We start from the raw sequence: 57,119 nt of genomic DNA on the forward strand, positions 1-57,119 counted from the left end.
TCAACCCCTTTTTTTTCAGAAGTTTTTCTCCGGCGATTCAGACTTCGCTGAACCGCTCAACACTGCGTGGCGTAAGCCGTTGTGCCGTGTCGATGGAGGCGCATTATAGGGAGTTCTCGGCGCCTGACAAGCGCTAATTGCAAAAAAAACTCCAACCGTTCACATTTCAGGCACGCCGCTTATAAACCGTGCAATTTCGCTCACAATATAAGTAAAAATGGGCCTTTCGGCCCATTTTTCGTCATTTTATTGATACGCGACGATCATACCATCCTTCACATCTATCTCTATTGCTTTGCCCGGCAGCAGATTTCCTGACAAAATTTGCTGCGCCAGCGGGTTTTCTACCTGCTGCTGAATCGCGCGTTTTAACGGACGAGCCCCATATACCGGGTCATAACCGTTCTGCCCCAGCAGTTTCAATGCCTCTTCTGACATATTCACCGTAAAACCGCGCTCTTCCAGACGTTTGTACAGCCGCTGCAGCTGGATATTAGCAATCGAGGCGATATGTTTTTCACCCAGAGGATGGAATACAACGACTTCATCGATACGGTTGATGAACTCCGGACGGAAGTGATGGCTTACTACCGACATCACCACATCCTTCATCGCGCTATAGTCCAGCTCGCCAAAGCGTTCCTGAATCAGATCGGAACCCAGGTTAGACGTCATGATCACCACGGTATTGCGGAAATCAACGGTACGTCCCTGCCCATCCGTCAGTCGTCCATCATCTAATACCTGCAACAGGATATTGAAGACATCAGGATGCGCCTTCTCTACCTCATCCAGCAGAATGACCGAATAAGGACGACGCCGAACGGCCTCGGTGAGGTAACCGCCTTCTTCATAGCCAACGTAGCCCGGAGGCGCGCCCACCAACCGCGACACCGAATGTTTCTCCATAAACTCTGACATGTCGATACGCACCATCGCGTCGTCACTGTCGAACAGGAAGTTAGCCAATGCCTTGCACAGCTCGGTTTTACCTACCCCGGTCGGACCAAGGAACAGGAACGAACCAATCGGACGGTTCGGATCGGATAAGCCCGCGCGGCTACGGCGTATCGCATTGGAAACCGCTTCTACCGCTTCATTCTGGCCGATAACGCGCTGATGCAGCTCTTGCTCCATACGCAGCAGTTTTTCACGTTCGCCTTCCATCATCCGGGCCACCGGGATGCCGGTCCAACGCGCCAGTACATCGGCGATCTCAACGTCGGTCACGCGGTTACGCAGCAGGCGCATGGTTTTCCCTTCCGCCTGTGTGGCCGCCGTTAGCTGTTTTTCCAACTCTGGGATCTTGCCATACTGCAGCTCAGACATACGGCCGAGATCGCCGGAGCGACGCGCCTGCTCCAGGGCGATTTTCGCCTGTTCCAGCTCCGCTTTAATGTTCTGAGTGCCAGAGAGCGAGGCTTTTTCTGCCTTCCACTCTTCTTCCAGCTCGGCATATTCGCGCTCTTTCTGATTCAGCTCATCCTCCAGCATCTCAAGACGCTTCAGGCTGGCCTCATCCGACTCTTTCTTCAGCGCCTGCTGTTCCAGCTTCAGCTGAATAACGCGGCGCTCCAGGCGATCCAGCGCTTCCGGTTTAGAGTCGATTTGTAAACGGATACTGGAAGCGGCTTCATCAATCAGGTCGATCGCTTTATCGGGCAGTTGACGATCGGCAATATAACGATGCGACAGCGTAGCCGCGGCAACAATAGCCGGATCGGTGATTTGTACGTGGTGATGCAGCTCATAGCGCTCTTTCAGGCCACGCAGAATCGCGATGGTATCTTCAACGCTGGGTTGAGCAACGAACACTTTCTGGAAACGACGCTCCAGCGCGGCATCCTTTTCAATATACTGCCGATACTCATCAAGAGTAGTTGCGCCAACGCAGTGCAGCTCGCCGCGCGCCAGAGCAGGCTTCAGCATATTACCTGCATCCATCGCGCCATCGGCTTTCCCTGCGCCGACCATGGTATGCAGTTCATCAATAAACAGAATGACGTTGCCTTCCTGTTTAGAGAGATCGTTCAGCACCCCTTTAAGACGCTCTTCAAACTCACCGCGATATTTAGCGCCAGCCACCAGCGCCCCCATATCCAGCGCCAGCACCCGACGGCCTTTCAGCCCTTCCGGCACCTCGCCGTTGACGATGCGCTGCGCCAGCCCTTCAACGATAGCTGTTTTACCGACGCCGGGTTCCCCGATCAGCACCGGGTTGTTTTTGGTGCGACGTTGCAATACCTGAATAGTACGACGGATCTCTTCATCACGGCCGATAACCGGATCAAGCTTGCCCTGTTCCGCACGCTCGGTAAGATCGATGGTGTATTTTTTCAATGCCTGGCGCTGGTCTTCAGCCCCTTGATCGTTCACGCCCTCTCCCCCACGCATTTGCTCAATAGCTTTCGTTAGCTTATCGTTTGTCGCGCCGGATGATTTTAATAAATCCGCCAGCGAGCCGCGCGAATCAAGCGCAGCCAGAACAAATAATTCAGATGAAATAAAGTTGTCGCCGCGCTTCTGCGCCAGCTTGTCGCACAGGTTAAGTACCCGCACCAGATCGGCAGAAGGCTGGACGTCGCCGTCAGTCCCTTCAACCTGCGGCAGACGGCTGATAGCCTGCTCTACACCGTTACGTAATCCGCCAACATCTACGCCGGCCGCCGTCAGTAAAGGACGCACAGTGCCGCCTTCTTGATTGAGCAGAGCGCTCATCAAGTGAAGAGGTTCGATGAATTGGTTATCGCGCCCAAGGGCGAGGGATTGAGCATCGGCGAGCGCAAGCTGGAATTTGTTAGTAAGACGATCCAGACGCATGATTCCTCCCAATACAGGTCAAAATGCTACTGGAGATGAAATGAGGCCTGGCCTCAGATTTTCAAGGTCTTTGACCTGTATTATGGTGAAAAAAAGCGCACCCTGGATCGTCTTGTGGCGTAAGGTTATATCAGCCAGATCAAACTTGCCATACGCCCGGTAGTACCGCTGCGTCGCCAGGAGAAAAAATGAGCGGAATCATGCCAGGTACAGCGTCCGCCCCCACTAATAGAGCTTACGCCCTGAGCAATCAAGCGCTGACGCGCCAGTAGCCACAGATCGGCATAAAATTTATCGCCAGCAGCACGGAAAGCCTCATCCGCGGCCGGATCGTGAGCCATAAAGGCGCTTCTGACCTCGGGACCGACTTCAAAAGCGTCTGGCCCTATTGCCGGCCCCATCCAGACATGAATTTCCTGCGGCGGCGCGGAAAACTGGGCGAGCGTATTTTCCAGTACGCCGGCGCAAAGCCCGCGCCAGCCCGCATGGGCCGCCGCGACTTCTTTACCATCGAAAGAACAGAAAAGAACCGGCAGGCAATCGGCCGTCATGACGGCGCAAACAGCCCCGGTTTGATTGCTCCAGACCGCATCCGCGCGACGCGTAGCGGCTTCCCGGCCATCAAGACGAACCACCTCCGTGCCGTGAACCTGCTCCAGCCACCAGGGCATGGCGGGCAAGCCGGCCATCTCGACCAGACGCTGTCGGTTAGCCTGCACCGCCGCGGGCCGATCGCCGACATGATCGCCCAGGTTCAGCGAATCCCAGGGGGCCTCGCTGACGCCACCGGCACGCGTTGTACTGCAGGCGCGTACTCTTGCCGGCGCCGGCCAGTCAGGAACAATCAGATTGCTCATAGCCAGTCCAGCTGATCTTTAAAGGCTTCAGTATCGGCTTTCAGGGCATCAATCAGATCGACCATATCCTGCGGAAGTGGCGCATGCCATTCCATCTCAATGCCGGTAACCGGATGATAGAGGCGTAGCATAGTGGCGTGTAGCGCCTGGCGATCAAAGCCGCGTAACGTTGCAATAAAGGCTTCAGAAGCGCCTTTTGGCGGTCGTGGACGGCCGCCATACAGCGGATCGCCCACTAGCGGATGGTTGATATGCGACATATGCACGCGGATCTGGTGGGTACGGCCGGTTTCCAGACGCAGACGCAGACGCGTATGCGCGCGGAAATGCTCCATCACCCGATAGTGCGTCACGGCATGTTTCCCCATTGGGTGCACCGCCATATGCGTACGCTTGGTTGAGTGACGGCTGATAGGCTCATCAACAATGCCGCCCGCGGTCATATTGCCAATGGCGACCGCCTCATATTCACGGGTAATTTCACGCAGCTGCAGTGACTCGACCAGATGCGTTTGCGCAGGAACGGTTTTCGCTACCACCATCAGGCCAGTGGTATCTTTATCCAGGCGGTGGACGATGCCCGCACGCGGCACGTCAGAGATGGCCGGATAATGATGTAACAGCGCATTCAGTACGGTGCCGTCCGGATTACCTGCTCCCGGATGCACGACCAGATCGCGCGGCTTGTTGATCACCAGAATATGTTCATCTTCGTAGACGATATCCAACGGGATATCCTGCGCTTCCCAGCGCGCTTCTTCTTCAATTTCCGCCTCGATTGCCACGGCTTCGCCGCCCAATACTTTTTCCTTCGGCGTGTCAACGATGTTACCGTTGACGCTCACACGACGATCGAGAATCCACTCTTTTATGCGCGAACGCGAATAATCAGGGAACAATTCCGCCAAAGACTGATCTAAGCGTTGTCCGAGTTGCGATTCGGAGACCGTTGCGGTGAGTTTTACTTGTTGTGCCATAAACAGCTTCTTCGTTAACGTTGGGTTTTCACGGCGATGCCGTTTAATATAATGTGCTATCGTACCTGGTCACTATCGGGAGCTTAATGGACAGCTTCCGCAATAACACACTCTGAGGATAATCAAATCGTCATGACGCGTATGAAATATCTGGTGGCTGCAGCCACGTTGAGCCTGGCTCTTGCGGGTTGTTCAAGCTCTAAGGATCAAGTGCCTGACAGTCCGCCTTCTGAGCTTTATGCAACGGCTCAGCAAAAACTGCAGGACGGTAACTTTAAAGGCGCAATAACGCAACTGGAAGCGCTGGATAACCGCTATCCATTTGGCCCTTACGCCCAACAAGTTCAGCTGGATCTGATCTACGCTTACTACAAAAACGCCGATCTGCCGATGGCTCAGGCCGCCATCGATCGCTTTATGCGCCTGAACCCGACACATCCGAACATTGATTATGTTCTATATATGAAGGGCCTGACGGATATGGCGTTAGACGATTCCGCTCTGCAAGGCTTCTTCGGAATCGATCGCTCCGATCGCGATCCCGAGCATGCGCGCGCCGCCTTCCGTGACTTTTCTCAGCTGTTACGTAACTGGCCGAGCAGCCAGTATGCCACCGATGCGCGCAAGCGCCTGGTCTATCTGAAAGACCGCCTGGCAAAATATGAGCTTTCCGTGGCGCAATTCTACACGAAACGCGAAGCCTATGTCGCGGTAGTCAATCGCGTTGAGCAAATGCTGAAGGATTACCCGGACACCCAGGCAACGCGCACTGCGCTGCCGCTGATGGAAAACGCCTATCGTAAGCTGCAGTTGAATGCGCAGGCGGATAAAGTGGCGAAGATTATCGCTGCTAATCAGGCCTGATTAGATACACAGCAAAAAAGCAGCCTGCAGGCTGCTTTTTTGTTGATAAAAACAGCAGATTTTACTTTCCGCTCTGCTGTTAACTCATTAAGTCTGCCCTGCCGCAGCGTGTTCCACAAGGGGTTTCAGCACATTTACCGTGTCCCCTCACAGATTTCATTTCCTTGACAAAAAGTGACTTCTTAATGTGATTGCCATCACAAAATTAACCCCTCTGCACGGTATGCTACACTTACTAAGACGGCAATGACAGAGAGGTAAACATGATGATTGTGAACATTACCAGCAAACAAATGGAAATCACCCCGGCTATCCGCCAGCATGTCGAAGACCGTCTCTCCAAGCTTGAAAAGTGGCAGACTCACCTAATCAACCCGCATATCGTTCTTTCAAGAGAACCTAAAGAATATGTTGCCGATGCAACGATCAATACTCCTAATGGCCCGCTGGTCGCCAGCGCTGCCCATGAGGATATGTATGCGGCTATCAATGAGCTCATCAGTAAACTGGAGCGCCAGCTGAATAAAGTTCAGCATAAAGGCGAAGCGCGCCGCGCTAACGCCAGCGTGAAAGGTTTAACGCCCGTCGATGATGAAGTATAAACGCCAGTGCGCCCCCGAGTGCACGGGGCGTCATTGATTGCATAACGCGCCTGCGGGCGCGTTTTTTATTGACAGTGGCAAAACGCTACGGTTACTTTAACAGCATCCACAACAGCAGGTTATATGATGAAATCTTCGTTTTTCTTCGCTTTCTTTTTTACCTTCCCCTGATTCGGGAGGCGTTTCGTCGCAGAAAAAGAAAGCGAAGACGAACAATAAAGCCTCCCGCCACGGGGGGCTTTTTTTATTATGGACATCTGACAGGTAAAGCTATGAAATCGGAAAATCCGCTGTTGGCCCTGCGCGATAAAATCAGCGCCATTGATGAAAAATTGCTGAATTTGCTTGCTGAACGGCGCGCGTTGGCCATCGACGTGGCGAAAGCCAAGATGGCTACGCATCGGCCGGTGCGTGATATCGACCGCGAGCGCGATTTGCTGGAGCGATTAATTACGCTGGGTAAAAGCCACCAGCTGGATGCTCATTTTATTACGCGCCTGTTTCAACTGATTATTGAAGATTCTGTGCTTACCCAGCAGGCGCTGCTGCAAAAGCACCTGAACCAAACCAACCAACAATCCGCTCGCATCGCATTCCTGGGACCGAAAGGCTCCTACTCCCATCTGGCAGCGCGTAAGTACGGCGCGCGTCATTTTGAAAACGTGATTGAAAGCGGCTGCCAAAAGTTTCAGGACATTATTCAGGAAGTGGAAAGCGGCCAGGCGGATTACGCCGTATTGCCGATTGAGAATACCAGTTCTGGCTCCATCAATGAGGTTTACGATCTCCTGCAGCAAACCAGCCTGTCGATCGTTGGCGAGATGACGGTGCCTATCGATCACTGCGTTCTGGTTACCGGCTCGACGGATTTACAGCAAATCGAAACCGTTTACAGTCATCCTCAGCCTTTTCAGCAGTGCAGCCAGTTTATTAATCGTTTCCCTCACTGGAAAATCGAATACACCGAAAGCACCGCGGCAGCGATGGAAAAAGTAGCAGCGTTGAATTCGCCTAAAGCGGCCGCATTAGGCAGCGAGGCGGGCGGCGAGCTTTATCATCTGCAGGTTCTGGAGCGCCATCTGGCGAATCAGCAACAAAACATCACCCGCTTTATTGTTCTGGCGCGTAAGCCGGTTGACGTTTCTGAACAGGTGCCAGCTAAAACCACCCTGATTATGGCTACCGGCCAGCAATCCGGCGCGCTGGTGGAAGCACTGCTGGTGTTGCGCCAGCACAACCTGATCATGAGCAAGCTGGAATCGCGGCCTATTAACGGCAATCCGTGGGAAGAGATGTTCTATCTGGATGTGCAGGGCAATCTGCGCACCAATGAGATGCAACAGGCGCTCCAGGAGCTACGCGCCATCACCCGCTCATTAAAAGTGTTGGGCTGCTATCCCGGCGAGAATATCGTGCCGGTCGATCCGCAATAAAAGGTGGTGCCAGCCCGGCGGGGCTGGCACCCCGCTCCGCCAGCGTTCATTAACAATTTCTAAAGATTAATACTGATTTTAAAACAGTAAGTTATGCACGTTTCTGCGCTTTACGGCTGCCGTCTGCCGCTGTTATGCCAGGCTTAATAAGCTGCTAATCATTGGGATTAGCGAGTTGGCATCAACAAGGAGGCGCAATGGAACGTTTCAGTAATAAAGTTGTGGTAGTGACTGGCGCAGGCTCAGGTATTGGCGCAGCAAGCGCGCAACGTTTTGCCGAGGAAGGAGCCAGCGTGGTGCTGATAGGGCGTACCCGGGAAAAACTGAATAATACCTTTGCCACGCTGAAGGCAGGGGATCATCTGGTTGTCGTTGCCGACGTATCGAAACGGGAAGAGGTCGAAGCCCTGATGGAACAGGTACGCGATCACTATGGTCATGCGGATGTACTGGTTAATAATGCCGGTGTGACTACCTCAGGAAAAATTCATCAGGCCAGCGATGAAGACTGGACAAAAGTTATGTCTACTGACCTGAATGGCGTTTTCTACTGTACTCGCGCCTTTATGCCGATGCTGCTGGAAAGCGGCGGCAACGTTATCAATATTTCTTCCGTTTCCGGCCTGGGCGGCGACTGGGGAATGAGTATTTATAACGCCGCTAAAGGCGCCATTACTAACTTCACCCGCGCGCTGGCGATGGATTATGGTAAAGATGGCGTGCGGGTTAATGCTATTTGCCCCGGCCTGACCATTACGGATATGACCGAAGATATGCAAAGCAACGCCCAGCTGATGGCGAAGTTTAACGAGCGTATTGCACTTGGCCGTCCGGGCGAAGCAAAAGAGCTTGCTGCCGCCATCGCGTTCCTGGCCAGCGACGATGCCCGCTATATTACCGGCGTTAACCTGCCGGTGGATGGTGGTATCACCGCGTCCAATGGACAACCGCCGCAGGCATAAAACAAAAAAGCCCGTATTCATACGGGCTTTTTTGTTTTATGCCTTTAACCGGCTTTCAACCCCTGCAATTAAATCCGATTATCATTGGCTGAACGCAGCAGCGAACGGCTCTCCAGCATAAAGCGCGGCGCATAATCCCCGAACCATTGCTCGACTTTACGGAAGCTATCAATAAAGCCCTGCTTATTGCTTTGCTCCAGCAGAGCAATCGCTTCACCGAAACGTTGATAGTAACGCTTAATCAACGCCAGATTACTTTCAGAAGACATGATGATATCGGCGTAAAGCTGCGGATCCTGAGCAAACAGGCGTCCCACCATCGCCAATTCCAGCCGGTAGATGGGCGAAGAGAGCGCCAGCAACTGCTCAAGCTGTACATTTTCTTCAGCCAGATGTAAGCCGTAAGCAAAAGTGGCGAAGTGGCGCAGCGCCTGAATAAAGGCCATGTTTTGATCGTGTTCTTCGGCGCTGATGCGATGTAACCGCGCGCCCCATACCTGAATTTGCTCAAGGAACCACTGATAAGCTTCCGGCTGACGTCCGTCACACCACACCACCACCTGCTTCGCCAGGCTACCGCTATCCGGGCCAAACATAGGATGCAGTCCTAATACCGGCCCTGAATGCGCGGCCAGCATCGCCTGCAGCGGACGATTTTTTACCGAGGCGATATCGACCAGGATGCAGTCTTCCGGTAACGGCGGCAGCTGAGCAATCACCTGTTCTGTCAGATGGATAGGGACGCTAACGATCACCATACCCGCATCCTGCAGCAGTAACGGCGCCTGCTCCCACTCTTCCTTATCAAGAATTTTTACCTGATAACCGGAAAGCGTCAGCATCTTCTCAAACAGCTGGCCCATGCGCCCTTTGCCGCCGACGATAACCACCGGACGCAGCTCAGGACAGAGCGTTTTGAAGCCCTTATCATTTTCGCTGGAATAGGATTCCCGCATGACGCGACGTAACACGTCCTCAATTAAGTCAGGCGGCACGCCAAGCGCTTCCGCCTCTTTACGCCGTGAAGCCAGCATGGTTGCTTCACGCTCAGGCACATAGATCGGCAAGCCGTAACGGCTTTTCACTTCTCCGACTTCAGCCACCAACTGCAGCCGTTTAGCCAGCAAATCGAGCAGAGCCTTATCTACCTCATCAATTTGATCGCGCAGCGCGTTCAGTTCAGCCACCATCTTGTTTTAACTCTCCTGTGACAAACGCGCCGCCAGAACGCCGCTGAGATCCTGATGGATGCTTTGTAACAGCTGCGCGGTAGTTTCCCAACTAATACAGGCATCGGTCACCGATACCCCGTAACGCATTTCGCTACGCGGCTGCTCAGAAGACTGGCTACCTTCATGAATATGGCTTTCCAGCATCAGGCCAATAATAGAACGGTTGCCGTCTCTGATTTGCATAACGGCAGATTCAGCAACGCCAGGCTGGCGGCGATAGTCTTTATTTGAATTACCATGGCTGCAATCTATCATCAGCGCCGGCCGTAGTCCCGCTTTCAGCATCTCGTTTTCGCACTGTTCAACGTCTGCCGGGCTGTAATTAGGGGTTTTACCGCCGCGCAGAATAACGTGCCCATCCGGATTGCCCTGCGTTTGCAGCAGGCAGACTTGTCCGGCCTGATTAATCCCCACAAAACGGTGCGGCATAGCAGCGGCGCGCATGGCATTAATGGCAGTGCCCAGGCTACCGTCAGTGCCATTCTTAAAGCCTACCGGCATCGAAAGGCCAGAAGCCATCTCACGATGGGTTTGTGATTCAGTGGTACGCGCGCCGATAGCCGACCAGCTGAACAGATCGCCGAGGTATTGCGGGCTATTGGGATCCAGCGCTTCAGTGGCTAACGGCAGCCCCATTTCAACCAGATTCACCAGCAGCTGACGAGCAATGTGCAGCCCCGCCTCCACATCGAAAGAGTTATCCATATAAGGATCGTTGATTAGCCCTTTCCAGCCAACGGTAGTACGAGGTTTTTCAAAATAGACGCGCATGACGATATACAGCTGATCCTTCAGCTGTTCAGAAAGATCTTTTAGCTGACGGGCATAGGCGAGCGCGGCTTCAGGATCGTGCACAGAACAAGGGCCGCACACCACCAACAGCCGATGATCCCGACCGGCAATAATCCTGGAAATAGTTTGTCGCGCCTCGGCTACCTGCGCCTCAAGCTGCGCATTGAGCGGAAACTTTTGCTTAAGCTGTTCCGGGGTGATCAAAATCTGTTCTTCAGTAATATGAACATTATTCAGCGCATCTTTCTGCATGTCGGCAATCCTCATTCTGGCCTTTTCGTCATTGCGGCAAGCAAATAATGTAACACAGGTAATACAGCACATCATCCATGTGTACATATTTTTTACCATATAAAAATTACCACGGCTAAAATTAATTTTAAGTGCATGATTTAAATATTAATAATAAATAAAAGCATTCCCAGGGAAGCCAAAGAATACGTACAGTTATATTTACACTAAGCATCTAGCCACGCTAAAAAAACGTTAAGCCGATCCGCGCTATCAGAGCGAAATTAAGTAACAATGGTTCTTTAACAACCATTTATCACTATCTGGTTTTGCAATGGCTGCAGTGTAAAACGCTTAGCTTAAATGGAGACATGATGGATATTTATTTGCGCCCGATGCTGTCTACCGATGCCGTGGACTATGCTACGGCGATTAATGAGTCGCTCTCTTCGCTACAACCATGGATGTCCTGGGCGCATGAAAATTATCAGCCAGAAGAAGCAATTGAATGGTTTCGCCTGATCGATCGCCAACGGGAAAAAGGCGAAGCGAATGAAATGGGTATTTTCGCCGCCAGCGATCATCGTTTTCTGGGCGCCGCTGGGATCCGTTATGGAAAAACGTCAGAAGAAAACAGCGCGATAGGTTACTGGGTACGTCAGAAAGAACAGCGCAAAGGCGTTGCTCATCAGGCGGTCATGCAGCTGGCCAGAGCAGGTTTCCGGCGTCCTGAAATTAACATTATTGAGATTTTAGCGGCTGAAGATAACCATGCCAGCCGCGCTGTCGCGCTGAGCTGCGGTGCACGGTTAATCGGCCTGCGCTATGGTCTGATTGTAATGGATAAGGGACCGGTGACCGCTGCGATCTATCATCTGCGTCGTGAGGATTTCGTTTCCGGGCATCCTGCGGTTACGTTATAGGGTCATCCCTGACCGGGCGCGAACCGGTTTCTGAGCGGTCGCTATCCTGTTTATTTGCTCAGGCAAAGCAAGCTTTGATTTAAAGCTGCTCGTCTGGTCATCATTGATTTTTTAACGGCCATTCACCTGACGCTTCAGCAACTTTTTGCTGTACCTGGATCGCGCTTAACTCCTCGGGGGAACTTGCTCTGCTAATCGCTGATTGAAAGCTTGCCTGGCTGCTGGCGCTTCCTGGACGTGCAACAAAAGCGCTGTCGAGGCTTTGCTGCGAGGCGTTATCGGCACGGGAGGAGGAAGCAGCCGCCTGTGATGAGGAGCCAGCCGCCTGGGTAAGCGGACGCAGAGGAATGTCAGTGGTCTGGTCGGCAGGCGCGTTATTATTGCCTGCCGCCGATGTTCCGTCCTGTCGTGCCGGCCCTGCGGCAACCGTATTGCCAGTATTGCCTGTCGCTGCCGCATTACCCGTATTGGCTGTCGCCGCTGTATTACCAGCATTGCCTGTCGCCGCCGCATTGCCTCCTGCATTATCACGGTGCCTGCCACTATTGATGTCCAGCGTAGGATGGTTATCAAAGAAGCTGTCTATCGCCTGATCGTTGGTGGCGACAGGCTTACCGGCAATGGTTCCTGCCACGCCCTGCCCGGCATAAGCGGCGGCGGCCCCAAAAAGGTTAACCAGCTGCTCGACTGCCTGCTGCGCGTTAATATTGCCCGTCTCTTTCTCCATTGCATGACGGGTCATATTGCGCAGACTATTCACGCCCGCCAGACCAGCGCCAAGCGCCATCGTTTCGGCAACCATATTGCCTGACAAAATATTCATGCCGCCTTTGGTCAGCTGACGAGGAGAAACCAAACCCTGCGCAGCGTCCGCTAACCGTTTTGCGCCGCCCTTTACTACCTGATCCATAGGCTTGGTATCATCAAGCTGCTTAAAACGCTCTTTCCAGTCGGTACGCCCCAGCAGAAACTCCGGGCCATGCAGATTATTGGCTTTATTCTGCACGAAGCCGCTCAGGGCGCCTGCCGCCACGGTCAGTGGCGTACTGGTTGCCGTATTAGCCGCATAGCGCTGCGACTCCGACAGCCCCGCTACGCTGGTCGCTACCGTGCCGGTAATGACGTTGCGCGCGTTATAACCAGTTCCACCCAGAATGGCCAGCTTCATATTGTGGCCCAGCCCTTCGCGACGTTTGACGGTTTCCTGCATCGCTGGCTCCAGTTTATCCATATCGGCATCCATCCATTTAGCGTCATGCTGGGCATTGGCCGAAACTTTATCCCAGAACGATTTCATCACCATCGCCGTGCCTCCGCCGATGGCGCCGTTAACCGCTTCTGCGCTCAGCGTCCCTTCGGGAAAACCAAAGTAGTTGTTAGCGACTTTTGCCAGCGCTTCTGATGGAAAAGAGGAAGTGGCGAAGGCCACCGCTCCCAGGGCGCTCAGGGCCGCATCGGTAGCTGCATCAAGGTTCTTTCCCTTCGTCAATACGCTGCGGGCGCTGTGCTGGTCATAGCCCATCTCATGCAGTCCGGTGGCGCGTGAATTCCTCAGTTCTTCCATGCCCTCGCCGGCGGTGAAATATTCTTTCATCAGATTTTGTAAATCTTTGATGTTCTTCTGGCGCTGCGCATCGACGCCCCCTGTCGCTGCTGTATTACCTGCCTGGCCTGCGCCGCTGGCGCTATGGCTGCGCGCACCTTGCGTTTGGCTGCTGCCCGCGGCATCGGCCTGATTATTGATGGGACGGGAAAAGTTTGGCGCTGTGGGTTGACGCTGAATGCCGTTAGTCATGTTCGATAGACTCCAGAGTTAAGTCAGCAATAATCAGGCGCGATAAGATCACCGCCACGCACGATTGCTGCATGTTGTTAGTTAAAACTCGTGTCTAATCTGGTGAAAATAACATCAGTACAACTTATACACGATTCCCTGTGTGTAGGTTGTGGGCATCAGAGGTTCCGCCGTTTATGACATTTTTTATACAATTGTGGACTGGCGCAGCGAAGTGACAATGTCAGCTAAACAGGCTGATATTTAAACATAAAAAAGGGGTTAGCCTGATGCTAACCCCTTTATTGCTATTAACTTTAAGATGTCGCTTACGCGAGCTCTTAGTTAAGGCGCTCTTTGATACGAGCTGCTTTACCAGTACGCTCACGCAGGTAGTACAGTTTCGCTTTACGCACGGCACCACGACGTTTCACGGTGATGCTGTCAATGACCGGTGAGTGAGTCTGGAATACACGCTCAACACCTTCGCCATTGGAAATTTTGCGAACAGTGAATGCAGAGTGCAGACCGCGGTTACGAATAGCGATAACCACGCCCTCGAATGCCTGCAGACGCTTTTTAGAACCTTCAACGACCCATACTTTCACTTCCACGGAATCACCCGGACGGAAAGAAGGTACGTCCTGCTTCATCTGCTCTTGTTCGATTTGCTTGATAATGTTGCTCATAATTAAATCTCTTATCCTGGGTAAACTGATCTTATCGGAAGGCTAACCTTCCGCATCATAGTTTTGTTGCGCGCTGAATTCCTGCTGGAACTCGCTAAGCAACTTTGCTTGCTCTTCAGTCAGAGCCAGGTTTTCCAGAAGTTCAGGTCTTCTAAGCCAGGTACGGCCAAGCGACTGTTTCAGGCGCCAGCGGCGAATCTCAGCATGGTTGCCCGACAGTAATACTGGCGGAACCTCCAGCTCTTCTAACACTTCAGGACGGGTATAGTGCGGACAGTCCAGCAAGCCTTCGGAAAACGAATCTTCTTCAGCTGACGCCTGCTTGCCCAGCACACCAGGTATAAACCGGGCGACTGAATCAATCAACGTCATCGCTGGCAACTCTCCACCACTGAGTACGTAATCCCCAATCGACCATTCTTCATCGATTTCAGTCTGGATCACACGCTCATCGATCCCTTCATAGCGGCCGCAAACCAGAATCAATTTCTGCTGCGTCGCCAGTTCGCAAACTCCATTTTGATCGAGTTTGCGCCCCTGAGGTGACAGATAAATCACCTTAGCGCCCTCTCCCGCCGCCGCTTTCGCTGCGTGGATGGCATCCCGCAAGGGTTGTACCATCATCAGCATCCCCGGACCGCCGCCGTAAGGACGATCGTCCACGGTACGATGCCGGTCGTGCGTGAAGTCACGCGGACTCCAGCTTTGGACGCTGAGCAGGCCATTTTTTACTGCCCGGCCAGTTACCCCGTAGTCGGTAATAGCGCGAAACATCTCTGGAAACAGGCTGATTACACCAATCCACATAGAGCACGCCGTTGGATTACCGTTTTGTTCGGAGGTCAAAAACCAGGATCCCAATCTACTTCAATGGTGCCGGTAGTGAGATCGACTTTCTTGATAACCTGTTCATCAAGAAACGGAATTAACCGCTCTTTCACACCGAACGCATCTTTCAGGTTTGCCTTAACGACCAGTACGTCGTTTGAGCCGGTTTCCATCAAATCAATGACTTTACCCATTTCATAGCCATCAACGGTGACTACTTTGCAACCCATTAGGTCTTTCCAGTAAAAATCACCCTCGTCCAGCTCCGGCAACTGCGTGGAGTCGACTAAAATTTCACAGTTAGTCAACTGGGCCGCCGCATCACGATCATCAATGCCTTTGACTTTGATGATGATGTCCTGATTGTGGTGCTTCCAGCCTTCCAGCTCAATCAACTGCCATTTACCGGCGCGCTGAATGAACCAGGGCTGATAGTCAAAGATGCTGTCGGCATCTTCGGTGGAAGAAAACACTTTGAGCCAACCACGAATGCCGTAGGCCGCTCCCATTTTTCCCAGCGTAACGGGATTAACGGGAGGCTGTGTGGCGAGTTGTTTGCTCATGCTAACCACCGTGACAGATTAAGCTGCTTTTTTAGCTTCTTTGATCAGCGCGTTAACGCGATCGGACAGCGTAGCGCCCTGGCCAACCCAGTGCTCAATACGGTCCAGGTCCAGACGCAGTGCTTCAGCCTGACCAGATGCGATCGGGTTGAAGAAGCCTACACGCTCAATGAAACGGCCATTGCGTGCGTTGCGGCTGTCAGTAACGACAACCTGATAGAACGGACGCTTTTTCGCGCCGTGACGTGCCAAACGAATTGTTACCATAACATCCTCTTCAGTTAATAAAACAACCGGGCCCCATCGAGGAACGGGGCCCGGGTGTCGTATAAAAAGCCCGAAAATTTTACTCATTTTGGCGCAAAAAGCAATCTAAACTAAGCAAGCCTTCGGTACTTTACAATGAAACGTCTTAACGCCCCGGAAAGCCCGGCGGCATCATGCCTTTCATTCCGCGCAGCATTTTCGCCATGCCGCCCTTTTTCATCTTTTTCATCATGCGCTGCATATCGTCAAACTGCTTCAGCATACGGTTGACATCCTGCACCTGCATGCCTGAGCCAGCGGCGATGCGACGCTTGCGTGAGCCTTTGATAATCTCAGGTTTTTCACGCTCTTTGCGCGTCATGGAATTGATCATCGCCTCCATCCGCACCAGCACTTTGTCATCCATCTGCGACTTCACGTTATCGGGCAGTTGCCCCATTCCGGGAAGTTTTCCCATCAGGCTGGCCATGCCGCCCATGTTGCGCATCTGTTTCAGCTGTTCCAGAAAGTCGTTCAGGTCGAAGCCGTCGCCTTTCTTCAGCTTATTCGCCAGCTTCTCAGCCTGGGCGCGATCGACCTTGCTTTCGATATCTTCGATCAGCGACAGCACATCGCCCATGCCCAGAATCCGCGAGGCCAGGCGATCGGGATAAAACGGCTCCAGCGCTTCGGTCTTTTCGCCGACGCCCATAAACTTAATTGGTTTGCCGGTGATATGACGAATCGAGAGCGCGGCGCCGCCGCGGGCATCGCCATCAACCTTGGTTAGAATAACGCCGGTTAGCGGCAGCGCTTCATTGAACGCCTTCGCCGTATTGGCGGCATCCTGACCGGTCATGGCATCGACCACAAACAGCGTTTCCACCGGATTAATCGCGGCGTGCACCTGTTTGATCTCATCCATCATCGCTTCATCGACGTGCAGACGACCGGCGGTATCCACCAGCAGCACGTCGTAGAATTTAAGCTTTGCTTCTTTTAGCGCGTTGTTAACGATATCAACCGGCTTCTGGTTGAGATCGGATGGGCAGAAATCGACGCCCACCTGCTGCGCCAGCGTTTCCAGCTGTTTGATCGCCGCCGGACGATAGACGTCGGCAGAAACCACCAGCACTTTTTTCTTGTGCTTTTCACGCAGGAACTTACCGAGCTTACCGACGCTGGTGGTTTTACCCGCGCCCTGCAGACCCGCCATCAGCACCACAGCCGGCGGCTGCGCGGCCAGGTTAAGCGCATGGTTTTCCGACCCCATCGCTTCAACCAGCTCATTACGCACGATCTTGATAAATTCCTGACCTGGCGTCAGGCTTTTATTTACTTCGTGCCCAACCGCGCGCTCTTTTACGCGGTTAATAAATTCACGCACTACCGGCAGCGCGACATCCGCCTCCAGCAGAGCCATGCGCACTTCACGCAGGGTTTCTTTGACGTTCTCTTCGGTCAGCCTTCCGCGGCCGCTGATATTGCGCAGGGTTTGCGACAATCGATCGGTTAAATTATCAAACATTGTCTCTCGCTCAAGATAAAACAGAGCCGCCTGGGCGACACAATGTGGCGGATTATAACACGAAGCATTGGCGATCTCTGCAATCGACAATGAGAACGTTTGGAGCAAACTCTGGCTGGCGCTATACTGCGTTTTTCTTCATCTTTCCGATATTTGACCATTCTATGTCTGCTTTTGCGATTCTGGCGCTCTTTGCCTACTCATTTAGCCTTGCTCTGATCATTCCCAGCCTGCTGCGGAATAACGGTGCCTGGCGACGCATGGCCGTGCTGTCGGCAACGCTGGCGCTGGCGGCGCATGCGGTGGCCCTTCAGCAGCGCATCTTCGTCAACGGGGCGCAGAACCTTAGCCTGCTGAACATTGGTTCACTGGTCAGCTTGCTGATCTGCATTATTATGACCATTGTCGCCTCGCGTAACCGTGGCTGGCTGCTGCTGCCGATTGTTTATAGCTTCGCGCTGATCAATCTCGCCTTCGCCACCTTTGTGCCCAATGCGTTTATTACCCATCTGGAAACCACGCCCGGCATGATGATCCATATCGGGCTGGCGTTGTTCGCCTACGCCACGCTGATTATTGCCGCGCTGTATGCGCTACAGCTGGCATGGATCGATTATCAGCTGAAAAATAAGCGGCTGGCCTTTAGCAACGATGTGCCGCCGCTGATGACGATTGAGCGCAAAATGTTTCATATTACCCAGGTTGGCGTGGTGCTGCTGACGCTGGTGCTCTGTACCGGCCTGTTTTATATGAAGAATCTCTTCTCTCCGGAGAACGTGGATAAAGCCGTGCTGTCGATTTTGGCCTGGTTTGTTTATATCGTTTTGCTCTGGGGACACTATCATGAAGGCTGGCGCGGCCGTCGCGTCGTCTGGTTTAACTGCGGCGGCGCGCTGTTGTTAACCATGTCTTACTTCGGCAGTCGCGTACTTCAGCACCTGCTTACACACTGATATATACAAGGATTTCGCGTTGGAACACGTTTCAACCACCACACTGATTATTACGCTGGTTGTGATGATTCTGGTCTCGGCTTACTTTTCCGGTTCCGAGACCGGCATGATGACCCTTAACCGCTACCGGCTGCGCCATAAAGCGAAAAACGGCAACCGCAGCGCACGCCGCGTGGAGAAATTGCTGCGTCGGCCAGACCGTTTAATTAGCCTGGTGCTGATCGGCAACAACCTGGTCAACATTCTCGCCTCGGCGCTGGCGACCATCGTCGGGATGCGCCTGTACGGCAACGCCGGCGTCGCCATCGCCACCGGCGTGCTGACGTTTGCGGTCTTGATTTTCGCCGAAGTACTGCCGAAAACCATCGCTGCCCTCTATCCGGAAAAAGTGGCCTATCCCAGCAGCCTGCTCCTGGGGCCGCTGCAGGTGGTAATGATGCCGCTGGTCTGGCTGCTAAACACCATTACCCGCCTGCTGATGCGGATGGTCGGCATCAAATCTGACGGCTCCATCAGCTCTGCGTTGAATAAAGATGAGCTGCGCACCATCGTTTATGAGTCCCGCTCGCTGATGTCGCGCCGCCATCAGGAGATGCTGCTGTCGGTGCTGGATCTGGAAAAGGTGAACGTGGATGACATTATGGTGCCGCGCAATGAGATCGTCGGCATCAACATCAACGATGACTGGAAATCGATCGAGCGTCAGGTTTCACACTCGCCACACGGCCGTATCGTCTTATTCCGCGACTCGCTGGACGACGCCGTAGCGATGCTGCGCGTGCGTGAAGCGTGGCGCATGATGACCGAGAAAAAAGAGTTCACCAAAGAGAACCTGCTGCGCGCTGCCGATGAAATTTACTATGTGCCGGAAGGCACGCCGCTTAATGTGCAGCTGGTTAAATTTCAGCGCAATAAGAAGAAAGTTGGGTTGGTGGTGGATGAGTATGGCGATATTAAAGGGCTGGTCACCATTGAAGATATTCTGGAAGAGATCGTCGGCGACTTCACCACCTCTATGTCCCCTTCGCTGGCCGAGGAAGTGATGCCGCAGAGCGATGGCTCGGTGCTGATTGAAGGCACGGCTAACGTACGGGAGATCAACAAAGCGTTTAACTGGCATCTGCCGCAGGAAGAAGCGCGTACCGTCAACGGCATGCTGCTGGAAGAGCTGGAAGAGATCCCGCAGGCAGGCACGCGCATCCAGATAGAGAACTACGCTATCGATATTCTGGATGTGCAGGACAATATGGTGAAGCAGATCAGGGTCACGCCGCAACAGCCGCTGAAATCCAGTATCGGCTCTTAACCTGCCAGGCATAAAAAAGGCCGCATACGCGGCCTTTTTTGTGCTTCACGCTTAGTGAATTTCCAGCTCTTTCAGCTTATCTTTCGGCAGCGCCAGCTCATCGTTATGGTTAACGCGTACGTCATGCTCAATGATATGACGTGCGATATCTTTCGCCTCATCCAGCGAGTGCATCTGGTAAGTGCCGCACTGATATTCATTCAGTTCCGGGATCTGATTCTGATCGTTGACCTTCAGCACATCATTCATCGCCGCTTTCCAGGAGTCGGCCACGCGCTGCTCGGAAGGCGTACCGATCAGGCTCATGTAAAAGCCGGTGCGGCATCCCATCGGAGAGATATCAATAATTTCTACGCCGTCACCGTTCAGATGGTTACGCATAAAGCCTGCGAACAGGTGCTCAAGCGTGTGGATACCGCGTTCCGGCATCACTTCTTTATTTGGCACGCAGAAGCGCAGGTCAAATACCGTGATGGTATCGCCATGAGGGGTGTTCATGGTTTTGGCTACGCGTACTGCCGGTGCGGCCATACGCGTATGATCAACGGTAAAACTGTCCAGTAATGGCATATCGTTACCTCAGCTAAAAAATTTTTTGTGAACGATGAAACTTTTCTGTTCGCCGTGCGTCTGAATAAGTGAAAGACGCGCATTTGTTATCATCATCCCTGACAACAGAGATGTTCATTTGGCCACAGTGATGTGGCCATTTTCTTTTTTATCCTTTCTTGCTCGCCAAAAACTCAGCAAAGCTCAGGTTATCCGCCGCTTCCAGTTCCAGCTGCGCATCACGCGAACGGCGCGCTTCCTGGGTGAAATCTTGCTCGGACAACACCTGTAGCGGCTCTTCCGTCAGTAGCTGTCGATACTGTTCGGCCAACGCCAATCCGGTTCCGCTGATGCCGTTATCTAACATCGTTTGCAGAATACGGGCAGAATAGGTTAACTCAGGATCGTCAAAAGAGGCGACCAGTCGATCGCACACCTGCTGGTAATCCGGCGTACCGGACTGACTATCAAGCACTTCCGCTACGCGTTTCAGATCGGCAAACAGCGCTTTGCCTACCATCGTTAACGGCTGGCGCGTATCGTCACAGCCAATGCCGATGGTCTGGCCCGGCTTACGGCCCTCAAGGATAACGCGATTCCAGTTCTGCCGTGCGCACTGCAGCTCGGCGCTGCTCATTTCCGGGGCGTCCGCCAGCGTACACCAGATCAGGAACAGATCGAGGAAACGCACCTGGGTTTCATCAACGCCAACTGGCGAGAACGGGTTAATATCCAGCGAACGCACTTCAATATATTCAATGCCGCCGCGCGCCAACGCATCGGACGGCGCTTCGCCGGAACGCGTCACACGTTTCGGCCGAATCGGCGCATAGAGTTCATTCTCTATCTGCAACACATTGGTATTCAACTGCAGCCAGCGCCCGTCCTGATCTTTGACGCCCATACGGGCATATTCTTCAGACGGGGTTTTGATCGCCTTCTTCAACGCCTCGACATAGCCTGCCAGCGTGTTAAAGGTAATGCCCAGGCTGCTCTGCGATTTGTTGGTGTAGCCCAGGTCGCTTAAGCGCAGCGACGTCGCGTACGGCAGCCAGAGCATGCCGCGCTCGTTCCGCTCAAAAGGCAGGCTGCTCTCTTTCCCCTGCAAGAAAGTCGAACAAACCGCCGGCGACGCGCCAAACAGATAGGGAATGACCCAGCCGAAGCGATAATAGTTGCGAATTAAGCGCAGGTAGCCGGCAGAGATAGCCTCTTTGCCGCTTTCCATATCTTTTACGCCGGCCCAGGCCTGCCAGAAAGAGAGCGGCAGCGAGAAGTTATAGTGCACGCCGGAGATGGTCTGCATCAGCGCGCCATAGCGGTTTTTTAAACCTTCGCGATAGAGGGTTTTCATCCGCCCAATATTCGAACTGCCATACTGCGCCAGCTGAATATCATCGCTGTTTTCAATCACGCAGGGCATGCTGAAGGGCCACATCCGCTCTTCGCCTAACTCGCGGGCGACGTGACGATGGATATCGCGTAAAAACGCCAGCAGGTGATCGATATCGCGATCGACAGGCGTAATAAATTCCAGCAGCGACTCGGCGAAATCGGTCGTAATCCATTTATGAGTCAACGCTGCGCCAAGATCCGCCGGATGGCCGGTTGTTGCGATTTTACCGTTTGACCTGACACGCAGCGTTTCACGCTCAATGCCGCGACCAATACCTTTCAGGGCGTCAGGGTGTGCTTCCAGCCAGGAAAGCGCCTGTGATACGTCCGGGATCAAAGTGACCTCCCGCTCAGAGAATAATTTATTTTTGTTTAGCATAATGTTAACCGTAGCCCCGATTCTGAATGAATCAATGCCACCACGCCATGCCCTGTAAAGTTGCGGTCGCGACCACTACGTAACGCAGAGTCTTTCCGATAGCCAAAAACAGCACTACCGGCAGCCATGAGAAACGCAACCATCCAGCCAGGACGCACAGCAGATCGCCAATCAGCGGTAACCAGCTGAATAACAGCGCTGCAGGACCAAACCGACGCAACCACGCCATTGCTGTGTTATGCCATCTCCCCTGCTTTGGCGGCAGTAAGCGGCCAATAACCACATTTGTTAATCCGCCGAGCGTGTTCCCCACGGCTGCGACAAAAATCAAACCTAATGCCGGCGTTTTCCCTGCCAGTAGTAACGTAACCAACAGCACTTCAGAGCTACCGGGAAGCAGCGTGGCGCTCAGAAAACTGCTGGCAAATAGCGAACCGTAACTCAGAATGTCATTCACAATAAGCGCACGTCTACCGCAGCCATACCGGCGGCATGCGCTGCCTGTAGACCGAAGTCGGCATCCTCGAACACCACGCATTTTTCAGGCGTGACGCCCATCAGCGCGGCACAGCGCAAAAAGGTGTCGGGTTCGGGTTTGTGGCGCGTGACATCATCGGCGCCGACGATAACGTCAAAATAGTGACGCAGCTGCAGATGCTGTAATAATGCATCGGCCATGGCATGCTCACTGCCGGTACCGACCGCCATGAGTTTGCGTCCGTGATACGCTTTTACCACATCGATAAGTGGCAATGGGCGGACGCTGTCAAACAACATAGTCTTAACGGCCGCCGTTTTTTCAGCTGCCAGCTGGAAAGGATCAAGTTCGGCCTGATGGCTGGCAATAATAAACTCTGCCACACGCCACGTTGGCGAGCCGTTCAGCCCAATCATCGCCTGTTCATCAAACGATAAGCCGTACCGCGTCAGCACCCGATCCCAGGCCTGACGATGCGTCGTTTCGGTATCAAGGAGGGTACCATCCATATCGAAAATCAGACCATCATAGCGATCGTACATATCCTCTCCCGGCAGTGAATAAATGCCCCATTACTTTAACGTAAAGTATGCAGGTTGTCGCCGGTAGCAGTGAACAGCAAATGCTTTGAATCTATTGATAAAATTAGGAATCAGAAAAAGGTCAGGGAGTTCAGGAACCTGGATGAGGCGATGCTAACGACAGGAAAAGAGAGAATGTGAAAATGGCAGGGGAAAAATCAACAGTTAAAAGGATTGAATAAAGAAGCGAAGCAGGAGAATAAATCAGAATAAAATGCAAGAACGTTAATCAAAACGGGAAAAGAAAAGATGGTGCATCCGGGAGGATTCGAACCTCCGACCGCTCGGTTCGTAGCCGAGTACTCTATCCAGCTGAGCTACGGATGCATCGGAAAAGCAGAGGGAACTGCAACTAACCTGAGGAAATACCTGAGAAGAAGTTAAACGCTAACGCCTTCAGAGAAGATGGTGCATCCGGGAGGATTCGAACCTCCGACCGCTCGGTTCGTAGCCGAGTACTCTATCCAGCTGAGCTACGGATGCATAACAAATTCTTGTATAACACAGGGTGCTGACAACTCACCGTGACACAGGCTGCTAACACTGTATCGATTTACTTCTTAGAGATGGTGCATCCGGGAGGATTCGAACCTCCGACCGCTCGGTTCGTAGCCGAGTACTCTATCCAGCTGAGCTACGGATGCATCATTAAATGGCGGTGAGAGAGGGATTCGAACCCTCGATGCAGCTTTTGACCGCATACTCCCTTAGCAGGGGAGCGCCTTCAGCCTCTCGGCCATCTCACCTTACGCGTTCTTGCGAACTGTGCTGCTGAACTTTGTTTCCGCTCATCGGCACTGCGTGGCGCACATATTACTTTCCCGGACTTATAAGTCAAACAATTTTTCCCAACAAATGTTTGATTGCACAAAAGCCACTCAATCCGCGTATTTTGCCGGCAAAAAGGGTGAATTATCAACAGCGAGCCAGGAGGGAGTTCACAATCAGGGGAAAACAGCAGAGAAAAAAGAGTGGGATAAAAACATTGCGCCTCGCTGTAATGAGAGCGAGGCGCGGGATTCGGTATAGCTTTTATTGCGGTTGGCTCTTTTCAGCCTGGATGCGCTGATATATTTCTTCACGGTGTACTGATACTTCTTTTGGCGCATTCACGCCAATACGAACCTGGTTACCTTTAACTCCCAGTACCGTTACCGTCACCTCATCGCCAATCATGAGGGTTTCACCAACTCGACGAGTTAGAATAAGCATTCTTTGCTCCTTGAAAGATTAAAAGAGTCGGGCCTGTCGGGTTCCCGGCATTATCCATCATATAGCGCTAAACGTAGATGATGACAAATACATCAAAGCATCTTGTCACGCTAATACATTCTGCTGATAGTTAGTTTAGCCGAAATCATTACCCTCAACCTGACTTTGTTATTACAGAGTGCGGATTGCATTAAAAAGCGCCAGCGGAGGGCATCCACGGCGCTTTCCACACTGCTTTGTTATCTCTTACAGTTTAGCCGACACCCAGGACTCAACGCTGGCCAGCGCAGCAGGCAGCGCCTGTGCATCCGTACCACCCGCCTGCGCCATATCCGGACGACCGCCGCCTTTACCGCCGACCTGCTGCGCTACGGCACCAATCAGCTCGCCCGCTTTCACACGGTCGGTAAGATCTTTTGTTACGCCAGCAATCAGAGAAACCTTCCCTTCTGCTACCGTCGCCAGAACAATTACTGCCGAACCCAGCTGATTTTTTAACTCATCAACCATGGTGCGCAGCAGTTTCGGATCGACGTTGCTCAGCTCATTGACCAACAGTTTCACCCCATTGATATCTTTGGCTTTGCTGCTCAGGGACGCGCTCTCTTGCGCTGCCTGCTGATCTTTTAACTGCTGTAGCTCTTTTTCCAGCGCGCGCGCATGATCGATCATAGCACGCACTTTTTCATTCAAATTACTGTTGTTGGCCTTAACCAGCTGCGCGATATCGTGCAGCTGCTCAGCCTGCGCGTTCACCTGCGCCAGCGCAGCCTCGCCGGTTATCGCCTCGATACGACGAATGCCGGCGGCCGTGCCTGACTCAGAGGTAATACGGAACAGGCCGATATCGCCCGTGCGGCTGGCATGCGTGCCGCCGCACAGCTCGGTAGAGAAGTCGCCCATCGACAGCACGCGTACGCGCGCATCATATTTCTCGCCAAACAGCGCCATCGCGCCTTTTGCTTTGGCCTCTTCGAGATCCATGATGTGGGTCTCAACCGGCAGGTTACGCCGAATCTGCGCATTGACGATATCCTCAACCTGACGGATCTCTTGCGGCTTCATTGCCTCTGCGTGCGAGAAGTCGAAGCGCAGATATTTATCATTAACCAGCGAGCCTTTCTGCGCGACGTGCGTACCCAGCACCTGGCGCAGCGCGGCATGCAGCAAATGCGTTGCTGAGTGGTTGAGGCGAATACGCGCGCGACGCGCTTCGTCAACCTGCGCATCCAGCCGATCGCCTACGCGCAAATGACCGGAGATCAGTTTGCCGGTGTGGCCAATCGCCTGAGCATACTTCTGCGTATCGCTGACGTTAAACTCAGCGTTAGCGCCTTTCAGCACGCCGGTATCACCTACCTGACCGCCGGATTCGCCATAAAATGGCGTCTCATCCAGCACAATCACCCCTTCCTGACCGGCGCTGATTTCATCAGCCGGCTGGCCGTTAACGTAGATAGCGGTGATAGTAGATTTCAGCGCCAGATTATCGTAACCCTTGAAAGAGGAAGCTGAATCGATACTGATGACATTGCTGTAGTCAGCGCCAAAGCCGCTGGCTTCACGCGCACGCTGGCGCTGACGCTCCATCGCCTGCTCAAAGCCCTCTTCATCAATCTTCAGATTACGCTCACGGCAGACATCGGCCGTCAGGTCTGCCGGGAAGCCGAAGGTATCGTACAGACGGAAGACGGTTTCACCATCCAGCGTATCGCCTTGCAGATTAGCCAGCTCTTCATCCAGCAGCGCCAGACCACGCTCCAGCGTTTTAGCAAATTGCTCTTCTTCCGTTTTTAGGATCTGCTCTACCTGCGCCTGCTGGCGTTGCAGATCTTCACCGGCGCTGCCCATCACCTCGATTAAAGGCCCAACCAGCTTATAGAAGAAGCTGCCTTTGGCGCCCAGCATGTTGCCGTGACGCACCGCGCGGCGAATGATACGACGCAGCACATAGCCACGGTTCTCATTGGAAGGGATTACGCCATCAGCAATCAGGAAAGCGCAGGAACGAATATGGTCGGCGATAACCCGCAGGGATTTATTGCTAAGGTCGCTGCTGCCGGTCACTTGCGCGACGGAAGCGATAAGCTTCTGGAACAGATCGATTTCATAGTTGGAGTTAACGTGCTGCAGCACCGCTGAAATACGCTCCAGGCCCATCCCGGTATCAACGGAAGGTTTCGGCAGCGGCAGCATGGTACCGTCTGTCTGACGGTTAAACTGCATAAAGACGATGTTCCAGATCTCAATATAGCGGTCGCCATCTTCTTCTGGGCTGCCCGGCGGGCCGCCATAGATATGGTCGCCATGATCGTAGAAGATTTCACTGCATGGGCCGCACGGGCCGGTATCGCCCATCTGCCAGAAGTTATCTGAAGCGTAAGCGCCGCCTTTATTATCGCCGATACGGATAATACGCTCTGCGGGCACGCCAATGTCATTGGCCCAAATGTCCCAGGCTTCGTTATCGGTTTCGTAAACGGTTACCCACAGACGCTCTTTCGGCAGGTTGAACCACTGCGCGGAAGTCAGCAGTTCCCAGGCGAAGGCGATCGCTTCTTTTTTGAAATAATCACCAAAGCTGAAGTTGCCCAGCATTTCAAAGAAGGTGTGGTGACGCGCGGTGTAACCGACGTTTTCCAGGTCGTTATGCTTGCCACCGGCGCGCACGCAGCGCTGCGATGTGGTAGCACGCGAGTAGCTGCGCTTGTCTTGTCCAAGGAAAACGTCTTTAAACTGGTTCATCCCGGCGTTAGTAAACAATAACGTCGGATCGTTATGGGGTACGAGGGAGCTGCTGGCAACAACCTGGTGTCCCTTGCTATGGAAAAAATCGAGAAACGTTTGACGGATCTCAGCAGTACTCTTGCTCATAAATATCCTGGAATACGCTAACGAAGGTTCTTCCCTTGGCACCGGGCGGGCGTTCCACACGGCTGCGTGAAGAGTTACCAACAAAAAGTGGGAATAAGATAAATTTTCTTCCGAGGGAAGTAAAATCCCATCTCGACTCAATCATCATTATTTCGATAAATCGACTGGATATCTTCCATAAAAAATCCTTTAGCCTGAAGATAACGTAGCACTTTAGATTTTTGCTTCCACTCCTGCGGCAGCGGCAGTCCGAATTTACGTTCGGCCGCTTCTAAAGCCTGCGCGGCCCAGTCGATTTCCGCTTCGCTCAGGGCGGTTTCCGCCAGCTCGCGGCTAATGCCCTTTTGCGCCAGTTCCATGCGGATACGTTGCGGACCATAGCCTTTGCGACCGCGGCTAACGACAAAACGTTGGGCGAAACGGACATCGTCCAGCCAACTATGCTCATAGCACCAGGCGACAACCTGCTCCAGCAGTTCCTCTGGAATCTCTTCAGCCGGTTCATCATGGCGCATCGCCGCACGGGCGGCGGACTGAGCCATCTTACGACGGAACTCGGCTTCGCTATGGTCGCGCATGGCAAGGATACGCGTGGCGCGATCCAGCAGACGTGCAAAAGTGACCGGAGTTGCGGGCTTGTCAGTCATTACGCTTCCGTCAGGTTGGTAGTAGGAGATAAGCGATAAAAAGCGAGGGTAGCGAGAATTACGGCAGGATACAAAGTATTAGAGCAAAAAACCCCGGGCAGCTGGGCTGACCGGGGTAAGAAATTAGAAGTCTTCGTTAGTTTCGCTAGCGGTATCTTCGTAATTCTCGGCTGGGACAGCCGCTTTACCTTCCTCAACAGGATTGTTCAGCAGCATGTCGCGCAGTTTCTGCTCGATTTCGTTAGCCACAGCGCTGTTTTCCTTCAGGTAGTTGCTGGCATTCGCTTTACCCTGGCCAATTTTATCGCCATTGTAGCTATACCATGCGCCCGCCTTCTCGATCAGCTTGTGCTTCACGCCCAGATCCACCAGCTCGCCGTAGATGTTGATCCCTTCACCGTACATGATCTGGAATTCAGCCTGTTTAAACGGCGCGGCGATCTTGTTTTTCACCACTTTAACGCGCGTTTCGCTGCCGACGACGTTGTCGCCCTCTTTGATCGCGCCGATACGGCGAATATCAAGGCGCACGGAAGCGTAGAACTTCAGCGCGTTACCACCGGTAGTGGTTTCCGGGTTACCGAACATAACGCCGATTTTCATACGGATCTGGTTGATAAAGATCAGCAGCGTGTTGGACTGCTTCAGGTTACCGGCCAGCTTACGCATCGCCTGGCTCATCATACGCGCCGCCAGACCCATGTGTGAGTCACCGATTTCACCTTCGATTTCCGCTTTCGGCGTCAGCGCCGCCACGGAGTCGACGATGATTACGTCTACCGCACCGGAACGCGCCAGCGCATCACAGATCTCCAGCGCCTGCTCGCCCGTATCGGGCTGAGAACAAAGCAGATTATCGATATCTACGCCCAGCTTTTTCGCATAAACCGGGTCCAGCGCGTGTTCAGCATCGATAAAGGCGCAGGTTTTACCTTTACGCTGTGCGGCGGCAATCACCTGCAGCGTCAGCGTGGTTTTACCGGAAGATTCCGGACCGTAAATCTCAACAATACGGCCCATTGGCAGGCCGCCAGCGCCAAGAGCGATATCAAGCGAAAGTGAACCGGTCGAGATGGTTTCCACATCCATTGAGCGGTCTTCACCCAGGCGCATGATGGAGCCTTTACCAAATTGCTTCTCAATTTGGCCCAGCGCTGCTGCCAGAGCCTTTTGCTTGTTTTCGTCGATAGCCATTTTTACTCCTAATCATGCCGGGGTAAAGCACGCCACAGTTGTGTGCAGTGCTCTCGTTCATTGGATGGTAATTATACTGTATAATCATACAGTATCAAGTCAAATATTTGAGAAAATCGTCATGCAAAATTTGTAGCGCGGTGGCGACCGTTTGCCGCCGCACCGCATCACGATCACCCTGAAATACAACGCATTTTTGTCGCGTTTCGCCCGTGGCTGCGGCAAAGCCGAACCAGACGGTGCCGACCGGTTTTTCCGCCGTGCCGCCATCCGGTCCGGCAATGCCGCTGACCGCAATAGCGAAGTCGGCACCGGCCTCTTTTAATGCTCCCTGGGCCATCTCTTTTACCACCTGTTCGCTGACCGCGCCCCACTGCTGCAGGCTGGCTGCAGAAACGCCCACCATCTGCTGTTTGGCATCGTTACTGTAGGTGATAAAAGCGCGTTCAAACCAGGCGGAACTGCCCGCTATATCGGTAAATACTTTAGCAATCCAGCCGCCGGTACAGGATTCGGCAGTGGTTACCGTTGCCTGCCGCTGTAGCAGCAGCTGTCCGTTAGCGGCGCTTAACGCTTTAAGTTGTTCGTCGGTCATCGTCTCGTCCCTGTTAGCTATATCATTCAACGTTAGCAATAAAGCGGACGCAGGGCGTAGCGTTTTTGCCGTTTCGCCTGAATAGCATGGTCATTTTACGAGGCAGGTTCCTGCGTTATATGCGGGCGGCGACCTGAGTTAGCAAGGTTACCCTGCGATATATTACCGCCGCAGAAAACTGCCGGTAGATTTAGTATGGATGCTTTTTCAGCGAAGGCTAAACGGGATAGCGCGGCGCGATAACACAAGCGCGTTGCGCTTTTTTCAGGAAAGCGGGTTAAGTAAAGACGAAAATTGAGATCGCGGTTGGATTATTGTGCTGCCTGCTGTGACACCTGACCAGAAAAGCAGCTAGTTTAAAACAACGTTTCAATTCCCGCCTGCGGAGAACCCTATGCAAACACAGCCTGCTTTTTCCGGCGTCTGGTGCCCTTCGGTCACCCCGTTTACCCGCGACAATCAACTGGATCTTCCAGCGTTGGCGCAGCACTTTGCGCGTCTGGACGCCTCCGGCATCGATACTTTATTACTGATGGGCAGCATCGGCGAGTTTGTTTCACTGACGCACGCGGAGCGCAAATTACTGATACGTGAAGCACGCAGCATGTCGCGGCTCAGCATGGTGGCCAATATTTCCAGCGGCAGTCAGAGCGAGATGGTGGCGTTAGCCCATCTCGCCTGGGAGAACGGTTACGATGCGGTTATGGTGCTGCCGCCCTGGTATTACGGCCAGACCCGGCAACAGCTGTTAACTTACTATCGCCAGCTGGATCATGAACTGGAAGGCAAATGGTTCGCCTATAACTTCCCGGCGCGCACCGGTTGCGATCTGGATGCGATGCTGGTGGCGGAACTGGCAGCGGAGTTGCCGAATTTTATCGGGATTAAAGACACTACCGATTGTCTGTCGCATAACCGCGCCTTAATAGAAGAAACCAAAAAGGTACGCAGCGATTTTGCCGTACTGTCCGGCTATGACGAATATCTGCTGCCGAATCTGCTGGCCGGCGGCGCGGGGGTGATCAGCGGGTTAAATAATCTGGTTCCGGCGATGTTTGCCGAAGCGATGCAGAGCTGGCGGGCCGGCGATTTGCCCGCGCTGGCGCAGTTCCAGCAGCGCATTGGCAAACTGATGGCGATCTATACCGTCGGCGATGACTTTGTTACCACCATTAAAACGGCGGTGGCGCGTAAACAGGGCTATATGACGTCGGTGGCGCGCAACAGCGGCGGGACGCTGAGCGAGGCGCAGTGCGAGGCGATCGATCTGTTGTTCAGCTAACAGCAAAGGCAGCAGCGAAGCCAGAGCTTAGCTGCTTTGCCAGAGGGTTCGCTCGCCTTAGATCTTTTTCACGAACTCGGATTTAAGCTTCATCGGGCCAAACCCGTCGATCTTGCAATCGATATTATGATCGCCTTCCACCAGACGGATCCCTTTCACTTTCGTGCCGATCTTCAGCGCGGAAGAGCTGCCTTTGACTTTGAGATCTTTAATCACCGTCACGCTATCGCCGTCCGCCAGCTGCGTACCGTTGGCATCACGTACCACAAGTTCCTGATCCTGCTGCGTTGCCGTATCCTGCTGCGACCAGATATGTCCACATTCAGGACAGTTCAGCGTATCGCCATCCTGCCAGGTATATTCAGAATGGCATTTAGGACAAGAAGGTAAAGTCTGCATTAGAACCTCAAAAGTTACGACCCAAAGGGTAACGAAAAAGGCGCTCATTCTATAACCTTAACTTTGCTGTGGGTAGCGTTATTCACGACGCGCCTTTGACGCAGCACAAGCTTCGTAGACTTTGCGAGCCATGCCGTAGAAGCCGCTCGCCGCAGAGGATAAACCTCCCCTTCCGACGCCACGCCTGCTAACGTCGGGTAGCGCTTTTGATGCTTTAGCGATAGGATCCGCCTGAATCCCCCGTCCGCCGCAGAGACCAACAGGAACATGCAAGTTGAGTGACATGACCGTGAAAGGATCGACAGATATGGATATTGGTAACCACACCCCGATGATGCAGCAGTACCTTCGTTTGAAGGCGCAGCATCCCGACATCCTGCTGTTTTATCGTATGGGTGATTTCTATGAACTGTTTTATGACGATGCTAAACGCGCGTCTCAACTGTTGGATATCTCCCTGACCAGGCGCGGCGCCTCCGCCGGCGAGCCTATTCCCATGGCGGGCGTGCCCTATCACGCCGTGGAAAACTATCTGGCCAGGCTGGTGCAGCTCGGCGAGTCGGTAGCGATTTGCGAACAGGTAGGCGATCCGGCGCTGAGCAAAGGCCCGGTAGAGCGCAAAGTGGTGCGCATCGTCACGCCAGGCACCATCAGCGATGAGGCCCTGCTTAACGAACGCCAGGACAATTTACTGGCGGCGATCTGGCAGGACGCGCGCGGTTTCGGCTATGCCACGCTGGATATCAGTTCAGGCCGCTTTCTGCTGAGCGAGCCGCCGGATCGCGAGGCGATGGCCGCCGAGCTACAGCGCACTAACCCAGCCGAGCTGCTCTATCCGGAAGATTTCGCCGCGATGGATCTGATTGAAAATCGTCGCGGCATGCGTCGTCGTCCGCTCTGGGAGTATGAGCTGGATACCGCGCGTCAGCAGCTTAACCTGCAATTCGGCACGCGCGATCTCATCGGTTTCGGCGTTGAAAACGCCCATATTGCGCTGCGCGCCGCCGGTTGTCTGCTGCAATATGTCAAAGATACGCAGCGCACCTCGCTGCCGCATATTCGCTCGCTGACCATGGAACGCCAGCAGGACAGCATTATTATGGATGCCGCCACGCGACGTAACCTGGAGATTACCCAGAACCTGGCGGGCGGCGTTGATAACACCCTGGCTGCCGTACTGGATAAAACCGTTACGCCGATGGGCAGCCGCATGCTGAAACGCTGGCTGCATACCCCCGTCAGAGAAAGCCGCATCATTACGCAGCGTCAGGAAAGCATCGCCGCCCTGCAGGATCTCAGCGGCGATCTGCAACCGATACTGCGCCAGGTGGGCGATTTAGAACGTATCCTGGCGCGCCTGGCCCTGCGCACCGCACGTCCGCGCGATCTGGCGCGCATGCGCCACGCTTTCCAACAGCTGCCGGAGCTGAATGCTCTGTTAGCCGACGTAGAGGCCGGCCATCTTCCCACGCTGCGCCAGCAGATGGGCGAGTTTAGCGAACTGCGCGAACTGCTGGAGCGCGCCGTTATTGAAGCGCCGCCGGTGCTGGTGCGTGACGGCGGCGTGATTGCGCCAGGTTACAACGCTGAGCTGGATGAATGGCGCGCGCTGGCCGATGGCGCTACCGATTATCTGGACCGCCTCGAAATCCGCGAGCGTGAAAAGCTGGGGCTGGATACGTTGAAGGTCGGCTTCAACGCGGTACATGGTTATTACATCCAGGTGAGCCGCGGGCAAAGCCATCTGGTGCCGATACATTATGTACGCCGCCAGACGCTGAAAAATGCCGAACGCTACATCATTCCAGAGCTAAAAGAGTACGAAGACAAAGTGCTTACCTCTAAAGGTAAGGCGCTGGCGCTGGAAAAAGCGCTGTACGATGAGCTTTTCGATCTGCTGCTGCCGCATCTGGATGCGCTGCTGCAAAGCGCCGCTGCGCTGGCCGAACTGGATGTATTAACCAACCTGGCTGAACGCGCCTGGACGCTCAACTATACGCGTCCGGTATTAAGCGATAAGCCAGGCATCAAGCTCGTCGGCGGCCGTCATCCGGTGGTCGAACAGGTGCTGAAAGAGCCTTTTATCGCCAACCCGCTGGCGCTTTCTCCGCAGCGTCGCATGCTGGTGATCACCGGCCCGAATATGGGCGGTAAGAGTACTTATATGCGTCAGACGGCGCTGATCGTGCTGATGGCCTGTATCGGCAGTTTTGTGCCGGCAGAGCAGGCGACGATCGGGCCGGTCGATCGGATCTTTACGCGCGTCGGCGCTGCCGACGATCTCGCCTCAGGGCGCTCTACCTTTATGGTGGAGATGACCGAAACCGCCAATATTTTGCATAACGCCACTGAACATAGCCTGGTGCTGATGGATGAAATTGGTCGCGGGACCTCGACCTATGATGGTCTCTCCCTCGCCTGGGCCTGTGCGGAAAGCCTTGCCAGCCGTATCAAGGCGATGACGCTGTTTGCGACCCACTATTTTGAGCTGACGACGCTGGCTGAAAAAATGGAGGGCGTGGCCAATGTTCATCTGGATGCCGTAGAGCATGGCGATACCATCGCGTTTATGCACAGCGTACAGGAAGGCGCGGCCAGCAAAAGCTACGGCCTGGCGGTTGCCGCACTGGCGGGCGTACCGAAAGAAGTGATTAAGCGCGCGCGGCAAAAGCTGAAAGAGCTGGAGGCGTTATCAGGCACGGCGGCGGCTACCCGCGCTGATGGTCCACAGCTGCCGCTGCTGGTGGAAGAAACATCGCCTGCGGTTGAAGCGCTGGAAGCGTTAGATCCCGATACCCTTTCCCCGCGTCAGGCGCTGGAATGGATTTATCGGCTCAAATCTCTGCTGTAATCGTCCTGCATTCAGCCGCCGGTGACTGAATGCAGGCAATAAAAAAGCGGTGGTCTTAGACCACCGCTTTCGCATTACCTTATTGCAGGAACATTGTTACTCGCGGAACAGAGCTTCAATGCTCAGGCCCTGCGCCTGCAGGATTTCACGCAGACGACGCAGACCTTCAACCTGAATCTGACGAACACGCTCGCGGGTCAGACCGATTTCACGGCCTACATCCTCAAGCGTTGCCGCTTCGTAGCCTAACAGGCCGAAACGACGCGCCAGCACTTCACGCTGCTTGGCATTCAGTTCAAACAACCACTTAACGATGCTCTGTTTCATGTCATCGTCCTGCGTGGTGTCTTCCGGACCGTTATCTTTCTCATCGGCCAGGATATCCAGCAGCGCTTTCTCAGAATCCCCGCCTAACGGCGTATCAACTGAGGTAATGCGTTCGTTGAGACGCAACATACGGCTTACGTCATCAACCGGTTTATCCAGCTGCTCGGCGATCTCTTCCGCACTCGGCTCATGATCCAGCTTGTGCGACAGTTCACGCGCGGTGCGCAGATAAACGTTCAACTCCTTGACGATGTGAATCGGCAGACGAATGGTACGGGTTTGGTTCATAATTGCCCGTTCAATCGTTTGACGAATCCACCAGGTGGCGTATGTTGAGAAACGGAACCCACGCTCCGGGTCAAACTTCTCAACAGCACGAATCAAGCCAAGGTTGCCCTCTTCAATCAGGTCCAACAGCGCCAGACCACGATTGCTGTAACGACGAGCAATCTTTACCACCAGTCGTAAGTTACTTTCAATCATGCGACGACGAGAAGGAATGTCGCCTTTCAGTGCCCGGCGAGCGAAGAAAACTTCTTCCTCTGCCGTTAAAAGTGGCGAATAACCAATCTCACCGAGATAAAGCTGCGTCGCATCTAACACACGTTGCGTCGCACCCTGTGACAACAACTCTTCTTCAGCTAGTTCATTATCACCAGGTTCATTTTCAACAAGAGCCTTCTCGTCGAAAATCTCAGCTCCGTTCTCGTCGAATTCCGCATCTTCATGTAACTCGTTAACTTTCAGCGTATTCTGGCTCATAAGCGGCTCCTACCCGTGATCCCTGGGCAGAACTTCAAGGCTCTGCCCGTTTATCGCTGCGGTAAATAACGCAACGGGTTGACGGATTTCCCCTTGTAACGAATTTCAAAATGTAATCTTACTGAACTGGTACCGGTGCTACCCATAGTAGCTATTTTCTGCCCCGCCTTAACTTCTTGTTGTTCCCGGACCAGCATAGTGTCGTTATGGGCGTAGGCACTCAAGTAATCATCATTATGTTTGATGATAATCAGATTACCGTAACCGCGCAGCGCATTACCTGCATACACTACACGACCGGATGCGGTGGCAACCACTGGCTGTCCTCGCGATCCTGCGATATCGATCCCTTTATTGCCGCCTTCGGCAGCAGAAAAGTTATCGATAATCTTACCGTCGGTAGGCCAACGCCAACCAGCCACAGGGGTTGAACTGGACGTTGTACTGCTCACCGTCGGCGGTGCGGTAACCGGGGCTGTTGTCGTTGCAACAGTTGTAGTCCCCGTTGAAGGCAACATCTTGCCCCCACCTGATTTTCCTGAATCATCAGAATACGTAATAACCGGTTGCTGCGCAACCGTAGAAGATTTGATTTGTGACGAGCCTGGAGTGGTCGGCACTCCCCCTTGCGTCGCATCCGCTAGCGTGATCGCATTGCCGCCGGTAATCGGTGAACCTGAGCCGTTACCAACCTGCAAAGCCTGACCCACATTGAGGTTGTAAGGCGCAGCGATATTATTGCGCTGCGCTAAATCGCGAAAATCATTGCCGGTAATCCAGGCAATATAGAACAATGTGTCGCCTCGTTTAACCGTGTAGGTCTCGCCGCTGTAGCTACCTTTCGGAATATTCTCATAACTGCGGTTATAAACGATACGGCCATTTTGCGTCATTACATTAGGATTATTACTATTGGAAGCGGACGCAAACACCGGTCGCGAGGATGGCGCGCCGTTTAGCATGCCACCCGAGCCGGCATTGCCGCTCTGAGCCTGCGGCTGTCCGCCAACTGTACTAATAGGAGCCTGAGCATTATCATCAGAAGTACAACCCGTCAGCCAAAATCCAATTAATGAAACAGCCGCAAGGCGGCTCAAAGTAAAAAGTGGGCTTCCTGTGCTCATTTATCCCCCGTGATAACAAACCTGTGACGAGCCTTGAAACGACGAACGTAATGGTTTACGTCCGTTATCCATTGCTGACGAATGGAATGGCTGATACTAACAACAACCCAATTCCTGTGCCATTAATCAGTTGTGAAGAAATGCATCGTTTATCGCCGGGCCGATCAGGCAAGATCGCCCTGTACCAGCGGCACAAAACGTACCGGCTCAATGATATCGACCATAAACTCGCCGCCCTTACGCCGAATGCGTTTAAGCTGCTGTACTTCCTCCCCAACCGGCAAAACCATAATGCCGCCCTCATCCAGCTGAGCCAGTAAAGCTTCAGGGATTTCCGGCGGCGCGGCGGTGACAATTATGGCATCAAACGGCGCGCGTGCCGCCCAGCCTTGCCAGCCGTCGCCGTGACGCGTTGAGACATTATGCAGGTCCAGCTGTTTTAAACGGCGCTTCGCCTGCCATTGCAGCCCTTTAATCCGCTCAACGGAACAAACGTGATCGACCAGATGGGCCAGAATGGCCGTTTGATAGCCCGAACCGGTGCCGATCTCCAGCACCCGTGAATCGGGCTTCAGCTCCAGCAGCGAGGTCATTTTCGCCACCATATAGGGCTGCGAAATGGTTTGCCCGGAGCCAATAGGCAGTGACATGTTTTCCCATGCCTGATGTTCCAGCGCTTCATCAACGAAGCGCTCGCGCGGCACGTCGCCAATCGCTTTAAGTAAAAGCTCATCCTCAATGCCCTGCTGACGTAGCTGATCCAGTAAGGCTTCGATGCGTCTGCTTACCATAGCGACTCGACTCCGGCTTTTGTCAACCAACTCGCTACCACCTCTTGCGCCTGATGGGCGGTGAGATCGACATGCAGCGCCGTAATGGAGACATAGCCTTCATCGACGGCGGCGAAATCGGTATCGGGACCAGCATCATGCTTATCGCCCGGCGGGCCGATCCAGTAAAGCGTATTGCCGCGTGGATCTTGCTGGGGAATAACTTTATCGGCGGGATGGCGGCTGCCACAGCGCGTGACGCGGATACCTTTGATTTGGTCCAGCGGCAGATCGGGAACATTAATATTCAGGATACGTCCTGTGCGCAGCGGTTCACTCTGCAACCCCTGCAAAATAGCGCAGGTTACCGCGGCGGCGGTTTCATAATGTTGCTGACCGTCCAGCGAAACCGCCAGCGCCGGCAGTCCTAAATGTCGCCCTTCCATCGCGGCCGCTACCGTGCCGGAATAGATGACGTCATCGCCTAAATTCGGCCCGGCATTAATACCGGAAACCACGATATCCGGCTTTGGACGCATCAACGTATTGACGCCAAGGAATACGCAGTCGGTGGGCGTGCCCATCTGCACGGCGATATCCCCATTAGGATAAGAAAAAGTACGTAACGGGGTTTCCAGCGTCAGCGAGTTTGAGGCGCCGCTGCGGTTACGATCGGGCGCAACGACCTGCACCTCGGCGATTTCGCGCAGGGCTTTTGCCAGGGTCTGAATGCCTGGCGCATGGATCCCATCATCATTACTCAGCAATATCCGCATCGTTACCTTCCAGTTCGAAAAGTTCCCTGACTATGCTGGTGGCGAAACTGCCCGCCGGCAGCCAAAAACTGAGTTCCAGCGTGGCATCATCGCGCCAGGTCCAGCGCAGGTCGCGTGGGATAACCAGCATCGCCCGGCGCGCGGCTTCTACTCGCTCACGCTCAAGCAGCTGGATAAACGACGTGCTGTCGCTGTCGGCCAGGATTTGCTGCTCAAAGGCCAGCGCGGCGTCACGGCTGCCCCACTCACCGCTGCCGGGCAACGGCGCAGTAATGCGCAGCTCATTATTGTCAATGCGCGTTTGCAGCTGCGGCAGCTCTTCCGCCGCGGCGACAAACCAGCTGCCGCGCCCGGTCAGCTGTAGCGCATCGCCGGCCATCGCCTGCGTCAGACCGCCCTGCTGCGCCAGCCGATCGCTGACCACCTGATTAAACATCACGCTGCGCGCCGCTGAAAGCAGAAAGCTGCGCTTATTGCGTTCGCGCACGCGAATCTCATTATTCGCCCAGCGTTTCGCCTGCTCCAGGTTATTGCCCTGGAAACCAAAACGCTGTTGGCCGAAATAGTTAGGCGCGCCGCCGTTTTGCACATGTTGCAGCCGCTCTTCCAGCGCCGCGCGATCGCTGATATTGCGCAGCACCAGCTGGAAAGCGTTACCCGCCAGCGCGCCGGTGCGTAATTTACGTTTATGACGCGCCAGATGCAGGATCTCGCAGCCTTCCAGCGTAAACGAGGAGAAATCGGGCGTCTCTTTGCCCGGCAGACGCAAACACAGCGTTTGCTCGGTGACCGCATGGCGATCCTTCATCCCGGCAAAGCTGACATCGCGTGGATGAATGCCGGCAAACTTCGCCAGCGCATCGGCGACGAAGCGAGTATTGCAGCCGGTTTTACGGATGCGCACCAGCAGATGCTCGCCCTCGCCGTCCGCCTCGTAGCCCAGATCTTCAACCACCACGAAATCTTCCGGGCGCGCCTTTAATTGCCCGCGAACCGCCGGTTTACCGTACAGCCACTGCCATTCAGGTAAGGCCATTATGCCTCCGCCCGCGCAATCAGCGCCACGGCTTCGCAGGCAATACCTTCGCCCCGACCGGTAAAGCCCAGTTTCTCGGTGGTAGTCGCTTTAACATTGACGTCATCCATATGGCAGCCGAGATCTTCGGCGATATGGATGCGCATTTGCGGGACGTGCGGCAACATTTTCGGCGCCTGGGCGATGATAGTGACATCGACATTGACCAGCCGATAGCCTTTGGCCTGAATGCGCTGCCAGGCTTCACGCAGCAGCCCACGGCTGTCTGCGCCTTTAAACGCCGGATCGGTATCGGGAAAAAGCTTGCCGATATCACCCATTGCGGCGGCACCCAGCAGCGCATCCGTCAGAGCATGCAACGCCACATCGCCATCGGAATGGGCAATAAAGCCTTTTTCAAACGGAATCCGCACGCCGCCAATAATCAACGGGCCTTCGCCACCGAAAGCATGGACGTCAAAACCGTGACCAATACGCATTATGCGCACTCCTTATTATGTCGTTGAGTAAGATAAAATGTCGCCAGCGCCAGATCTTCCGGGCGCGTGACTTTAATGTTATCGCTGCGGCCAGCGATCAATTCAGGATGATAACCACAATATTCCAGCGCTGAGGCCTCATCAGTAATGTTGGCGCCTTCATTTAACGCCCGCTCCAGGCACTGTCGCAGCAGCGCTAAAGGAAACAGCTGGGGCGTCAGGGCATGCCATAAGGCTTCACGTTCAACCGTATGTGCAATGGCGTCTTTGCCCGGCTCGCTGCGCTTCATCGTGTCGCGCACCGGCGCGGCAAGAATGCCGCCAATGCGGCTATGACGGCTAACAGAGAGCAAGCGGCTCAGGTCGTCCGCGGTCAGACAGGGACGCGCCGCGTCGTGCACCAGCGCCCACTCGGCTTGTTTCGCCGCCTGCAGGCCCGCCAGTACCGAGTCGGCCCGCTGTTTCCCGCCGGTTACCGTAACAATACGGCTGTCGCTGGCCAGCGGCAGTTGCTGAAAATAGTTATCGTCCGGACTCAGCGCAACAATCACCCGGTTAATCGCCGGATGTGCCAGCAGGCTGGCAATGCTGTGCTCCAGAATGGTGGACTGACCGATGGTCAGGTACTGCTTAGGGCGCCCCGATTGCATACGGCTACCGATACCGGCAGCGGGCACCACGGCGATAATATCCGGCCAGGCGTCAGTTATAGTGGTCATTGCTATCGTTGTTGATTTGGCAAAGCCTGCTGCCCGTTACGTCTATTTTGATCCGGCACCAGGCGATAGAAGGTCTCGCCGGGTCTAATCATCCCCAGCTCATTGCGCGCGCGCTCCTCAATTGCTTCCGAACCGCCGTTTAGGTCGTCGATTTCGGCAAACAGCTGATCGTTACGCGCTTTTAATTTGGCATTACTCGCCTGTTGTACCACTACGTCATCGCTGACGCGGGTGTAATCATGAATACCATTCTTGCCCAGCCACAGCGAATACTGCAGCCAAACCAGTAATGCAAGTAACAGCAGCGTCAGTTTTCCCATCCCCGCCCCCTGAAAAACGGCCCAATCATCCCATAACTTTTCACCGGACTCCACTCTACCGGCGAAATTGCGCCGCTTTCTGCACGCTGAGCCTGGAAATAGCGCAGCAGGTAAAGATTTGTAACGCGTCGTCGCGTTTGATCATCGACGGAGGAGAGAAAAAAGGTGGTGACGGGCCAGACGCGGATGCCTGTCGCGGCGGCAAAAAGCCAGGGCGCGCGCTTACCAGCCGGTGAGCCAGGAAAAGAGCAACCAGAAAAGGCAGGTGACAGTGACCAGCGTCAGCAGCAGCGTCCAGATAAGCTGACCGCGCAGCAGCAGGCCGAAAGCGATGCCGATCAACACGGCAACCGGCAGCAAAGCGAGGAAAAAAGGCCAGGTATAGAGCAGGAAAAACAGCGTATTAGAGCCATACAGCAGAAACGGGATCGCCAGGGCGCACCAGTAAGAAACAAAACCGATTACGCCACCGGGGAAAGACCAGACACGATCGTCCTGGTCACTGTTATTTTTACGGGCCAGCAGGGGTGTAACATTATGCATAGGTATCCTGTTGTTGCGCATAGCGGCCCGCTCTCTGGCAGTTTGCCGCTGCAATCTCAGGAGTTGATAATATCGTGCCGACGCAGTAGATCTAACAGTTGCGCGGTTAATTTTGTTACCAATTGTTCGCCATCAAGATGGATTTCCGGCTGTTCCGGCGCCTCATAAACCGAGTCGATACCGGTAAAATTGCGCAACTCGCCCGCCCGCGCTTTTTTATACAGCCCTTTCGGATCGCGCGCTTCGCAAATTGCCAGCGGCGTATCGACAAATACCTCGATAAACTCCCCGGCGCCCAACATTTCACGCACCATCTGCCGTTCTGCGCGATGGGGCGAAATAAAGGCGGTCAATACCACCAGCCCGGCATCTACCATCAGCCTGGCGACTTCGCCCACGCGGCGGATGTTCTCTTTACGGTCGGCGTCGCTGAAGCCTAAGTCGCGGCACAATCCGTGACGCACATTATCGCCATCCAGCAGATAGGTGCTGACGCCCAGCTGATGCAGCGCCTGCTCCAGCGCCCCGGCTACCGTAGACTTCCCGGAGCCGGAGAGGCCGGTAAACCAGAGCACTACGCCCCGGTGACCATGCTGCCGCTGACGATCGGCACGCGTTACCGCGTGCGCGTGCCAGACCACATTCTCGTTATGCGTCGCCATCTTATTATTTGCCCGCCAGCAGATCGCGTGCTTCCCAGTGTGGGAAGTGTCGACGGATCAACGCGTTCAGCTCCAGCTCAAAGGCGGAGAACTCACCGTGGCTGGCGCTTGCCTGCTGCTGCGGCTGACGGATCATCCCGGCGCCGACGGTCACGTTGGTCAGGCGATCGATAAAGATCATCCCGCCGGTGACCGGATTTTGTTGATAGGCGTCCAGTACCATCGGCTCATCAAAGGTCACGTTTACCAGCCCGATGCCATTCAAGGGCAGCGCTTCCACCTGATTGTTATGGGTCAGGTTGTTGATATTGACCTGGTAATCGATGCTTTCAATGCGGGCGCGGCTTTTCTTACCGGCAATTTTCACATCAAAGCTCTGACCCGGCGTCAGCGCCTGTTCCGCCATCCAGACCACATCGACGGATGCGCCCTGCACCGCTTTCAGCGTCTCATCCGCCGCCACCAGCAGATCGCCGCGGCTAATATCGATTTCATCATTTAATACGATGGTCACCGCTTCGCCCGGGCCCGCTTCCGGCAAATCGCCATCAAAGGTCACGATGCGCGCCACGCTTGACTCCACGCCGGAAGGCAGCACTTTCACGCGCTGGCCGACGCGCAGAATACCCGATGCCAGCGTACCGGCATAGCCGCGGAAATCAAGGTTAGGCCGGTTAACGTACTGCACCGGGAAACGCATCGGCTGGCTTTCCACCACGCGGTTAACTTCCACCGTTTCCAGCACGTCCAGCAGCGTCGGGCCGCTGTACCAGCTCATGGTGGCGCTCTGCGTCGCGACGTTATCGCCTTCCAGCGCCGACATCGGCACAAAACGGATATCCACATCGCCCGGCAACTGCGCCGCGAAATCAAAATATTCCTGTTTGATCTGCTCAAAGCGATCCTGGCTGTACTCCACCAGATCCATTTTATTGATCGCCACCACCAGGTGTTTAATGCCCAGCAGCGTAGAGATAAAGCTGTGACGACGCGTCTGATCCAGTACGCCTTTACGCGCGTCAATCAACAGGATCGCCAAATCGCAGGTTGAGGCGCCGGTAGCCATATTGCGCGTGTACTGCTCATGTCCCGGCGTGTCGGCAATAATAAACTTACGTTTTTCGGTAGAGAAATAGCGGTAAGCGACATCAATGGTGATGCCCTGCTCGCGCTCTGCCTGCAGGCCATCCACCAACAGCGCCAGATCAAGCTTTTCGCCCTGGGTGCCGTGGCGCTTGCTGTCATTATGCAGCGAGGAGAGCTGATCTTCATAAATCTGCCGCGTGTCATGCAGCAGGCGGCCAATTAACGTACTTTTGCCATCGTCCACGCTGCCGCAGGTAAGAAAACGCAGCAGGCTCTTATGCTGCTGCGCATGCAGCCAGGCTTCCACCCCGCCCTTGTCGGCGATCTGTTGTGCAATAACGGTATTCATCTGGCGTCCCCTTAGAAATAACCCTGACGTTTCTTCAGCTCCATTGAGCCAGCCTGGTCGCGGTCGATCACGCGGCCCTGTCGCTCGCTGGTGGTGGAAACCAGCATCTCTTCAATAATTTCCGGCAGCGTTTGCGCTGACGACTCCACCGCGCCGGTCAGCGGCCAGCAGCCCAGGGTACGGAAACGCACCATGCGCGGCTTCACCTCTTCGTTCGGCTGCAGATCGATACGATCGTCATCAATCATCATCAGCATGCCGTCACGCTCCAGCACCGGACGTTCGGCGGCCAGATAGAGCGGCACGATTTCAATATTTTCCAGGAAGATGTACTGCCAGATATCCAGCTCGGTCCAGTTAGAAAGCGGGAAGACGCGAATGCTTTCGCCTTTATTAATCTGCCCGTTGTAGTTATGCCACAGCTCCGGACGCTGGTTTTTGGGATCCCAGCGGTGGAAGCGATCGCGGAAAGAGTAAATCCGCTCTTTCGCCCGCGACTTTTCTTCATCGCGCCGCGCGCCGCCAAAAGCGGCATCGAAACCATATTTGTTCAGCGCCTGCTTCAGACCTTCGGTTTTCATGATATCGGTGTGCTTGGCGCTGCCGTGCACAAAGGGATTAATCCCCATCGCTACCCCTTCCGGGTTGCGATGAACAATCAGCTCCGCGCCAATCTCTTTTACCGTGCGATCGCGAAACTCATACATTTCACGGAATTTCCAGCCGGTATCAACGTGCAGCAGCGGGAACGGCAGCGTACCCGGGTAGAAAGCTTTGCGCGCCAGATGCAGCATGACCGATGAATCTTTACCAATGGAGTAAAGCATTACCGGATTACCAAATTCCGCCGCCACTTCGCGGATAATATGGATACTTTCCGCCTCCAGTTGACGCAGATGAGTCAGTCGTTTTTGATCCATGATTTTTCCTCAAGCCAAATTCACAACGGCGGAATCGCGTCCGGCCTGCTGTGCTGAATGTTGAAACCAGGCCAGCTGTGCGTGGAGATTAACCACTTCGCCAATCACCAGCAGCGCCGGCGTCGGCGCCTGCTGCGCCAGCTGTTCCAGCTGTTCCAGCGTCCCGGTCAGTACCTGCTGATCCTGTCGCGTGCCGCGGCCAATAACGGCAACCGGCGTGGAGGCCGCGCGCCCGTGAGCGATAAGCTGTTCGGCGATTTCCGCCGCCTTTACCGTACCCATGTAGATCGCCAGCGTTTGATGCGCACGCGCCAGCGACGGCCAGTCAATCGCCTGACCGTCGGCACGGCAGTGTCCGGTAATAAACAGCACGCTCTGGGCATAATCGCGATGGGTTAACGGGATGCCGGCATAGGCGGTTGCACCAGAGGCTGCGGTGACGCCAGGCACCACCTGAAAAGGAATGCCCGCTTCCGCCGCCGCCTGCAGTTCTTCACCGCCGCGACCAAAAATAAAGGGATCGCCGCCTTTCAGGCGCACCACGCGTTTGCCCTTGCTGGCCAGCGAAACCAGTAAGCGATTGGTCTCTTCCTGCGCCACCGAGTGCGCGCCGGCGCGTTTCCCCACGCACAGGCGATCGGCGTCGCGTCGCACCAGATCCAGAATCTCGTCGCTAACCAGATGGTCATACAGCACCACATCCGCCTGCTGCATTACCTGCAGGGCCCGCAGCGTCAGCAGACCAGCATCGCCCGGCCCGGCGCCGACTAAAATAATCTCGCCCTGATGGGTCGTCTCTTCCGTTAGCTGCGCATCCAGCGTTTGCTTTGCGCCCTGCACGTTGCCGGCCGCCATCTGGCTGGCAAACAGACCGTTGAAGGCACGCTCCCAAAAGCGACGGCGATCGGATATTTTGCTGAAGCGCTGTTTGACTTTGTCGCGCCATTCGCCCGCCACCTGCGCCATCGCGCCGAGATTGGCAGGCAGCAGGGTTTCCAGTTTTTCACGCAGCATGCGCGCCAGCACCGGCGCGGTACCGCTGGAAGAGATGGCGACCACCAGCGGCGATCGGTCGACAATCGAGGGAAAGATAAAGGAGCATTTCGGCTGATCGTCGACCACGTTGGCCAGCAGCCGACGCTCACTGGCGGCTGCAAAAACCCGGGCGTTCAGCTCGCTGTTATCGGTCGCAGCGATCACCAGATAAACCCGATCAAGCTGCGGTTCTTCGAAATACGTCGCCAGCCACTCAACCTGCTGGTTATCCGCCAGCGCCTGAAGTTCCGGGCAGAGCGCGCGCGCGGCAATTTGCACCTGCGCGCCAGCGCGGCGCAGCAGTTCGATTTTGCGCGCCGCCACGTCGCCGCCGCCGACAACCAGTACCGGTTTGGCTTTTAGATCGGCAAATATAGGGAGATAATCCACGTCGACCTTACATTAAATAACAAAAAGTTAACGCGACTATACGACTGCTGCTTCCGGCAGATGAAATTACGAATTGGAATGAGTAGTTACTGAATGGAATAAAGCCCCGGCAAAGCTTTGCATAAAAGATGCTTAACAGATGATATTTCGGGTATTTAAGAGCAATTGAAATTGTGCAATCCGCATCACAATTTCATACTATCTACGCAAAATTATTTCGCTTCAGCGTCACCGGATGACGTTTAAGGACTATGGTATGTTTTCCTTGCTCCGCCTGAGCGCGTTGGCCGCGCTGCTCAGCTGCGGCATCAGTTTGCCGGTTAGCGCCAGCTCTCCGGTTCCCGGCCAGTTTGCCGAACAGCAGCTACGTCATATCGCCACCTGGTTTCCCGGTCGCATGGCGGGTAGCCCGGCAGAGCTGCTTACCGCCGACTATCTCCAGCAACAGTTTGTCGGGATGGGTTATAAGAGCGATAAACGCGATTTCAAAACCAAAGCGCCATGGCGCGACAATAATGGCAAGATGCACTGGCGCAATCTTACCGCCACGTCGGTGATCGCCGCACATGCTGGCGAAGTGCCGCAGGAAATTTTAGTGGTTGCGCATCTGGATACCTGGCGGCCGTTAAGCGAAGAAGAAACCCAGAAAGATATCGGCGGTTTGCGCCTTCAGGGAGCGGATGATAACGCCTCCGGACTTGGCGTCATGCTGGAGCTGGCGCAGCAGCTTAGCCATCAGCCGCTGCATTACGGCGTTCGCTTTGTGGCGCTTAGCGCGCACCAGCAAGATTTGCACGGCATGGAGGCTTATATCGCCCGGATGAAAGCGGCCGATCGCAAAAATACCCTGTTAGTGATCGATCTTGATAGTTTAATTGTCGGCGACCGGCTCTATTTTAACAGCGGGAAAAATACCGCCTCGGCGGTAATCAAGCAAACGCGCGATCGTGCGCTGGATATCGCTCATCGTTATGGGATCAACGCCGCCACGCGCCCTGCCCATAGCGCGGCTTATCCGCTGCCAAACGCGTTTGACGATGCGGGCTTTCCACTGCTGACGGTACGCGCCGCTAACTGGGATCTGGGCAAGAAAGATGGCACGCAGCAGCGGGCCGCGTCACGTCATTTCCCACAGGGCATCAGCCATCACCAAACCGAGCGGGATAATTTAAACTATCTTGACCGTTGGTTGCCCGGACGCATCAGCGCCCGCACGCGCGACAGCGTGCGTATTCTGTTTCCTCTGATTAACGAGCTGGCTAATCCACCCGCAGCGAAGAAGGAGTCGTAATGTATATTATTAACCTGAGCTACCATCGCCCGATTGAAGAAGTTGAAGCCCTGACCGACGCGCATCTTAGCTGGCTGAAACGCTACTTCGACGCTGACGTTTTTATCGCCGCGGGCCGTAAAGATCCACGCAGCGGCGGCGTGATTATGGCGAAAGATATCGATCGCAGCCGTCTGGATACCATTCTGGCTGAAGATCCTTTTGTCGCAGTTGCCCATTACGAGGTGATCAAAGTGAATATTTCGCTGACCTCAGAGGCGTTAAAGGCGCTGGCCGAGAGTTAGCCAACAGACAACGCCTAATCAACGATGCAAAAAAGGCGACCTCTCAGTCGCCTTTTTAATCCGCTACAGAGCCTTACTCGTGCAGCCCGCATTCGCGTTTTAAGCCGAAGAAGCGCGTCTCTTCCTCAGCCATGCCTGGCTCCCACTTACGCGTGGTATGCGTATCGCCCACGGAAAGATAGCCTTCATCCCACAGTGGGTGATAACCCAGGCCGTGCTGCTGCAGATATTGATAAACCTGACGGTTATCCCAGTCGATAATCGGCAGCACTTTAAACACCTCGCGCTGCACCGCCAGTACCGGCAAATTAGCGCGGCTGCCAGACTGCTCGCGCCGCAAACCGGCAAACCAGCTCTGCGCGCCGAGCGTCTGCAACGCCCGGTTCATCGGCTCAACCTTATTAATTTCGTTATAGCGCTCAATCCCTTCCACGCCCTGCTCCCACAGCTTGCCGTAGCGCGCTTCCTGCCACGCCGGCGACTGCTCCGCACGAAATATCTTCAGGTTCAGATCCAGCTTCTCCGTCAGCTCATCGATAAAGCGATAGGTCTCTGGGAACAGATAGCCGGTATCGGTCAGGATCACCGGGATGTCTGGCTTCTGGCGCGTCACCAGATGCAGCGATACCGCCGCCTGAATACCAAAGCTGGAAGAGAGAACAAACTCACCCGGCAGATTTTCCAGCGCCCAGATCACGCGATCCTCGGCGGAGAGCGCTTCCAGTTGCGTATTCACCTCAGCCAGCGCCATGATGCGCTCAACCTTCGGTAACTCATTCAGTGCTGCGAGATCGAGTACAGACATTATCCCCTCCGTTATTCCCAGAAATCCCGGGCTGGATCGACCACCGGTTTTACCACGCCGGCGCGAATGGTGAAGTCGCCGAAGCCTTCGCCCGGGGTGCGCTCTTGCGCCCAACGGCCAACCAGTTCGTCGATATGCGTCAGAATCTCATCTTCGGTGATATTTTCACGGTACATACGCGGAATACGCGTGCCGCTGCGGTTACCGCCAAGATGCAGGTTATAGCGTCCCGGCGCTTTGCCTACCAGACCCACCTCCGCCAGCATCGCACGGCCGCAGCCGTTCGGACAGCCGGTTACGCGCAATACGATATGCTCGTTGCCGACGCCGTGCGTTGACATGATCTCTTCCACGCGGGTTACAAAAGCAGGCAGGAAACGCTCCGCTTCCGCCATTGCCAGCGGACAGGTTGGGAACGCCACGCAGGCCATCGAGTTTTCACGCTGCGCGGTGACATTTTCCATCAGCGCATGTGAACGGGCGATCTCTTCGATCCGCGCCTTTTCGCTTTCCGGTACGCCCGCCACAATCAGATTCTGATTGGCGGTCAGACGGAAATCGCCCTGATGAATTTTGGCGATCTCCGCCACGCCGCTTTTCAACGGGCGCCCCGGATAGTCCAGCAGACGGCCGTTCTCAATAAACAGCGTCAGATGCCATTTATCATCAATCCCCTTCACCCAGCCAAAGCGGTCGCCGCGCGTGGTGAATTCATACGGACGGATCGGCTCAAAGGTGATGCCGGCGCGTCGTTCCACTTCCGCTTTAAAAGTCTCTACGCCGACGCGCTCAAGGGTATATTTGGTCTTGGCGTTCTTACGATTGGTACGGTTGCCCCAGTCACGCTGGGTGGTGACCACCGCTTCGGCGACCGCCAGCGTTTTATCCAGCGGCAGATAACCAAACTCGCTGGCGGTGCGGGCGTAGGTTTCCTTATTGCCATGCTCAATCGACAAACCGCCGCCCACCAGCAGGTTAAAGCCTACCAGCTTGCCGTTCTCGGCAATGGCGACAAAGTTCAGATCGTTAGCGTGCAGATCCACATCATTATGCGGCGGCACTACCACCGTGGTTTTAAACTTACGCGGCAGATAGGTGGCGCTGAGGATCGGCTCCTCTTCGGTGGTGGCGACCTTTTTCTCATCCAGCCAGATCTCGGCATAGGCGCGGGTACGCGGCAGCAGATGCTCGGAAATTTTCTTCGCCCACTCGTACGCTTCCTGATGCAGTTCAGACTCGACCGGGTTAGAGCTGCACAGCACGTTGCGGTTCATATCGTTGGCGGTGCCGATCGCATCCAGCCCCACTTCGTGCAGCATCTGATGTGCCGGTTTAACATTCTTTTTCAGGATGCCGTGGAACTGGAACGTTTGACGGTTGGTCAGGCGTACGCTGCCGTACAGGGTATTTTCTGTGGCGAATTTCTCAATCGCCAGCCACTGCTTCGGCGTAATGATGCCGCCCGGCAGACGGCAGCGTAGCATCATCGCATGACGCGGCTCCAGCTTCTGCTCGGCGCGTTCGGCGCGAATATCGCGGTCATCCTGCTGATACATGCCGTGAAAGCGGATCAGCAGAAAGTTATCGCCGCTGAAGCCGCCGGTCAGGCCATTGTTCAAGTCTTCAGCAATCGTCCCGCGCAGAAAATTGCTCTCTTTTTTCATGCGCTCCGCATCGGAGAGTTTTCCTTCGACGACCAGCGGTCCAGGGTGTTTTTCACTCATTAGTAAACATCTCGCTGATAACGGCGCTCAATGCGCAGCTCACTTAAAAATTCATCAGCCGATTCAAGGTCCATTGCGCCCTGTTCGGCTACCACTTCCAGTAACGCCTGCTCAACGTCTTTCGCCATACGGTTGGCGTCGCCGCAGACATAAATGTGCGCGCCTTCCTGCAACCAGCGCCACACTTCCGCGCCTTTCTCGCGGATTTTGTCCTGTACGTATATTTTATGCTGTTGATCACGCGACCAGGCTAAATCGATATTGGTCAGCAGCCCCTCTTTTACATAGCGCTGCCATTCCACCTGATAAAGGAAATCTTCGGTGAAATGCGGATTACCGAAGAACAGCCAGTTCTTGCCGCCGGCGCCGTCGTTCTCACGCTGCTGCATGAAAGCGCGGAACGGCGCGATGCCGGTGCCCGGCCCGATCATAATCACCGGCGCATCCGGGTTCGCAGGCAGACGGAAATTATCGTTATGCTCAATAAATACCCGCACTTCGCCCTCATCTTCCAGCCTGTCGGCCAGATAGCTGGAGGCGCCGCCCGCGCGCGGACGACCGTCAATCTCATAACGCACCGCACCGACGGTAATATGCACTTCGTTTTCCGTCTCGGCCTGGGAAGAGGCGATGGAATAGAGACGCGGCGTTAACGGACGCAACAGCGATAATAGCTGCTCCGGATTCAGTTCGCCGGGTGCCTGACGCGCCATATCCACAATCGGGACGGTTTGCGCATAGTGTTGCAGCTGGGCCTTATCCGCCACCAGCGCCAGCAGCTTCTCGTTGCGCACCAGTTTGGCGTACTGCTCAACGATTTGCGGCGTGTTCACCGTCAGCTCAAAATGTTGCTGCAGCGCCTGGGAAAGCGGCAGGCTTTGCCCTTTCACCTCAACCGTTTCATCGCCGCGCAGCCACAGCAGTTCAGTCAGCTCTTTCACCAGCGCCGGATCGTTCTCATACCAGACGCCAAGCGCGTCGCCCGGCTGATAGCGCAGCCCGGCATCGCCTAAATCAATTTCGATATGGCGCACATCTTTATCAGAGGCGCGGCCGGTAATCTTCTGGTTAACCGCAAGCGTTGCCACCAGCGGTTCGTCACGCGTATAAGGCGTGGTGAACACTTCATTAAAGGTGCCGGTGGCGGTAGCGGCGGCCTGCGCTGGCGTCTCAGCCGGTACGCGTTTTTGCAGCAGCGCCACAATTTCCTTGCGCCATTTTTCTGCGTCGGCAGCAAACTCTACGTCGGCATCAACGCGATCGAGCAGCCGCTCCGCCCCCAGTTCCGCCAGGCGGCTGTCGAAATCTTTCCCCGCCTTGCTGAAAAACTCATAGGAGGTATCGCCCAGGCCAAACACCGCGAAGGCGGTCTCCGGCAGCTTCGGCGCTTTTTTCGACATCAGGTACTTATGTAGCGCGACCGCCTCTTCCGGCGGATCGCCCTCGCCCTGCGTTGAGGTCACCACCAGCAGCAGTTTCTCCTGGGCGATCTGTTTGAATTTATAGTCGCCGGCGTTAACCAGCTTTACATTCAGCTTAGCGGCCAGTAGATCGTCACGCAGCTGTTCCGCCACCCGGCGCGCATTACCGGTTTGCGAAGCGGAAAGCAGCGTAATGGCCGGCGCCTCAGCGGCAGGCGCGGGCGCATTCTGTGAAACGGCAACAGCACCGGGCGACTGGTTTACCACCCCCCAGAAATAGCCGGAAATCCATGCCAGCTGCGTCGTTGATAAATCATGAGTCGCCGCCTGCAAGCGGGCGAGCTGCTCCGGATCGAGCGGGAGCAAAGAACCTGGGGGTGCCTGAGTCGTCATTGCCTTGATAATTCCAGTATCAGTGGAGCCAAACCGTTCAGAGACGGAAGATAGGGTAGAGGTTACCGAGTCGCATATTAACCGGTAAATAAGGGTTAGAAATAATAAATAACCAAAACGCCTAAACACTTTTTCCGATAACGCTTAACGCTTTAGCTTCTTTTAAAAAATCCTATTTATCAGCGGGTTAGCTAGCGAGTATTTAATGAGCATGGGCAAAAATGGCGGTAACAGGGGAAACGGGTGCGAAAAATCTGTTTTTCCGGTAGACTTCGGCGGTTTTTGCAACAACTGAGATACCGATTATGGCAACCACGCTTTTTAAAGATTTCCAGTTCGAAGCCGCTCACCGTCTGCCGCACGTGCCTGAAGGCCATAAGTGTGGACGCTTGCACGGTCACTCATTCCTGGTGCGTCTTGAAATCACCGGCGATGTCGACCCTTATACCGGCTGGATTATGGATTTCGCCGAGCTGAAGGCCGCTTTTAAACCGGTATACGATCGTCTCGATCACTATTATCTGAACGATATCCCCGGTCTGGAAAATCCTACCAGCGAAGTGCTGGCGCAGTGGATTTGGCAACAGATGAAACCGGTCGTACCGCTGCTTAGCGCAGTGATGATCAAAGAAACCTGCACCGCCGGCTGCGTATACCGCGGCGAGTAAGCGTGCTTAACGCTCTTTCTTGCCCAGCCAGCGTTCTTTCTGTAACGCGCCGTTAATAGCAATATCCAGTACAGGCGATGGGGGAAGCCAGTTCGCTTTGCCCAGCGCCTGCATCTCTGCCAGCAGCGGATTATCCTGCCCCACGGCATAATCCGCCAGCAGCTCGCCGGCAATGGTCTGTTTTGAGATCCCCGCCCCGTTACAACCGCCAGCCGTATATAAAGCGTTATTTATTTTACCCCACTGCGGCGCGCCGTTACGCGTCACGCTAATGGTTCCCGACCAGCAGTGGCTAAACGTCACCTCTTCAAGCTGCGGATAAACTTTGCGAAACAGCTGATGATGCAGGCGGGCCGCCCGCTGTGTCTGACGTGCGCTAACGGTGCCACGCAGCGCCGGGATCACATGCTGGCGGATAAGGAAACGGCGATCTTCGGTAAAGCGTAGCGTGGCGCCGGCAATGGCATTCACTGGCGTCAATCCCCAGCTAGCCATTTTCGGCAGCCGGGCCAGTTGCCGATCGGTAAGCGGCGGCGTCAGGCTGGCGAAAGTTGCCATTGCCGCCTGTCGACGCAGGCCGGGCAGCAGATGGCCCGATAAGGCATTGGTCGCCAGCATCGCTTTTGGCGCCCGCACCGCGCCCGTAGCAGTATAAACCGTCACGCCCTGATGATAATCGATCGCCAGCGCCGGACTGTGATACCAGAGCGAGACATTTTCAGGCAGCGTAGCGGCCAGGCCGGCAATCAGCAGGGCCGGATTCACCAGCACCGTATCCGGCGTAAAGATCGCCTTGTGATAAAAGCGGGTGCCCAGCTTCTCCTGTAAGGCGTCGCTATCCAGCAGCTGATAATCTTCCGCCATCTGCTCCAGGCTGGCGCAGTAGTGCCGTAGAATCTTTTCCTGTCCGGCCGCCACCTGACAGTGATATTTTCCGGCGGCTTCCCATCCGCATTCGATGCGATGCTCATCCACCAGTCCCTTTAATCGTTGCATCCCCGCCTGCAACAATTGGCGATAAGCATGGGCTTGTTTTAGCTCGGCGGTTGAGCTGCCGATATTGTGCGGCAGACCGATGATAAAACCAGAGTTCCTGCCGGATGCACTGTCATAAGCGGTGCCGGCCTCCAGCACCGCGATTTTCCAGGCGGGCTTTAACTGCGCCAGCCGCCGGGCGAAAGCCAGTCCGGCATAGCCGGCGCCAATCACCACCCAATCAGCATCGATCGTCGCGGTTAACGCCGGGAAAATAGGCGGCTGCGGATGCTGGCTAAGCCAGCCGGAGATATTTTGATTAAGCGGCAGATGATGCATAACCCTTCCTCTGGTGTGGTCATTCCAAAAACAGAAGTGTACCACCCGCAGGCAAGGGCGTTAATCAGGCAATATTGAGATATTTATGTGTCTGCATCGAAAGGCGCCAGTTACGGGCAATGCAGGTGGCGATGCAGAGACGGGTCGCATCCTCTTTCTGACTGATTGGCTGCAGCGCAATAATGCGCGCTTTGTCATCCGCTATGCGCGCCAGCAGCTGATCTAACGCCTCGATATCACGCTGACGCGCCACCGGATGTTTGATCTCATCAGCCCGCACCAGCGCCTGATCCAGCACGTCATATCCCCCGCGCATATTAACTTTAGGCGATACCGTCACCCAGGTTTGCGCCGTGCAACGCACCGGATGCGTACCGCTGGTCTCTATCTGACAGCTAAAACCTGCCTGCTGCAACGCATCCGTTAGCGGGGTCAAATCATGGATGCACGGCTCGCCGCCGGTAATCACTACATGGCGGGCAGTCCACTGCTGCTGGTGGATAGTTTGCAGTAAAGCATCGGCATCGGCGGCGCCCCAGGCATCGCTTTCCACCGTTTTCACCAGGATGTCGCCCAGCGAGGTTTCCCGATCGGCCAGCTTATCCCACGTATGTTTGGTATCGCACCAGCTGCAGCCAACCGGGCATCCTTGCAAGCGGATAAAAATTGCCGGAACGCCGGTATAAAAACCTTCGCCCTGCAACGTCTGGAACATTTCATTAATCGGGTACTGCATTACACACTCACGTCAGGAGAAATAAGGGCGCAGATTATGGCAGATGAAGGGAGTGACGCCAAATGTCGCGGGCAGAAAAGGCACAAACTGAAGAAAACAAGCCGCCCGGCTGCGAGCCGGGCGGCACAGAGGGTTACATGAATTTATCGTGGTGCATTTTCACCATCGCCTGGCGCGCAACATCATTCGCGCCGCTTAGCGTAAAGTGACCATAATCGAACGCGCTCGGCTGACCGTTTGACGCCAGCGCATGGCAAACATCATTCGGGCACATGATATTGTAAACCGAGATATAGCCCACCTTCTCTTCGGCTACCGCCTGCTGCATGCGCAGATCGATCCCTTTAATATTGTGATTAAGAGAGCTGGTGACCAAATCTTTCCGCCCGTTTTCCTGATAGGCCAGCAGATCGGGCAGCGCCTCGGCATACTCGATGGTCGGCCCCATCACCGTAATATTGTTGGTGACTTTTTTCAGCGCCTCCAGCGTCGCTTTCAGCGGCGCAATATCTTCCGGCAGCCAGCGAGCTGAGATGATGATGCCATCTACTTTATGTTTCGGCAGCCACTGTTGATAGACATAATCCATCAGCTCACTGCATTTATTATTAATCGACTGGTGCGCCACCGGTTTACATCCTGCGGATGTCGCCTGCATTAGATTAACGCTCTCACCTGCCGCCAGGCTAAGCGCACGCCGAAGATGCGCGCCGTGGCTGTCGCCGACCAGCAGATAATTTTTTTCCGTGGCGGAGGTTTTCAGGCAGAAATCACGGTCGTAGTGCCCTTTCGCCTCATTGTTGCCATCGATAAAACATTTCCCTAAACGGAACTGATAAAAGTACTCTTCGGTACCGCGATACTGCGAGAATTTCGCCACCGCCAGCGCCTGATCGGAAAACTTACCGGACTCATTGCTGACATGACTTTTATACAGCGTGGCTGAGGCGATAATCACCAGGCCTACGACCGAGAAGGCGGAGACCATCGCCGGGTTCAGGTTCGATAGTTTGTAACGGAAAGGAATTTCAATGAGATAACGGGAAGCAATCGCCAGGGCGAAAGTCAGCGCCAGCACCAGCAGATCGCGCATGCCTTCGCTCATATTCAGGAACATTTTGCTGTAAACGATAAGCGGCCAGTGCCAGAGATAGAGGCAGTAAGAGATCATGCCGACATACACCACCGGCTTCAGCGCCAGAATGCGGTTTACCACCGCTTCCCGGCCCGCCAGGATCAGCAGGAAACTTCCCACACAGGGCCAGAGCGCGTTCCACGAAGGAAATGGCTTGCTGGTGCTGAGCCAGAAAAAGCCAAACAAAATCAGGCCCAGACCGGCCAGGCTCATCAGGTGCTTAATCTCCTGACGCACCGCTGCCATACGCGCTTCCAGCGTGGAAACCGCGATAAGCCCGCCGATTGCCAGTTCCCATGCGCGCGTAGGCAACATATAGAAAGTGAAGTCCGGCTTTTTCAGCACGCCGACAACGCTCAGCAGGAAGGAAACCGCAATAATGGCCAGCATCACCTGGGTTACGCGATGACGGAACCAGCGTACGGCAAACAGCAGCACAATCGGGAACAGAATATAGAACTGTTCTTCAACCGCCAGCGACCAGGTATGCAGCAGCGGTTTTAGCTCCGCCGGTCCGGCGAAGTAGCCGGTTTGCTGCCAAAAGAAGATATTCGAAGAGAAAAGCGTGGTGGCAACAGCGCTATTGCCCAGTTCAGTAAACTGCGCCGGCAGCAGATTATGATAGCCAAACAGCAATGTGGCGATCAGTACAACAAACAGCGGCGGCAAAATGCGTAAGCAGCGGCGCTTATAGAATTCCAGATAAGAAAATTCACCCTTCATGGCGCTCTGGTAAATAATGCCGCAAATCAGGTAGCCAGATATCACGAAAAAGATATCAACCCCGGTAAAACCACCGGGTATCCCGGACACGCCCAGGTGATAGGCGATCACAGGCAGCACGGCAAGTGCGCGAAGACCGTCAATATCAGCGCGATATTTCATTTTGAACCTTCCGTCTCATTACAATTAATGACGTAAGGTTTACATATTTTTATCAGTAATTAACCCTGAGTTAAGCCAAATCAGACAGTTCTGGAAACCGGCTTTTACAGGGTAAGTGACTCATTATCAACAGTATAATAAAAAAGCCCCGTAACAAGACGGGGCTTTTCAGATAATACGTAGGCCGCATCGTTCAGACGCGGCCCAGGAAAGGTTGATTATTGACCTTTCACTTCTTTCAGACCGTTGAACGGTGCTTTAGAACCCAGCGCTTCTTCGATACGAATCAGCTGGTTGTATTTAGCTACGCGGTCAGAACGGCTCATAGAACCGGTTTTGATCTGGCCAGCCGCAGTACCTACCGCCAGGTCAGCGATGGTGGCATCTTCAGTTTCGCCAGAACGGTGAGAGATAACGGCAGTGTAGCCTGCATCTTTCGCCATCTTGATTGCAGCCAGCGTTTCGCTCAGAGAGCCGATCTGGTTGAATTTGATCAGGATGGAGTTAGCGATGCCTTTCTCAATACCTTCTTTCAGAATCTTGGTGTTGGTGACGAACAGGTCGTCGCCCACCAGCTGGATTTTGTTGCCCAGCACTTTAGTCTGGTAAGCAAAGCCTTCCCAGTCAGATTCGTCCAGACCGTCTTCGATAGAAACGATCGGGTACTGTTTGGTCAGATCGGACAGGAAGTGGGTGAACTCTTCAGAGGTGAACGCTTTATTGCCTTCGCCGGCCAGAACGTATTTGCCATCTTTGTAGAACTCAGATGCCGCACAGTCCATCGCCAGAGTAATGTCTTTACCCAGCTCGTAGCCTGCTGCTTTTACCGCTTCAGCGATAACCGCCAGCGCTTCGGCGTTGGAGCCCAGGTTCGGCGCATAGCCGCCTTCGTCACCCACCGCAGTGTTCATGCCTTTCGCTTTCAGCACTTTCGCCAGGTGATGGAACACTTCAGAACCCATGCGGATCGCTTCTTTCACGCTGGAAGCGCCAACCGGCTGGATCATGAATTCCTGGATGTCGACGTTGTTGTCGGCGTGCTCACCGCCATTGATGATGTTCATCATCGGCAGCGGCATAGAGAATTTGCCCGGCGTACCGTTCAGTTCAGCAATGTGCTCATACAGCGGCATGCCTTTCGCTGCGGCA

The 57,119-nt window shown here is 54.5% G+C and carries 54 protein-coding genes, 4 tRNA genes and 1 other annotated feature (1 of these 59 cut by a window edge); of the genes, 13 read left to right on the plus strand and 45 right to left on the minus strand.

Annotated elements, in window-relative coordinates; all coding sequences use genetic code 11:
* Positions 1-246: 246 nt before the first annotated feature.
* The 3 genes from clpB to rluD all read right to left on the minus strand — a co-directional run bounded on the left by clpB (position 247) and on the right by rluD (position 4,654).
* The gene (clpB, locus tag K6958_RS16085) at positions 247-2,820 is read right to left on the minus strand and encodes an ATP-dependent chaperone ClpB (protein WP_249892052.1); all 2,574 of its coding nucleotides are present in this window, start codon (positions 2,818-2,820) and stop codon (positions 247-249) included.
* 125 nt (positions 2,821-2,945) lie between these two features.
* Positions 2,946-3,677 (minus strand): purine nucleoside phosphorylase YfiH, encoded by a 732-nt coding sequence (gene yfiH, locus K6958_RS16090; protein ID WP_249892053.1) that lies wholly within the window; start codon positions 3,675-3,677, stop codon positions 2,946-2,948.
* Entirely contained in the window at positions 3,674-4,654 is a 981-nt protein-coding gene (rluD, locus tag K6958_RS16095; RefSeq protein ID WP_249892054.1) for a 23S rRNA pseudouridine(1911/1915/1917) synthase RluD, read from the minus strand. Before rluD ends, yfiH begins: the two co-directional genes overlap by 4 nt.
* A 132-nt stretch (positions 4,655-4,786) precedes the next feature.
* On the opposite strand from rluD, the gene bamD reads away from it, so the two are divergent.
* The 5 genes from bamD to budC all read left to right on the plus strand — a co-directional run bounded on the left by bamD (position 4,787) and on the right by budC (position 8,515).
* Positions 4,787-5,518 carry an outer membrane protein assembly factor BamD gene (gene bamD / locus K6958_RS16100; protein ID WP_249892055.1) on the plus strand — a complete coding sequence of 244 codons (732 nt, stop codon included), beginning with the start codon at positions 4,787-4,789 and terminating at the stop codon, positions 5,516-5,518.
* A gap of 266 nt (positions 5,519-5,784) precedes the next feature.
* The gene (gene raiA, locus K6958_RS16105) at positions 5,785-6,120 is read left to right on the plus strand and encodes a ribosome-associated translation inhibitor RaiA (protein WP_249894713.1); all 336 of its coding nucleotides are present in this window, start codon (positions 5,785-5,787) and stop codon (positions 6,118-6,120) included.
* Between the two features lie 122 nt (positions 6,121-6,242).
* Positions 6,243-6,368: a sequence feature (Phe leader region), on the plus strand.
* The gene (locus K6958_RS21340; RefSeq protein WP_434085223.1) at positions 6,247-6,291 is read left to right on the plus strand and encodes a hypothetical protein; all 45 of its coding nucleotides are present in this window, start codon (positions 6,247-6,249) and stop codon (positions 6,289-6,291) included. It overlaps the preceding feature by 45 nt.
* 24 nt (positions 6,369-6,392) lie before the next feature.
* The gene (pheA, locus tag K6958_RS16110) at positions 6,393-7,553 is read left to right on the plus strand and encodes a bifunctional chorismate mutase/prephenate dehydratase (protein ID WP_249892056.1); all 1,161 of its coding nucleotides are present in this window, start codon (positions 6,393-6,395) and stop codon (positions 7,551-7,553) included.
* Between the two features lie 197 nt (positions 7,554-7,750).
* Positions 7,751-8,515 (plus strand): meso-2,3-butanediol dehydrogenase, encoded by a 765-nt coding sequence (gene budC / locus K6958_RS16115; RefSeq protein WP_249892057.1) that lies wholly within the window; start codon positions 7,751-7,753, stop codon positions 8,513-8,515.
* Positions 8,516-8,583: 68 nt separating this feature from the next.
* On the opposite strand, the gene tyrA is transcribed toward budC, so the two are convergent.
* Together tyrA and K6958_RS16125 are read right to left on the minus strand one after the other, a co-directional pair.
* The gene (tyrA, locus tag K6958_RS16120) at positions 8,584-9,705 is read right to left on the minus strand and encodes a bifunctional chorismate mutase/prephenate dehydrogenase (RefSeq protein WP_249892058.1); all 1,122 of its coding nucleotides are present in this window, start codon (positions 9,703-9,705) and stop codon (positions 8,584-8,586) included.
* 6 nt (positions 9,706-9,711) lie between these two features.
* Positions 9,712-10,791 carry a 3-deoxy-7-phosphoheptulonate synthase gene (locus tag K6958_RS16125; protein ID WP_249892059.1) on the minus strand — a complete coding sequence of 360 codons (1,080 nt, stop codon included), beginning with the start codon at positions 10,789-10,791 and terminating at the stop codon, positions 9,712-9,714.
* A 350-nt stretch (positions 10,792-11,141) separates the two neighbouring features.
* Between K6958_RS16125 and K6958_RS16130 the strand changes: the two genes are divergently transcribed.
* Positions 11,142-11,693: a GNAT family N-acetyltransferase gene (locus K6958_RS16130; RefSeq protein ID WP_350355796.1), complete on the plus strand. Its 552-nt coding sequence runs from the start codon at positions 11,142-11,144 to the stop codon at positions 11,691-11,693.
* A gap of 100 nt (positions 11,694-11,793) precedes the next feature.
* Here K6958_RS16130 and K6958_RS16135 read toward each other — a convergent pair whose 3' ends face one another.
* From K6958_RS16135 to ffh, 6 genes are all read right to left on the minus strand, one after another.
* On the minus strand, positions 11,794-13,488 hold the full coding sequence (locus K6958_RS16135; RefSeq protein WP_249892060.1) for a hypothetical protein: 1,695 nt from the start codon (positions 13,486-13,488) through the stop codon (positions 11,794-11,796).
* A gap of 320 nt (positions 13,489-13,808) precedes the next feature.
* Positions 13,809-14,156 (minus strand): 50S ribosomal protein L19, encoded by a 348-nt coding sequence (gene rplS, locus K6958_RS16140; protein WP_085070477.1) that lies wholly within the window; start codon positions 14,154-14,156, stop codon positions 13,809-13,811.
* A gap of 42 nt (positions 14,157-14,198) precedes the next feature.
* Complete coding sequence (gene trmD / locus K6958_RS16145) at positions 14,199-14,963, minus strand: tRNA (guanosine(37)-N1)-methyltransferase TrmD (protein ID WP_249892061.1); 765 nt, start codon at positions 14,961-14,963, stop codon at positions 14,199-14,201.
* 35 nt (positions 14,964-14,998) lie between these two features.
* A complete protein-coding gene (rimM, locus tag K6958_RS16150; protein WP_249892062.1) occupies positions 14,999-15,547 on the minus strand; it encodes a ribosome maturation factor RimM in 549 nt (182 codons plus the stop codon).
* 18 nt (positions 15,548-15,565) lie between these two features.
* Positions 15,566-15,814 (minus strand): 30S ribosomal protein S16, encoded by a 249-nt coding sequence (gene rpsP / locus K6958_RS16155; protein WP_033739514.1) that lies wholly within the window; start codon positions 15,812-15,814, stop codon positions 15,566-15,568.
* A gap of 145 nt (positions 15,815-15,959) precedes the next feature.
* Positions 15,960-17,321 (minus strand): signal recognition particle protein, encoded by a 1,362-nt coding sequence (ffh, locus tag K6958_RS16160; protein ID WP_249892063.1) that lies wholly within the window; start codon positions 17,319-17,321, stop codon positions 15,960-15,962.
* Positions 17,322-17,485: 164 nt separating this feature from the next.
* Between ffh and K6958_RS16165 the strand changes: the two genes are divergently transcribed.
* Positions 17,486-18,274: a cytochrome C assembly family protein gene (locus K6958_RS16165; protein ID WP_249892064.1), complete on the plus strand. Its 789-nt coding sequence runs from the start codon at positions 17,486-17,488 to the stop codon at positions 18,272-18,274.
* A gap of 19 nt (positions 18,275-18,293) precedes the next feature.
* Entirely contained in the window at positions 18,294-19,580 is a 1,287-nt protein-coding gene (locus tag K6958_RS16170) for an HlyC/CorC family transporter (RefSeq protein ID WP_249892065.1), read from the plus strand.
* Positions 19,581-19,631: 51 nt separating this feature from the next.
* On the opposite strand, the gene luxS is transcribed toward K6958_RS16170, so the two are convergent.
* The 13 genes from luxS to pncC form a co-directional block, all read right to left on the minus strand.
* Complete coding sequence (luxS, locus tag K6958_RS16175; protein ID WP_249892066.1) at positions 19,632-20,150, minus strand: S-ribosylhomocysteine lyase; 519 nt, start codon at positions 20,148-20,150, stop codon at positions 19,632-19,634.
* Between the two features lie 148 nt (positions 20,151-20,298).
* Positions 20,299-21,903, minus strand: a complete 1,605-nt coding sequence (gene gshA / locus K6958_RS16180) for a glutamate--cysteine ligase (protein ID WP_249892067.1) — start codon at positions 21,901-21,903, stop codon at positions 20,299-20,301.
* Between the two features lie 31 nt (positions 21,904-21,934).
* Complete coding sequence (locus K6958_RS16185; protein ID WP_249892068.1) at positions 21,935-22,360, minus strand: YqaA family protein; 426 nt, start codon at positions 22,358-22,360, stop codon at positions 21,935-21,937.
* Entirely contained in the window at positions 22,357-22,923 is a 567-nt protein-coding gene (gene yqaB / locus K6958_RS16190) for a fructose-1-phosphate/6-phosphogluconate phosphatase (RefSeq protein WP_249892069.1), read from the minus strand. The genes K6958_RS16185 and yqaB overlap by 4 nt, the downstream gene beginning before the upstream one ends.
* A gap of 289 nt (positions 22,924-23,212) precedes the next feature.
* Positions 23,213-23,289: transfer RNA gene (locus tag K6958_RS16195), tRNA-Arg, on the minus strand.
* Between the two features lie 79 nt (positions 23,290-23,368).
* A tRNA-Arg gene (locus K6958_RS16200) sits at positions 23,369-23,445 on the minus strand.
* Positions 23,446-23,529: 84 nt separating this feature from the next.
* A tRNA-Arg gene (locus tag K6958_RS16205) sits at positions 23,530-23,606 on the minus strand.
* 9 nt (positions 23,607-23,615) lie between these two features.
* A tRNA-Ser gene (locus K6958_RS16210) sits at positions 23,616-23,708 on the minus strand.
* 286 nt (positions 23,709-23,994) lie between these two features.
* Positions 23,995-24,174 carry a carbon storage regulator CsrA gene (gene csrA / locus K6958_RS16215; protein WP_038624529.1) on the minus strand — a complete coding sequence of 60 codons (180 nt, stop codon included), beginning with the start codon at positions 24,172-24,174 and terminating at the stop codon, positions 23,995-23,997.
* A gap of 246 nt (positions 24,175-24,420) precedes the next feature.
* Positions 24,421-27,048 (minus strand): alanine--tRNA ligase, encoded by a 2,628-nt coding sequence (gene alaS, locus K6958_RS16220; protein WP_249892070.1) that lies wholly within the window; start codon positions 27,046-27,048, stop codon positions 24,421-24,423.
* Between the two features lie 137 nt (positions 27,049-27,185).
* Positions 27,186-27,695 carry a regulatory protein RecX gene (locus tag K6958_RS16225; RefSeq protein WP_249892071.1) on the minus strand — a complete coding sequence of 170 codons (510 nt, stop codon included), beginning with the start codon at positions 27,693-27,695 and terminating at the stop codon, positions 27,186-27,188.
* A gap of 123 nt (positions 27,696-27,818) precedes the next feature.
* Positions 27,819-28,889 (minus strand): recombinase RecA, encoded by a 1,071-nt coding sequence (gene recA, locus K6958_RS16230; protein ID WP_249892072.1) that lies wholly within the window; start codon positions 28,887-28,889, stop codon positions 27,819-27,821.
* Positions 28,890-28,983: 94 nt separating this feature from the next.
* Complete coding sequence (pncC, locus tag K6958_RS16235; RefSeq protein ID WP_249892073.1) at positions 28,984-29,484, minus strand: nicotinamide-nucleotide amidase; 501 nt, start codon at positions 29,482-29,484, stop codon at positions 28,984-28,986.
* Between the two features lie 394 nt (positions 29,485-29,878).
* Between pncC and K6958_RS16240 the strand changes: the two genes are divergently transcribed.
* The gene (locus K6958_RS16240; protein ID WP_249892074.1) at positions 29,879-30,766 is read left to right on the plus strand and encodes a dihydrodipicolinate synthase family protein; all 888 of its coding nucleotides are present in this window, start codon (positions 29,879-29,881) and stop codon (positions 30,764-30,766) included.
* A 57-nt stretch (positions 30,767-30,823) separates the two neighbouring features.
* On the opposite strand, the gene K6958_RS16245 is transcribed toward K6958_RS16240, so the two are convergent.
* Complete coding sequence (locus K6958_RS16245) at positions 30,824-31,165, minus strand: zinc ribbon domain-containing protein YjdM (protein WP_249892075.1); 342 nt, start codon at positions 31,163-31,165, stop codon at positions 30,824-30,826.
* Positions 31,166-31,472: 307 nt separating this feature from the next.
* Here K6958_RS16245 and mutS point away from each other — a divergent pair, with 307 nt between their 5' ends.
* Complete coding sequence (mutS, locus tag K6958_RS16250; protein ID WP_434085224.1) at positions 31,473-34,016, plus strand: DNA mismatch repair protein MutS; 2,544 nt, start codon at positions 31,473-31,475, stop codon at positions 34,014-34,016.
* Positions 34,017-34,112: 96 nt separating this feature from the next.
* Here the strand turns inward: mutS and rpoS are convergent, their stop codons facing one another.
* The 13 genes from rpoS to cysG all read right to left on the minus strand — a co-directional run bounded on the left by rpoS (position 34,113) and on the right by cysG (position 45,314).
* Positions 34,113-35,105: an RNA polymerase sigma factor RpoS gene (gene rpoS, locus K6958_RS16255; protein WP_085070446.1), complete on the minus strand. Its 993-nt coding sequence runs from the start codon at positions 35,103-35,105 to the stop codon at positions 34,113-34,115.
* Between the two features lie 50 nt (positions 35,106-35,155).
* On the minus strand, positions 35,156-36,229 hold the full coding sequence (nlpD, locus tag K6958_RS16260) for a murein hydrolase activator NlpD (protein ID WP_249892076.1): 1,074 nt from the start codon (positions 36,227-36,229) through the stop codon (positions 35,156-35,158).
* A gap of 164 nt (positions 36,230-36,393) precedes the next feature.
* Positions 36,394-37,020 carry a protein-L-isoaspartate(D-aspartate) O-methyltransferase gene (locus tag K6958_RS16265; RefSeq protein ID WP_249892077.1) on the minus strand — a complete coding sequence of 209 codons (627 nt, stop codon included), beginning with the start codon at positions 37,018-37,020 and terminating at the stop codon, positions 36,394-36,396.
* Positions 37,014-37,775, minus strand: a complete 762-nt coding sequence (gene surE, locus K6958_RS16270) for a 5'/3'-nucleotidase SurE (protein ID WP_249892078.1) — start codon at positions 37,773-37,775, stop codon at positions 37,014-37,016. The genes K6958_RS16265 and surE overlap by 7 nt, the downstream gene beginning before the upstream one ends.
* On the minus strand, positions 37,756-38,811 hold the full coding sequence (gene truD, locus K6958_RS16275) for a tRNA pseudouridine(13) synthase TruD (RefSeq protein ID WP_249892079.1): 1,056 nt from the start codon (positions 38,809-38,811) through the stop codon (positions 37,756-37,758). The genes surE and truD overlap by 20 nt, the downstream gene beginning before the upstream one ends.
* The gene (gene ispF, locus K6958_RS16280) at positions 38,811-39,290 is read right to left on the minus strand and encodes a 2-C-methyl-D-erythritol 2,4-cyclodiphosphate synthase (protein ID WP_249892080.1); all 480 of its coding nucleotides are present in this window, start codon (positions 39,288-39,290) and stop codon (positions 38,811-38,813) included. Before ispF ends, truD begins: the two co-directional genes overlap by 1 nt.
* Positions 39,290-40,009, minus strand: coding sequence for a 2-C-methyl-D-erythritol 4-phosphate cytidylyltransferase (gene ispD / locus K6958_RS16285; protein ID WP_249892081.1), 720 nt, complete (start codon positions 40,007-40,009; stop codon positions 39,290-39,292). Before ispD ends, ispF begins: the two co-directional genes overlap by 1 nt.
* Before the next feature lie 2 nt (positions 40,010-40,011).
* The gene (ftsB, locus tag K6958_RS16290) at positions 40,012-40,329 is read right to left on the minus strand and encodes a cell division protein FtsB (protein ID WP_249892082.1); all 318 of its coding nucleotides are present in this window, start codon (positions 40,327-40,329) and stop codon (positions 40,012-40,014) included.
* 222 nt (positions 40,330-40,551) lie between these two features.
* Positions 40,552-40,872 carry a DUF3561 family protein gene (locus K6958_RS16295; RefSeq protein WP_249892083.1) on the minus strand — a complete coding sequence of 107 codons (321 nt, stop codon included), beginning with the start codon at positions 40,870-40,872 and terminating at the stop codon, positions 40,552-40,554.
* Between the two features lie 56 nt (positions 40,873-40,928).
* A complete protein-coding gene (gene cysC / locus K6958_RS16300) occupies positions 40,929-41,534 on the minus strand; it encodes an adenylyl-sulfate kinase (RefSeq protein WP_249892084.1) in 606 nt (201 codons plus the stop codon).
* Between the two features lie 4 nt (positions 41,535-41,538).
* Entirely contained in the window at positions 41,539-42,969 is a 1,431-nt protein-coding gene (cysN, locus tag K6958_RS16305) for a sulfate adenylyltransferase subunit CysN (protein WP_249892085.1), read from the minus strand.
* An 11-nt stretch (positions 42,970-42,980) separates the two neighbouring features.
* The gene (cysD, locus tag K6958_RS16310; RefSeq protein WP_249892086.1) at positions 42,981-43,889 is read right to left on the minus strand and encodes a sulfate adenylyltransferase subunit CysD; all 909 of its coding nucleotides are present in this window, start codon (positions 43,887-43,889) and stop codon (positions 42,981-42,983) included.
* 9 nt (positions 43,890-43,898) lie between these two features.
* Positions 43,899-45,314: a siroheme synthase CysG gene (gene cysG / locus K6958_RS16315; RefSeq protein WP_249892087.1), complete on the minus strand. Its 1,416-nt coding sequence runs from the start codon at positions 45,312-45,314 to the stop codon at positions 43,899-43,901.
* Between the two features lie 256 nt (positions 45,315-45,570).
* On the opposite strand from cysG, the gene K6958_RS16320 reads away from it, so the two are divergent.
* Positions 45,571-46,605 (plus strand): aminopeptidase, encoded by a 1,035-nt coding sequence (locus tag K6958_RS16320; protein ID WP_249892088.1) that lies wholly within the window; start codon positions 45,571-45,573, stop codon positions 46,603-46,605.
* Positions 46,605-46,889, plus strand: a complete 285-nt coding sequence (locus tag K6958_RS16325) for a YciI family protein (protein ID WP_249892089.1) — start codon at positions 46,605-46,607, stop codon at positions 46,887-46,889. The genes K6958_RS16320 and K6958_RS16325 overlap by 1 nt, the downstream gene beginning before the upstream one ends.
* Positions 46,890-46,962: 73 nt before the next feature.
* Here the strand turns inward: K6958_RS16325 and K6958_RS16330 are convergent, their stop codons facing one another.
* The 3 genes from K6958_RS16330 to cysJ are packed head-to-tail and all read right to left on the minus strand — an operon-like array spanning position 46,963 to position 51,232.
* The gene (locus tag K6958_RS16330; protein ID WP_249892090.1) at positions 46,963-47,694 is read right to left on the minus strand and encodes a phosphoadenylyl-sulfate reductase; all 732 of its coding nucleotides are present in this window, start codon (positions 47,692-47,694) and stop codon (positions 46,963-46,965) included.
* 11 nt (positions 47,695-47,705) lie between these two features.
* Positions 47,706-49,418 (minus strand): assimilatory sulfite reductase (NADPH) hemoprotein subunit, encoded by a 1,713-nt coding sequence (gene cysI, locus K6958_RS16335; protein WP_249892091.1) that lies wholly within the window; start codon positions 49,416-49,418, stop codon positions 47,706-47,708.
* A complete protein-coding gene (gene cysJ / locus K6958_RS16340) occupies positions 49,418-51,232 on the minus strand; it encodes an NADPH-dependent assimilatory sulfite reductase flavoprotein subunit (RefSeq protein WP_249892092.1) in 1,815 nt (604 codons plus the stop codon). Before cysJ ends, cysI begins: the two co-directional genes overlap by 1 nt.
* Before the next feature lie 305 nt (positions 51,233-51,537).
* On the opposite strand from cysJ, the gene queD reads away from it, so the two are divergent.
* Positions 51,538-51,900: a 6-carboxytetrahydropterin synthase QueD gene (gene queD, locus K6958_RS16345; RefSeq protein ID WP_249892093.1), complete on the plus strand. Its 363-nt coding sequence runs from the start codon at positions 51,538-51,540 to the stop codon at positions 51,898-51,900.
* Between the two features lie 6 nt (positions 51,901-51,906).
* On the opposite strand, the gene K6958_RS16350 is transcribed toward queD, so the two are convergent.
* From K6958_RS16350 to eno, 4 genes are all read right to left on the minus strand, one after another.
* Positions 51,907-53,214, minus strand: a complete 1,308-nt coding sequence (locus K6958_RS16350) for an NAD(P)/FAD-dependent oxidoreductase (RefSeq protein WP_249892094.1) — start codon at positions 53,212-53,214, stop codon at positions 51,907-51,909.
* A gap of 64 nt (positions 53,215-53,278) precedes the next feature.
* Entirely contained in the window at positions 53,279-53,950 is a 672-nt protein-coding gene (gene queE, locus K6958_RS16355) for a 7-carboxy-7-deazaguanine synthase QueE (protein ID WP_249892095.1), read from the minus strand.
* Between the two features lie 133 nt (positions 53,951-54,083).
* Positions 54,084-55,970: an acyltransferase family protein gene (locus K6958_RS16360; RefSeq protein ID WP_249892096.1), complete on the minus strand. Its 1,887-nt coding sequence runs from the start codon at positions 55,968-55,970 to the stop codon at positions 54,084-54,086.
* A 218-nt stretch (positions 55,971-56,188) separates the two neighbouring features.
* A protein-coding gene (gene eno / locus K6958_RS16365) for a phosphopyruvate hydratase (RefSeq protein WP_249892097.1) crosses the window boundary here: on the minus strand, positions 56,189-57,119 show its 3' portion. 365 nt of this gene lie beyond the right edge of the window; only the last 931 of its 1,296 coding nucleotides appear in the window; its start codon lies off the right edge, out of view; the stop codon is at positions 56,189-56,191.

Source organism: Mixta hanseatica (genome assembly GCF_023517775.1).
Lineage (GTDB): Bacteria > Pseudomonadota > Gammaproteobacteria > Enterobacterales > Enterobacteriaceae > Mixta > Mixta hanseatica.

What these genes read in the sequence shown, in the direction of transcription:
- clpB (WP_249892052.1), bottom strand. Translation starts at nt 2,820, where the DNA reads ATGCGTCTGGATCGTCTTACTAACAAATTCCAGCTTGCGCTCGCCGAT.
- yfiH (WP_249892053.1), bottom strand. Translation starts at nt 3,677, where the DNA reads ATGAGCAATCTGATTGTTCCTGACTGGCCGGCGCCGGCAAGAGTACGC.
- rluD (WP_249892054.1), bottom strand. Translation starts at nt 4,654, where the DNA reads ATGGCACAACAAGTAAAACTCACCGCAACGGTCTCCGAATCGCAACTC.
- bamD (WP_249892055.1), top strand. Translation starts at nt 4,787, where the DNA reads ATGACGCGTATGAAATATCTGGTGGCTGCAGCCACGTTGAGCCTGGCT.
- raiA (WP_249894713.1), top strand. Translation starts at nt 5,785, where the DNA reads ATGATTGTGAACATTACCAGCAAACAAATGGAAATCACCCCGGCTATC.
- pheA (WP_249892056.1), top strand. Translation starts at nt 6,393, where the DNA reads ATGAAATCGGAAAATCCGCTGTTGGCCCTGCGCGATAAAATCAGCGCC.
- budC (WP_249892057.1), top strand. Translation starts at nt 7,751, where the DNA reads ATGGAACGTTTCAGTAATAAAGTTGTGGTAGTGACTGGCGCAGGCTCA.
- tyrA (WP_249892058.1), bottom strand. Translation starts at nt 9,705, where the DNA reads ATGGTGGCTGAACTGAACGCGCTGCGCGATCAAATTGATGAGGTAGAT.
- K6958_RS16125 (WP_249892059.1), bottom strand. Translation starts at nt 10,791, where the DNA reads ATGCAGAAAGATGCGCTGAATAATGTTCATATTACTGAAGAACAGATT.
- K6958_RS16130 (WP_350355796.1), top strand. Translation starts at nt 11,142, where the DNA reads ATGATGGATATTTATTTGCGCCCGATGCTGTCTACCGATGCCGTGGAC.
- K6958_RS16135 (WP_249892060.1), bottom strand. Translation starts at nt 13,488, where the DNA reads ATGACTAACGGCATTCAGCGTCAACCCACAGCGCCAAACTTTTCCCGT.
- rplS (WP_085070477.1), bottom strand. Translation starts at nt 14,156, where the DNA reads ATGAGCAACATTATCAAGCAAATCGAACAAGAGCAGATGAAGCAGGAC.
- trmD (WP_249892061.1), bottom strand. Translation starts at nt 14,963, where the DNA reads ATGTGGATTGGTGTAATCAGCCTGTTTCCAGAGATGTTTCGCGCTATT.
- rimM (WP_249892062.1), bottom strand. Translation starts at nt 15,547, where the DNA reads ATGAGCAAACAACTCGCCACACAGCCTCCCGTTAATCCCGTTACGCTG.
- rpsP (WP_033739514.1), bottom strand. Translation starts at nt 15,814, where the DNA reads ATGGTAACAATTCGTTTGGCACGTCACGGCGCGAAAAAGCGTCCGTTC.
- ffh (WP_249892063.1), bottom strand. Translation starts at nt 17,321, where the DNA reads ATGTTTGATAATTTAACCGATCGATTGTCGCAAACCCTGCGCAATATC.
- K6958_RS16165 (WP_249892064.1), top strand. Translation starts at nt 17,486, where the DNA reads ATGTCTGCTTTTGCGATTCTGGCGCTCTTTGCCTACTCATTTAGCCTT.
- luxS (WP_249892066.1), bottom strand. Translation starts at nt 20,150, where the DNA reads ATGCCATTACTGGACAGTTTTACCGTTGATCATACGCGTATGGCCGCA.
- gshA (WP_249892067.1), bottom strand. Translation starts at nt 21,903, where the DNA reads ATGCTAAACAAAAATAAATTATTCTCTGAGCGGGAGGTCACTTTGATC.
- yqaB (WP_249892069.1), bottom strand. Translation starts at nt 22,923, where the DNA reads ATGTACGATCGCTATGATGGTCTGATTTTCGATATGGATGGTACCCTC.
- csrA (WP_038624529.1), bottom strand. Translation starts at nt 24,174, where the DNA reads ATGCTTATTCTAACTCGTCGAGTTGGTGAAACCCTCATGATTGGCGAT.
- alaS (WP_249892070.1), bottom strand. Translation starts at nt 27,048, where the DNA reads ATGAGCAAGAGTACTGCTGAGATCCGTCAAACGTTTCTCGATTTTTTC.
- K6958_RS16225 (WP_249892071.1), bottom strand. Translation starts at nt 27,695, where the DNA reads ATGACTGACAAGCCCGCAACTCCGGTCACTTTTGCACGTCTGCTGGAT.
- recA (WP_249892072.1), bottom strand. Translation starts at nt 28,889, where the DNA reads ATGGCTATCGACGAAAACAAGCAAAAGGCTCTGGCAGCAGCGCTGGGC.
- pncC (WP_249892073.1), bottom strand. Translation starts at nt 29,484, where the DNA reads ATGACCGACGAACAACTTAAAGCGTTAAGCGCCGCTAACGGACAGCTG.
- K6958_RS16240 (WP_249892074.1), top strand. Translation starts at nt 29,879, where the DNA reads ATGCAAACACAGCCTGCTTTTTCCGGCGTCTGGTGCCCTTCGGTCACC.
- K6958_RS16245 (WP_249892075.1), bottom strand. Translation starts at nt 31,165, where the DNA reads ATGCAGACTTTACCTTCTTGTCCTAAATGCCATTCTGAATATACCTGG.
- mutS (WP_434085224.1), top strand. Translation starts at nt 31,473, where the DNA reads ATGGATATTGGTAACCACACCCCGATGATGCAGCAGTACCTTCGTTTG.
- rpoS (WP_085070446.1), bottom strand. Translation starts at nt 35,105, where the DNA reads ATGAGCCAGAATACGCTGAAAGTTAACGAGTTACATGAAGATGCGGAA.
- nlpD (WP_249892076.1), bottom strand. Translation starts at nt 36,229, where the DNA reads ATGAGCACAGGAAGCCCACTTTTTACTTTGAGCCGCCTTGCGGCTGTT.
- K6958_RS16265 (WP_249892077.1), bottom strand. Translation starts at nt 37,020, where the DNA reads ATGGTAAGCAGACGCATCGAAGCCTTACTGGATCAGCTACGTCAGCAG.
- surE (WP_249892078.1), bottom strand. Translation starts at nt 37,775, where the DNA reads ATGCGGATATTGCTGAGTAATGATGATGGGATCCATGCGCCAGGCATT.
- truD (WP_249892079.1), bottom strand. Translation starts at nt 38,811, where the DNA reads ATGGCCTTACCTGAATGGCAGTGGCTGTACGGTAAACCGGCGGTTCGC.
- ispF (WP_249892080.1), bottom strand. Translation starts at nt 39,290, where the DNA reads ATGCGTATTGGTCACGGTTTTGACGTCCATGCTTTCGGTGGCGAAGGC.
- ispD (WP_249892081.1), bottom strand. Translation starts at nt 40,009, where the DNA reads ATGACCACTATAACTGACGCCTGGCCGGATATTATCGCCGTGGTGCCC.
- ftsB (WP_249892082.1), bottom strand. Translation starts at nt 40,329, where the DNA reads ATGGGAAAACTGACGCTGCTGTTACTTGCATTACTGGTTTGGCTGCAG.
- K6958_RS16295 (WP_249892083.1), bottom strand. Translation starts at nt 40,872, where the DNA reads ATGCATAATGTTACACCCCTGCTGGCCCGTAAAAATAACAGTGACCAG.
- cysC (WP_249892084.1), bottom strand. Translation starts at nt 41,534, where the DNA reads ATGGCGACGCATAACGAGAATGTGGTCTGGCACGCGCACGCGGTAACG.
- cysN (WP_249892085.1), bottom strand. Translation starts at nt 42,969, where the DNA reads ATGAATACCGTTATTGCACAACAGATCGCCGACAAGGGCGGGGTGGAA.
- cysD (WP_249892086.1), bottom strand. Translation starts at nt 43,889, where the DNA reads ATGGATCAAAAACGACTGACTCATCTGCGTCAACTGGAGGCGGAAAGT.
- K6958_RS16320 (WP_249892088.1), top strand. Translation starts at nt 45,571, where the DNA reads ATGTTTTCCTTGCTCCGCCTGAGCGCGTTGGCCGCGCTGCTCAGCTGC.
- K6958_RS16325 (WP_249892089.1), top strand. Translation starts at nt 46,605, where the DNA reads ATGTATATTATTAACCTGAGCTACCATCGCCCGATTGAAGAAGTTGAA.
- K6958_RS16330 (WP_249892090.1), bottom strand. Translation starts at nt 47,694, where the DNA reads ATGTCTGTACTCGATCTCGCAGCACTGAATGAGTTACCGAAGGTTGAG.
- cysI (WP_249892091.1), bottom strand. Translation starts at nt 49,418, where the DNA reads ATGAGTGAAAAACACCCTGGACCGCTGGTCGTCGAAGGAAAACTCTCC.
- cysJ (WP_249892092.1), bottom strand. Translation starts at nt 51,232, where the DNA reads ATGACGACTCAGGCACCCCCAGGTTCTTTGCTCCCGCTCGATCCGGAG.
- queD (WP_249892093.1), top strand. Translation starts at nt 51,538, where the DNA reads ATGGCAACCACGCTTTTTAAAGATTTCCAGTTCGAAGCCGCTCACCGT.
- K6958_RS16350 (WP_249892094.1), bottom strand. Translation starts at nt 53,214, where the DNA reads ATGCATCATCTGCCGCTTAATCAAAATATCTCCGGCTGGCTTAGCCAG.
- queE (WP_249892095.1), bottom strand. Translation starts at nt 53,950, where the DNA reads ATGCAGTACCCGATTAATGAAATGTTCCAGACGTTGCAGGGCGAAGGT.
- K6958_RS16360 (WP_249892096.1), bottom strand. Translation starts at nt 55,970, where the DNA reads ATGAAATATCGCGCTGATATTGACGGTCTTCGCGCACTTGCCGTGCTG.